Below are 57,448 nucleotides of genomic sequence, written 5' to 3'. Positions count from 1 at the left end.
CGGGTAACGGGTGGCTTCGGCGAACGCTTGGTCAGTGGCGAGCAGCAGGGTGAGAGACAGCAGGGCGCGCAGGGTCATGGTTGGGTTATCCAGGTGATTCGGGGGTAGCCGGCCAAGGGGTGAGTGTCGATCAAGGCTTCGACGCCAAACACCTCGCGCAGCAATGCGGTGGTCAGCACGTCGTGAGGTGTGCCGCTGGCGACGATGCGCCCGTGGTTGATCAAGTACAGACGATCACAGAAGGCCGCCGCCAGGTTCAGGTCGTGGATGCTCGCCAGGATGCCGATGTCCAGGCGCTTGACGAGTTTTAACAGCTCCAGCTGGTAGCGTGGGTCGAGGTGGTTGGTGGGCTCATCGAGGATCAACAGTCGGGGTTGCTGGGCCAGGGCGCGGGCGAGGATGACGCGCTGTTTTTCCCCGCCCGAGAGGGTAGCGAAGGCATGATCTGCGAAATCCTGCATGTCGACCGATTCCAGCGCGTGCCGGATCAGTTGCCCGTCGTGCAACGTGTCGCTGTCAAACAACCCCTTGTGGGGCGTGCGGCCCATAGCGACCACTTCATCCACCCGCAAGCCGAAGGCGTCAGGGAATTCCTGCAGCACTACGGCGATACGTTGTGCGCACCACTTTGCGCTTTGCTTCCAGACGTTCTGGTGTTCAAGCGACACATCGCCATGCTCCGGCCGGGTGAACCGGTAGGCGCAGCGCAGCAGGCTGGTCTTGCCACTGCCGTTGGGCCCGATCAGCCCCACAAACTCCCCGGCAGCGACGCGCAGGCTGGCGTCACGCAGTTGAAACTGGTGATGGCAGTGGTCGTGACCGGGAGGGGCCCAGCCAAGTTCGCTGAGGGTGAGTGAGGTCATCAGTACTCTCAAGTCCCACATGGGGTTTGTGTTTTATTCAGTTAGAAGGTGTAGTCAGCAGTGACGAACAACGAGCGCGGCTCACCCAGGATCCACTGCTGCCCATCGTTGTACTGGCTGACCGCATACGTGCGATCGAACAGATTATTCAGTTGCAAGCCCAGCGTGGTATTGCGCATCGCCTTCCACGACAGCGTGGCATCCACCACGGTGTAGCTCGGAAGCTCGTTCTGGTTGGCCATGTCGGCATAACGGGCGTCGACGTAACGTACACCGGCACCGGCCCGAACGTTGTCGGTCACGGCCTTGCTCAGCCACAGGTTGGCGGTGCGGCGCGGCACGTCCACCGGGCGATTGCCATCACGGGAAACCTGCACACCGCCGACGTCCTGCTTGAAGTCGTCATACTGCGCCCGCACGATGGCGGCGTTGGCTTGTAACTGCCAGGCGCCGGGCAGTTGCAGGTCGAGGCTGGCTTCCAGGCCGTTGGAGGATTGTTGGCCGACTTGTTGCTTGAGGTCCGGGTCGCCCGGCACGTCAGTCAGCAGTTTCTTCTTGACGATATGGTAAGCCGCCAGGGTCCATTCACCGCGTGCGTCCCAGAACGCTTGTTTGATACCGATCTCGGTCTGCCTGGCAGTGGACAGGTCGAACTGCTGCTGGCTCGGACTCAGGGAAATCAGGCCGCCGACGCCATCGGTGCTGGTGGCGTATTGACCGTAGACCGAGGTGTCCGGGGTGATCGCATAGACCAGGCCGGCTTTCCAGTTATTACCGGTGAGGGTCTTGTCGGATTGGCTGCCGTTACGCAGGTCGTCGCGGTCGATGTGTGCGTAGTCGCGGCGGATGCCGGTGATCAGCGCGAGTTTATCCGTGAGCTGCAGGCGGTTTTCCGCAAAGCCGGCGACCGTTTTGGTAGTGGTGGCGAACACCGGTTTGAACGGGTCCTGGCTGGAAAACGGCGCAGGCGTGGGGTAATGCAGGTCGATGGGTTGGCCGTTTTTCAACACGTCATTGAACGGCGTATTGCTCGCCAGGCGGAAGCGAATGCGGTTGTATTCCATGCCCGCCACGGTCTGGCTGTCGAGGCCGAACAGGCTGTGCTTGAAGGTGAAGGTCTGTCGATCACCCACCTGTTCCTGATTGTGCTTGATGCCGAAGTTGCCGCTGCGGATCAGCTGGCCGTTGGCGAAGTTGTAGTTCTCGGCGTTCTGCCAGCGACGCTGGTTTTTCAGGTAGTACAGCTCGTTGGTCGCGCTGAGGTTATCGCTCAGTTGCCACTCGCTGGTCAGGCGCGTCCACTGATCGTTGTAGTGCTGGGTGTCGTTGCTGACGTTGTAGTTCTTGTCGCGCAGGCCCTTGTGCAACTGGCCATTGATCAGTGGCGTGCCGAAGTAGTTTTGCGGGCGCTGGTCGCCGTAGTCGCTGGCCAGGGTGAAGCTCAGGTTGTCGGCGGGCTGCCAGCGCAGGGCGCCGCTGATGAAGTCACTGCTGGAGTCGCCACGGTCGATAAAACCGTTGCTGCGCAGACGGTTGAGGTTCAGGCGATAGCTCAGGGTATCGGTCAGCGAGCCGCCGCTGTCGAGTGCCTGCTGCTGGCGGTCGTAGGAACCGTAGCCGAAGCGGATGTGGTTTTCGATCTGGCCCGTAAAGGGCTTTTTCGAAATCGTATTGACCACTGCGCCGGTAGCGCCTTCGCCGTACAGCACTGAGGCCGGGCCGCGCAGTACGTCCACCCGTTCCACGGCCCAGGTGTCCACCGGGAAGGTTGAGGTGCCCATGCCGGTGTACATGCGGTTGCCGTCGTAGAGTTGCATCACCGAGCTTTGGCCGGTAAAGCCACGGGCCTGCAGCGAGGTGCCGCCATCCCCTGGCGTGCCGGTGCGGCTGATGCCGGTGGCGCGGGAAATGGCGTCCTGCACGCTGACGTCGCCCCGTTCGCGGATCTGCGCGCCGGTCTGGCTTTCAACGCTCCCCGGGGTTTGCATTGCCGTCAGATTCAGGCGCGAACCGGCGGTGGTCGTAGTGTTCAGATCGACACGTTCGTCATCCACTGCCGGCGCGGTGATGGGGCTGGCGGGCAGGGTCAGGGCCTGGGCATTGGTATGCAGGGCGAGCAGGCACAGGCCGCTCGCAAGGTAATTGTTCATCGGTCGATCAATCGCTTCTTGGCAGGTACTCGCCGCAGGGAGCGGCGAGTAACGATAGCGCAGAAAGTGTTATAAGTTAACACTTATCGGTTGCGGGGCAAAAGTCCGCATAAGGCTACAGAGGCGCTCTGGAATGGGCATCTCGCCTGTTTCATGCTGAACCTGAGGCAGATTCACCTTGACCAAAAAAGCGCGACAGCACCAGGCGATCCAAGGCCCATACCAGTATCAACGACGCCCCCACCAGCGGGAAAACGATCGCCAGCCCGAGCATGATCACCATCGCGGTTTTCCACTTCGGTAAGTCATGACGCAGTGGCGGCACACCCAGCCCGCCCTGTGGCCGGCGCTTCCACCAGATCACCACGCCGCTGACAGCACTGAGCAGGATCATCAGGCAGATCAGCAGCACGATCAGTTGGTTGACCCAGCCGAACATCTTGCCTTCATGCAGCATTACCCCGGTCTCGGTGGCGCGTGCGACGAGGTTGTAGTGTTGCCAGCGCACATCGGCGAGTACCTTGCCGGTGTATTGGTCGATATGCAGGGTGGCGTCATTGCGCGGGTCGTTGGCAAACACGGCGACGGTGAACACGCCGGTGGCGGTGGTGGGGAAGGTGATGCTATAGCCGGGCTCGACCTTGCGTGCCTTGGCCAGGTCGACCACCTGTTGCAGGCGCACGGTCGGTGCGGCAGGGCCCGAGTGCATGTCGCCATGGTTCAGGTGTTCGGCATGGTCGCCGGACATCGGCATCGGCGTGTTTTCCATGGCCCAGGGCACGGTCTGTTGGCTGGCGCTGTTGAGCATGCGCGCCTGCTGATCGGATTGCGGCACGTCGGTCCACATCGCCGCCGGAAAGGTGTTCCACAGCTCGGCATATTGCTTGCCCCAGAAGCCGGTCCAGGTCATGCCGCTGAGCAGCATCACCAACAAGAAAGCCGCGCCCCAGAAACCGACGACAGCGTGCAGGTCACGCCAGAGCAGTCGGCCCCGACTTTGCCAACGAGGCCACAGCACACCGGCCGATGACTTGCCGCGTGGCCACCATAGGTACAGGCCGGACACCACCAGCATCACGCCCCAGCCGGCGGCGAGTTCGATCAGGCGATCACCGAGGGTGCCGATCATCAACTCGCCATGCAGGGCGCGGGCAATGGCTTGCAGGTTGTATTTGGCGTCCTGTTCACCGAGTACGTTGCCGCGATAGGGGTCGATGAACAGCGTGACTTCGCGCCCGTCTTTTTGCATGACGAACTGCGCGCTGCTGGTGGCGTCGACCGGGGGCAGGTACTTGCTGATCGCAGCCTGGGGGTAGGCGGTCTTGGCCCGTTGCAACAGCTCATCGGCACTCAACGCGTGTTCGGCGGCAGGCACGTTGAGCAGGTCGGCGTACATCAGCGGGTCGAGCTGGGGCTTGAACAGGTAGATGATGCCGGTCAGGGCCAGCAGCACCATGAAGGGGGCGACGAAGAGGCCGGCGTAGAAGTGCCAGCGCCAGGCCAGGTTGTAGAAGGAGATCTTTGGTGTGCTCATCAGGGGCTCCGCAAGGCTTTGGTTTTTTTGTGTCAGTTACACCGCCATCGGGGGCAAGTCGAATCGTCGCACCGCCCCTCCCACATTTGACTGTATTCACAAATCAGAGGGTGGGAAGGGGGCTTGCCCCCGATGCTTTTAGAAGCTCATATCCACCTTGGTCCAAAGCGTACGCCCCGGTTCCTTGATGGCCTGCGGGTCGTTGGCTGGGTAGCCGAACCCGGCGTTACCGGCCAGGTTCAAATGCTCGGCGTAGGCTTTGCCGAACAGGTTGTCGACACCGGTGCTGACCTTGAAGTTTTTATTGATGCGGTATGCGGCGTTCAGCGAGAACACGCCGAAGCCACCGCTCTTGTCGTAGTCCTTGCCGACCACGTTGCCTTTGTTCTGGTCGATGCGGTTTTGTGCCGCCACCACGCGCCACAAGGCGCCGGCACTCCAGTCGTCTTCGCTGTAGGTCAGGCCGAAACGGGCATCCAGCGGCGGCATTTGCGGCAGTGGCTTGCCATCGCTGCTGTTTTTGCCCCAGGCGTAGGCGAGACTGGCGTCGGCTTTCCAGTGAGCGGTCAGCTTGTAGGCCGCGCCCAATTCGCCGCCCATGATGCGCGCGTCGACATTGCGCGCCTGGGAGGTGGTGCCCATCATGCCGGGCCGGTAATCGAACAGAATGAAGTCGCGCACCTGGCCCACATAACCCGAGGCCCAGGCTTCGAGTTCGGCGGTTTTGTACTGCGCGCCGAAATCCAGCTGGGTGGTCTTCTCGGGCTTCACGCCGTCGAAGGCATTCACCGAGCCGGCCGCGCCGGTGTTGGGGGAAAATAGCTCCCAGTAATCCGGGAAGCGTTCGGCGTGGCCCAGGCCGGCATAGACCGTGGTGGGCGTGTCCTCCAGGTCATGTTCGTAGCGCACGAAGCCCGATGGCAGGGTGTCGGCGCGGGTGTCGTCGGCGGTCGGATTGGGGCGGGACATCATCCCCGAGCCGGTGCGTTGACGAAAATCCTTGGCCGAGGCGCGATCCAGGCGGGCGCCGGTGATCAGGCGGTCATTGTCGGCGGCGTACCAGGTCAGTTCGCCGAACACGCCGTAGTTGTGGAAGTTGGCGTCTTTGTTGCGCGGCAGATCCTTGTAGGTGTCGATGCCCATGCTGCTGCGTGCGCGGTGTTCATTGGTCTGAGCATCCAGGCCGCCGATCAGTTGCACATCGGCCCAGCGCCAGGTCGCCTTGATGCGCGCACCGAGGGTGCGGCGGTCGACGTTGGAAGCCATGGGACCTGCCATCATGCCGGTGCCCGAGGGGACGCGCAGGCTGTAGTTGTCCATCACATGGTCGGCATAGTTGTAATAGACCTGGGCCTCGACCTTATCCAGCACCTCGCCGATATTGGACTTCTCGAAACGCAGCCCGAGGCTTTCGCGCAGGAACTGCGAGCCATCCATGCCGCGGCCGGCGTAGCGTGCCTCACCATCGCCACGGCCAGCAGTGAGCTCCAGCAAAGTGTCGGCGTCAGGGGTGAAGCCCACCGCCACATCGCCATTCCACTTGTCATAACGCGATGCGACGGTGTCGTTATTGCCGTCCTTGTAGTCGTCGGCATGGGCCTGGTTGCCGATCACCCGCACGTAGCCCAATGGCCCACCGGCAGCGGCATCGATGACCTTGTCGAAACGCCCGTTGGAGCCCGCCAGCACACTGGCGTTGACCCGCGTACCCAGCTCGCCGAATTGCTCCGGCTCACGGTCGAACAGGATGGTGCCGGCTGACGCACCCGGGCCCCAGAGCACGGTTTGCGGGCCTTTGATCACGGTCAGCTTGTCGTAGGTTTCCGGCGAAATGTACGAGGTGGGTGCATCCATCCGCCCCGGGCAGGCGCCGAGCATCATGCTGCCGTTGGTAAGGATATTCAGGCGCGAGCCGAACATGCCGCGCAGCACCGGGTCGCCGTTGGTGCCGCCGTTGCGTACCAGGGCGAAGCCGGGGATGGTCTTGAGGTAGTCGCCGCCATCGCTGGCCGGCACCGGTTGGCGTGGGTCTTTGGGGTTGGTGACAACAGTGAGTGGCGAGCTGGGGGCGATCGCAGTGATTACCGTGGGGCTCAGCTCGTGTTCGTGCGCATGGGCGCATGGGGTAAGCAGTGCGCCGCACAGAACGGCGAAAGCAGGGGCAGCGCCCAAACGGGTGTCAGCAGAAAACCTGGACATGACAAATTCCATCAATCAATCGTAAACAACACGGCCAGCAGCCTGCGGCTGTCTGTCTAGAGTCGGCCGGGGTGGAGTAACGCTGTGAAAGTGTTTACGCAGTGATGGGCGGCGCGCGGCTGCGGGCGCCGGGGAAGATGCTCTGCCGGGCATGTCCCAGGCGGGTGGCGGGGGTGAGGGCATTGGCCGGCGGCGGGGTGCCGAGGCTGACGTAGGACACGCTGCCGGGCAGGGCCGGGCAGCTGAAGAGCAGGCTGCAATAGCCGCACTTTTCCCAGAGTACGTGGTGCTCGTCGGGTGCTTTGCTGGGCTTGGGCTCGCCGTGGCACTCGGGCATGTTCATGGACATACCGGCGTGATGATCCATCGGCATCGCTTGGGAAATCAGCGGACCGATAAAGATCATCAGCATGGCGAACAGGCTGATCCAACTGCCGCGCATCAGGCGGCGGTGTGGAGATAACCTGGCGCGAGGGGCGCCCATTGAATGGCGGCCTACTGAGCGTGCATGTGCTCGTGTTTAGCCATTGGCGGCGCCTTCTGCACCGATACTTCCACCTCGACCTTGCCGGCTTTCTCGAAAGTCAGGGTCAGTGGGAATTGCTTGCCATCGGTCAACAGGCTGCGGTCTTTAAGGCCCAGCAGCATCACGTGATAGGCCATTGGCGCGAAGGTCAGCTCACCCTTGGCGGGTACGGCCACGCTGGGCACTTGCTGCATCTTCATCAGGTCGCCTTGCATCACATGCTCATGCAGCTCGGCTTTGTCTGCCACTGGCGTCTCGACACTCAGCAGGCGATCCGGTGTGGCCCCGGTGTTATGAATCACAAAGTACGCCGCGACAGTCGGCGCATTGGGTGGCAACTCCTGAGACCAGGGTTTGCTCACCGTCAGGTCGCCGACCTTGTAGTCTTCGGCATTGGCAGCACCAAACACTGGCAGCAACAACGCAGCCAGAAGCAGGGAAGATTTGAGCATGGCAGTTCTCCAGAACGGTTCTAAACGCAGTTCACTTGCGAATAAGATCAGGCCGTTGGAGACGCTCGGGGATTAAGACTTGGCCATTGCTGGCGCGGAGTGGGATTTTGCAGGGACGGTGGCGGCAGGCTTTGCACCGCTTCAGCCAGCGTCACATACAACTGCGGCACATGCCCCGGCAGCGCCACCAACGGCGCCGTGCCCGAGCAACACCAGCAATGCTGCATGGCGGAGTGATCATCCGCCGGTGTTGGAATCTCCAGCTTGCCCAAGGCAATCGTCTTCAGGCTGGCGCCATTGGACGAGCAGAAACTACCCCACATCAGGCGCTTGACCGGGTCATCGGTCTGCTGCATCGCACTGGCCAACGGCATGGCAAACGCATTGAACAGCACTGCAAGGCAGGCGATCCAGGCAATTGCAAAGCGTTGACGGGCCATGGCGGATAATCCGTAGGGTTAAACGATCAGGGGGTATTTAGCCTGATCGGGGGTGATAAGTAAAAAAGGGCGGTGTGGTTTGGTGTCGCAGGGTTGAGGATAGACGGGGAATCGAGTGGGTGCCGATCTTCAAGGCAACGCATTCCAAATGTGGGAGGGGGCTTGCTCCCGATAGCGGTGTGTCAGCTACTCAATTGCTGGCTGAACCACTGCCATCGGGGGCAAGCCCCCTCCCACATTAGGTCCGTGTTGCTCAAAGGGTGTGTATTGCCTGTAGCGACGCAGCTACGGTGGTGAACTCTCGATCTACGGCAGGCAACACCGGCCGCTTCAACACCAACACCGGCACCCTACGCTCACGCGCCACTTCCAGCTTCGGCTCGGTGGCGGTGCTGCCGCTGTTCTTGCTGATCAGCACATCAATTGCGCGCCGTTCAAACAGCACGCGCTCGTCCTCGATCAGAAACGGCCCGCGTGCGCCGATCACTTCACACCGGTCATTGCCCGAATACACATCCAGCGCTCGCAGCGTCCAGAATTGATCGGCGGGAATCTCATCGAGATGCTGCAACGGTTCGCGACCCAGGGTGAACAAGGGCCGTTTGAAGGGTTTCAATGCCTCGATCAGCCCGGCCCAGTCGGAAACTTCCCGCCAGTCATCCCCCACTTGCGGCTGCCATGCCGGACGCCGCAACGCCCAGCAAGGTACACCGCACAACCTTGCCGCCTGGGCAGCGTTGCGGCTGATCTGCGCCGCGTACGGATGGGTGGCGTCGAGGATCAGGCTGATGCGCTCATCGCGAACAAACTGGGCCAACCCTTCATGACCGCCGTAGCCGCCGACACGCACCTGGCAGGTAAGGTCGGTAGGCACACGGCCCACACCGGCCAAGCTGTAGATATGCTCCGGCCCCAAGCTACGGGCAATGGCCAGCGCTTCTGTCACACCACCGAGCAGCAGAATCCGTTTCATAGCGGCTTGACCACGTCCAGCAGGGTGATTGGCAGCGCCTGGCGCCAGGTATCAAACTCGCCCAATGGCTGCGCCTGGGCGACATGGACGCGCGTCAGTTCGCCGCCATGCTCGGCGCGCCAGTTCATCAAGGTCATTTCGCTTTGCAGGGTCACGGCATTGGCAACCAGTCGGCCACCGGGGCGCAGGTGCTGCCAGCAGGTGTCGAGCACGCCGTCGCGGGTGACGCCGCCACCGATGAAGATGGCGTCCGGGGCTTCCAGGCCAAGCAACGCATCCGGGGCCTTGCCACGAATCAGTTGCAGGCCGGGCACGCCGAGGACGTCGCGGTTGTGTTCGATCAGGTTTTGGCGGCCCGCATCGGCTTCAATCGCCAAGGCGCGGCAGCTGGGGTGGGCGCGCATCCATTCGATGCCGATGGAGCCGCTGCCCGCACCCACATCCCAGAGCAGCTCGCCGGGCATCGGTGCTAGGCGGGCTAGGGTCATGGCGCGCACATCGCGCTTGGTCAGTTGGCCGTCGTGTTTGAACGCCGAGTCGGGCAGCCCAGCCAGACGCGACAGACGTGGTGTGTTGGCATCCGCCAGGCAGTCGATGGCGACCAGGTTCAAGTCGGCCACCGAAGCCTGCTCCCACGACTGCGCCAACCCGTCGATACGCCGTTCGTGTTCGCCACCCAGGTGTTCAAACACGCTCAATCGGCTGGGCCCATACCCAGCCTCAAGCAATAGCGACGCAATTGCAGCCGGGCTGCTGCCGTCATTGCTCAACACCAGCAAACGCACACCACTGGCCAGATGCGCATTGATCGCCGCGATTGGCCGGGCCACCACCGATAACGTCACCACTTCCTGCAACGGCCAGCCCAGGCGCACGGCAGCCAGCGACACCGAAGACGGCGCGGGCAAGATCAACAGTTCCTGCGCCGCCACCTGCCGCGCCAGGCTGGCGCCCACGCCATAGAACATCGGGTCGCCGCTGGCCAGCACGCACACAGGCTCGCCACGCCGCGACAGCACCGGTTCCAGGGAAAACGGGCTCGGCCAAAGTTGGCGCTCGCCACGGATACACACCGGCAACAGGTCCAATTGACGCTGCCCGCCTATAATCCGCGAGGCACGCAACAGGGCATGCCGGGCATTCCTGCCCAGGCCCTTGAAGCCGTCTTCACCAATGCCTACAACCGTCAGCCAGGGCGACATATCAATTCCTTGAACGACATCCGACGGGCAGGCTTTTCATGCCGCCGGACAAAGCAGGCATAATACCGCGCCTTTACCCGTCAACCGGTAGCCCCGTGAACCCAACGCCCGCTGTGAATACCTTGCGCCCCTCGGCATGTCCGGGGTTGCTGCGTATTGTCCAGGCGCTGGACGGCGGTATTTGCCGGATCAAATTGGCCGGTGGTTCGATCAGTGCCGCCCAGGCCCATGCCGTGGCGGACGCAGCCCAGGCCTATGCGGGCGGAGTGATCGAGGCGACCAACCGCGCCAACCTGCAGATCCGCGGCATCGGCGCCGAGCAGCAGGCCCTGATCGCCATGTTGCTGGCGGCCGACCTTGGGCCGAGCAACGCCGCGGGTGACGACGTACGCAACCTGATGCTCAGTCCCAGCGCCGGTATCGACCCGCTGATGCTGTTCGATACCCGCCCGTTGGCCGCGCAGATCCTCGCCACCTTGCAAACCCATCCGCGCTTTCATCAACTGTCGGCCAAGTTCGCCGTACAGCTCGATGGTGGCGAAGCCCTGGCGATGCTTGAACATCACCATGACCTGTGGCTTTCGGCGTTCGTGCGCGATGGCCAGACGCTGTTGGCATTCGGCTTGGCTGGCTGCCCGGGGCTGGATGCGCCCGTGGCGGCGGTGCCGTTGGACCAGGGCCATGCCTTGGTGGTGGCGGTGCTGGAAGCCTTTCTCGACCTGGCGACGCCCGAGCAAACGCGCATGCGCCATCTGGCTGTGGATAACGTAGTGAGCCGCCTGGGCCTGTCGCTGCTGCCGGCGGAGGACTTCCAGCGCCCGGCCAGTGGCGCGCTGCTGCATCTGGGAAGTTATCCACAGGCGCAGAAAAACCAGTTCTACGTCGCGGCCGTCGCACCATTGGGCCGCCTGGATCCGCTGATGCTCAAGGGCGTCGCGCAGCTGGCCAGCGAGTACGGCGACGGAACGTTGCGTTTCACGCCCTGGCAAGGGGTGTTGCTACCCAATATCGAACGCCCTGTCGCGGTGGCCGAACGCTTGGCGCAGTTGGGCTTTCTCTGCTCTATCGACCAACCCCTGGCCCGCATGATCGCCTGTACCGGTTCCAGCGGCTGCGGCAAAGGCCTGGCCGATACCAAGGTCGATGCGGTGCAACTGGCGGCCCTGCAACCCGGCGTCGAGGTGCATCTGTCCGGCTGCCCGCGCTCCTGCGCCGCGGCGCACACCGCATCGGTCACTTTGCTGGCGGTGGGCCCCGGCCACTACGACCTCTATTTTCGCGACGCAGCCCAACCCGGTTTCGGCCGGCTGCACGCGCGCACTCTTTCCATTGAAGCGGCGGGCGCCTTGCTGCGCGCTCGCCCACGGAGCAACACCGATGATTGATTACATCCGCGACGGTCAGGAGATCTATCGCAACTCCTTCGCCATTATTCGCGCGGAAGCCAAGTTGGAGCGCATTCCGGCTGACTTGGAAAAACTCGCGGTGCGGGTGATTCATGCGTGCGGCATGGTCGAGGCTATCGATTGCCTGCAATTCTCCGCAGGCGCAGGCAAAGCCGGGCGCGATGCATTGGCCGCTGGCGCACCGATTCTGTGTGATGCGCGGATGGTGTCCGAAGGCGTGACCCGTGCGCGCCTGCCAGCCAATAACGAGGTGATCTGCACCCTGCGTGACGATGGCGTGCCGGAGTTGGCACGCACACTGGGCAACACCCGCTCCGCCGCCGCCCTGGAACTGTGGCGACCGCACCTGGAAGGCAGTGTGGTGGTGATCGGCAACGCGCCGACCGCGTTGTTTTACCTGCTGGAAATGCTGGATGCCGGCGCGCCGAAACCGGCATTGATCCTGGGTTTTCCCGTGGGCTTCGTCGGTGCCGCCGAATCCAAGGCGATGCTGGCGGCGGATAGCCGTGGCGTCCCGTTCGTGATCATGCAGGGTCGCTTGGGCGGCAGTGCCATGGCCGCCGCGGCAGTCAATGCGCTCGCCACGGAGGTCGAATAATGCAGGCACGCGGACGTTTGATCGGCCTGGGGGTAGGCCCCGGCGACCCGGAACTGATTACTCTCAAGGCCCTGCGCCTGCTGCGTGAATCGCCAGTGGTGGCGTACTTCGTCGCCAAGGGCAAGAAGGGCAACGCCTTCGGCATCATCGAGGACCACTTGGTCACGCAGCAAACCCTGATGCCGCTGGTGTACCCGGTAACCACCGAAGTGCTGCCGGCGCCGTTGTCCTATGAACAGGTGATCAGCGACTTCTACGACAACGCCAGTCTCGACGTGGCGGCGCACCTGGATGCAGGACGGGATGTGGCGGTGATCTGCGAGGGCGACCCGTTCTTCTACGGCTCCTACATGTACCTGCATGATCGCCTCGCTGAGCGCTACGAAGCCCAGGTGATTCCGGGCGTGTGTTCGATGCTCGGGGGCGCTTCGGTACTCGGCGCGCCGCTGGTGTATCGCAACCAGAGCTTGTCGGTGCTCTCGGGCGTATTGCCCCATGACGACCTCAAGCGCCGCCTGGCGGATGCCGACGCCGCGGTGATCATGAAGCTGGGGCGCAACTTCCCGAAGGTGCGCCAGGTGTTGGAAGAACTGGGCCTGGCCGGGCGTGCGCTGTATGTGGAGCGCGCCACCATGGCCAACCAGAAGATCGTGCCGCTGGATCAGGTCGATCCGGCGTCCTCGCCGTATTTCTCGCTGATCATCGTGCCCGGTGAAAGGTGGCAAGGTTGATGACTCCGGCGATTGTGATTCTGGGCCAAGGCAGCCTGGCGACGGCGCGCAAGATCCAGCAGGTGTACCCCGGCGCATTGATCCATGGCCTGGCCACACGGGTCGAGGGTGCTGACCAGAGCTACAGCGAGTTCGGCGCGACGTTGCGCCAGCTCTACCAACTGGGCACGCCGCTGATTGCGTTGTGCGCCGCCGGCATTGTGATCCGCACCCTCGCGCCGCTGCTGCTGGAAAAGGGCGAGGAACCCGCCGTGCTGGCCGTGGCTGAAGATGGCAGCGCCGTGGTGCCGCTGCTCGGTGGCCTGGGTGGCGTGAACGTGATGGCGCGGGATATTGCTGCGGCACTGGGTGTATCCGCCGCAATCACCACCAGTGGCGAGCTGCGTTTCGGCACTTGCCTGCTCAACCCGCCGGTCGGTTACCAACTGGCCGACATTGAGTTGGGCAAGCGTTTTGTTTCGGACTTGCTGGCCGGCGAAAGCGTGCGCATCGAAGGCGTGGCGCCATGGCTGGACCAGGCCAACCTGCCACAGGACCGACAGGCGCGCCTGGCGATTCATGTAGGCAATGCCGAACGCATCCCGGCGGCCAATGAGCTGCTGATTTATCCGCGCAATGTCTACGTGACCTGCGAGCCCGGCGTGCAGTTGGCTGAGCGTGTGCGCACGGCGTTGCATGAGGCGGGGATCGCTGTGCAAGCCCTGGCCTGCCTGTTGGCCAGTGACCTGCACATGGCCGATGCCTCATTGCATGAGGCCGCGTTGGCGTTGGGTGTGCCGCTGCGCTTTGCCCAGGTGACGCCCGTTGCGGATATCAGCATTACCGTGGCCGAGCAGCCCTTGGATCTGTCACAAGTGGGGCGCCCCCGTGGCCGTCTCGCAGTGATCGGCCTGGGCCCTGGCGCCGCCGAGCTGATGGTGCCGGCGGTCAAGGCCGAACTGGCGCGTTGCACCGACGTGCTGGGTTACGAAACCTACGTGCGCATGGCCGGGCCGTTCCGTGATGATCAGGTGCAACACTGCACTGACAATCGCGAAGAAATGCAGCGTGCGCGCCACGCCTTCGAGCTGGCTTCGCAGGGGCGTTCAGTGGTGGTGGTGTCGTCCGGCGACCCGGGCGTGTTCGCCATGGCCGCTGCGGTGATCGAGGCGCTGCACGAATCCGGCGACCCGGCCTGGCATCAGGTCGACCTGGAAATCCTGCCGGGGGTTTCTGCCTCCCTGGCCACCGCCGCCCAGGCCGGCGCTCCGCTGGGCCACGACTTCTGCGTGATGTCGCTATCGGACAACCTCAAGCCCTGGTCGATCATTGAAAAACGCCTGGACCTCGCGTCCCAGGCTGACCTGGCCCTGGCGTTCTACAACCCGATCTCGCGCTCGCGGCCCTGGCAACTGGGGCGTGCCCTGGAGATCGTCGCGCTGCATCGCACACCGCAAACCCCAGTGGTGCTGGGCCGCGACATCGGACGCCCCGGCCAGACGCTGCGCGTCACCACATTGGGGCAACTGACGCCCGAGCAGGTGGACATGCGCACCATGGTTCTGGTCGGCTCGTCCACTACCTGCACATTCCCGCGTGCCGGTGGCGGTAAGTGGGTGTATACACCGCGCTGGTACGGCGAAAAACCCGTCAGCTGAAAACGCTCCATTGGCTGCCGGAAAGCTCCGAATGACCCAGGGATTTACCTGGTGTTGTCCGGAGCTTTTTCTTTTTTATGCGATGAAAACCGCAAGTCCCGTGCCCGCGCCCTGCCATTGCTGGGGGACGGTTTTTGGTGGGTGCGGCCAAGGAATGTTTGTCCCATGGAAAACCCTCCCTGCACTGGACTAGGGTGCAAGTAAGCCCCATGTGGGGTGCTTGTGGAGAACTGGAAATGGAGCGACGTCACAGAAGGATCAACAGTAAAAAAAGGCGCAAATTGATCGCTGCCTATAAGCTGCCGGGAGCCCCTGGCAAGCAGGTCGCTTCAAGATTGGATCGCGAGGACGACTGCAATGCGGCGGTGGTCAACAACAGCGTGATTTCCTTCGCCGAGGGGCTGTCTGCGCTGAACCGCGAGTACATTCGCAAAAGCTACCTTCTGGCCAGCAGTTATGTGAGCGATGTGTTGAGGGTCCAACGGGGGACCGAGGCGTGGTACGACGAATTTATCAAGGTCATGATCAGTCTGGGTTGGTTGCCGGTGCGCAGTCGTTTTGAGCGGGTCTCGCGTGCGGGCAAGGGCCTGACGGTGCAACTGGCGGCCCTGAATATCATCGCTGCGATGCTGGCGTCGACGTCGCTGTCGGGGCCATTGGTCAGCGCCTTGCCGAAGTTGGCTGCGGATGCACTGGAAGCGTTGAAGCAGCGGCCGGCGTGTTTCGATCTGTTCAAGCGCAACACGACGGTGCAGCAGGGCGGCGATTTCGGCCTGGCTTCCTGCGCCGAAAACGACGGTGAACTGATGATGGTGCTGGTGACCTACAGCACCCACGGCGTGGACAAACACCTGGGCATGCCCTTCCTGGAATGGGACAGCTCTTCGTTCGAGGCTTTCAGCGGGCAGACCTGCCTGGTGCTGAATACCTCGGTGGTCAATGAAAAAACCATCCAGCTGATGCGTGAAAGCGCCGGCGACAAGGTGCAGCTGGCCATTGCCAAGTACCGGATCTAAGGCACCAGGTAGCCGCGCACACCGGTAAAGATGATTTGCGCGGCCAGGGCGCAGACGAACAAACCCATCAAGCGGCTGACAATCTGCAAGCCCTGGTCGCCGAGAATGCGTTCGATACGGTTGGACAGGTACAGCACCACGCCCACCGTGAGGCTGGCCAGGGCAATGCTGAGAATGGCGGTGAGCTTGTCATCCCAGTGCGGTTGGCTGACGCCCATCACCAGCAATGCGCCAATCGTACCGGGGCCGACGGTGAGGGGGATGGTCAGCGGCACGATGGTCACATCCTGCTGCACGTTGTCGGTCTGCACCGCCGACTTGCCTTGGGCCATGCCCAGGGCGGAAATGAACAACACACTGCCGGCGCCGATCCGGAATGCGTCCACGGTAATGCCGAACACACTGAAAATCACCCGACCGAACAGGTAGAGCAGCACGCTCGATACCAGGGTCGCCAGGGCCACCTTCCAGGCCAGGCGCCGACGCTCCTTGCTGGAATAACCACGGGTCAGGCTGATAAAGCAGGACAGCACGAAGAACGGGCTGTAGAGCACCAGCATCTTCAGGTAAACGCTGAATAACACATGGAGCATGGGGGTGGCTCGCGGGCGGTGGAAGTGTGGGCAGTCTATCAGGCGGCAGAGATCAAATGTGGGAGGGGGCTTGCCCTCGATAGCGGTGTGTCAGTAACAAATATGCTGACTGACCCACTGCTATCGGGAGCAAGCCCCCTCCCACATTTGATCGCATTTCAAATTATGAGGACGCATGTTCCGGGCGCTGTTGGCGCTGCGCTACCCAATAGTCCACCAGCTCACGCAACTGCGACAACTCCACCGGCTTGGCCATATGCCCGTCCATGCCGGCCTGGCGCGCGCGTTCCTTGTGTTCCGAGAGGATATGCGCGGTGAGCGCCACCACTGGCGTACGTACGCGTTGGTGGCTGACTTCCCACGCCCGCAGTTGCTGCGTGGCAGAGAAACCATCAAGGATCGGCATCTCACAGTCCATCAACACCAGGTCATAACGCCGGGCTTTCATCGCTTCGAGCGCTTCTTCGCCATTGCTGGCGGTGTCCGGGTTGAGGTTGAGCTTGCCGAGCATGCCGCGTATCACTTTGGTGGAGATGCTGTTGTCTTCGGCCACCAGGATGCGGAAATCGCTGGGCACGCTCACGGCTGCCGGTGCGTTGGGGACCGGGCGTGGAAAGGCCGCGCCTTTGCTGCGCTGGGTCAGTTCGTCGGCCAGGGTGGTCTTGAGGGTATAACCGGCCACCGGCTTGGCGAGGATGCGCTTGATCCCGCAATTACGCGCAATGATCTTGCTCGGTGCGTTACTGATGCCGGTGAGCATGATCAGCAGGATGTCATGGTTCAGGCTCGGGTCTTCCTTGATCTTCGCCGCCAGTTGCATGCCGGTCATGCCGGGCATGTTCTGGTCGAGCAGCACCACGTCGAAGTAATCGCGCAGGTGCGCCTTGGTGCGCAACAGGGCCAGGGCCTCCTTGCCGGAAGGCACGGCGCTGACGTTCAGGCCCCAGGCGGTGCATTGCTGCACCAGCACTTTGCGGCAGGTGTCGTTGTCGTCCACCACCAGCACGCGTGCGTCCTTGAGTGGACCGTCGAGGTCGGAGGTCGGATGTTCCAGGCGTTCCGGGTCCAGTGGCAGGGTCAGCCACAAGGTGCTGCCCTGGTGACTGCCGCTCTTGATACCGAACTCGCCGTTCATCAACAGGATCAGTTGGCGAGCGATCACCAGACCCAGGTGGCCGCTCAAGCGCGTCGCCGAAAGGAAGTTCTTGCTGTGCAGTTCACTGTGCAGCAGGGCGTCGCGCTCGGCGGCTTCCATGGGCAGGCCGCTGTCCTGCACGGCAATGCGCAGGCGTGGCTTGGTGCTGCGCTCGTCCAGGGCGACAACGATCAGTACTTCGCCTTCATCGGTCTTGTGCAGGGCGTTTTCCAGCAGGCTCAGCAACGCTTGGCGCAGGCGCGTCGGGTCACCGCTGATCACCCGCGGCACCTGGGGCTGGATAAAGCTGATCAGCTCGACATTCTGCTGCTCGGCCTTGGCGCGGAAGATACTCAGGCAGTCGTCGATCAACGCATTGAGGTCGAACTGCACATCATCCAGTTCGATCTGGCCGGACTCGAGCTTGGAGATATCCAGGATCTCGTTGATCAGGGTGAGCAATTCGTTACCGGCGCTGTGGATGGTCTGCACGTAGTCGCGTTGCTTGACCGACAACGGCGTGCCCAGCAGCAATTCGGTCATGCCCAGCACGCCGTTCATGGGCGTGCGGATCTCGTGGCTGATCTTCGCCAGGAACTCGGCCTTGGCGGCGATCTCGGCGTTGCTGGCTGCCAGGTCGCGGCTGAGGCTGAAGCGGGTTTCGACAATCGCGCGTTGGCGCTCGCCAAGGGCCAGGCTCATTAGCAGGCCGCTGATGCAGATAAAGCCCAGCAGGGTGACGATCAAGCCTTGCGGCGCCACCAGTGTCAGGCCGAGCAGGGCGGGCAGGATGATCAGCGTGCCGATGTTGAACACCACCATCGCCGCCACGAACAGGCGCGCCGGGCGGTAGCCTTTCTGCCAGTGGTAGGCCGAGACAAACAGCATGCTCAGGCCGGCCAGCGCCACCAGGGCATAGGTGATGATGTTCAGTGGCAAGGTATTGACGAACAACAGCAGCAAGCCGCTTAGCACGATCAGCAATATGTCGGCCATCAACAGTTTGTTCAGCGGGTGCGGGCCCAGGGGCATGAAGAAGCGGTAGGCAAACATCAAGCCGCAGGGGGCGGTCAGCAGCAGGGCAAGGTATGCGCCGGGGGTCTGGATCGCATGCCAGTTCGGCAGCCATGGCCCTACCAGGTTGAGGAGCAGCGCCAGGCTGAGCATCAACAGGAGTTCACAGGCGGCCAACCACAGGCTGCTGCGCGAGCGATGGTAGGCGAAGCGCGTGAGGTTGTGCAGGATCAACATCAGCAACACGCCGAACAGCAGGCCGTAGATCAGTGTCTGGTTCTGGTTGGCGGCGGCCAGTACGGCCGGTTCCAGGGTGATGTAGGGGCGCAACTCGTGTTCCGAGACCAGCCTCAGGTACACCTCAAGGGGGCGCGGGCTCTGGGGCATCGGCAGCATGAAGTCGCTGCTGGGCAGCGGGCGATCAGCCTGGGGCTGGCGCGTGCCGGTGGTCTGTTGCTCTACCAGGGTGTCGCCGTCCAGCACATACAGGCTCAGGCTGGACAGGTCTGGCGCAAAGACCCGCAGCACTTGCTCGTGCTTGCCCGGTTGCAGCCTGAAGCGCACCCACAGCGCACCGTCCGGCTGCGCGGCAGTGATCCGGTCCAGTTCAATGGGGCTGAATTGATTGGTGTAGCGGGCAGAACGGATGTCGCTCAGTTGCAGGTCGGCCTGTTCGTCAAGCAATACTGCCCAACCACTGCCTTGCGCGGCGGCCTGGGCCGGGAACAAGCAGAGCAGGGTCAGCAGACTGACTGTAAAACCTATGGCGATCCTGAGCCAGCGCACGGCGAAATCCCTTCGTAGGTTGATTGCACGGGTTAACTATGCGCGGGGCGACATGTGTACGGCAAGGGCCAGAGGCCCTTACCTAACCGAACGGATAGCTACTTGAAGTGTAGCTGCTCAGCTGTTCTCACCACGTTCACGGGCAATGGCGCGGTAGCCAATGTCAGTGCGGTAGAAGCAGCCTTTCCAGTCGATTTTCGCGGCCAGCTTGTACGCCTGCTGTTGCGCGGCATCGACACTGGCACCCATCGCGGTGGCGCACAACACTCTGCCACCTGCGGTTACAACTTCGCCGTCCTTGAGCGCGGTGCCTGCATGGAACACTTTGCCTTCCAATTCGGCGGCCGCGTCCAGGCCTTCGATCACATCGCCCTTGGCATAATCGGCAGGGTAACCGCCGGCAGCCAGCACGATGCCGACGCTGGGACGTGGGTCCCATTGCGCTTCGACCTTGTCCAGCGCCTGGGCCAGTGCAGCTTCCACCAGCAGCACCAGGCTCGATTGCAGGCGCAGCATCACCGGTTGGGTTTCCGGATCGCCGAAGCGGCAGTTGAACTCGATGACTTTCGGGTTACCGGCTTTATCGATCATCAAGCCGGCGTAGAGGAAGCCGGTGTAGACGTTACCTTCGTCGGCCATGCCGCGCACGGTCGGCCAGATCACCAGGTCCATGACGCGTTGGTGCACTTGGCTGGTCACCACCGGCGCCGGGGAGTAAGCGCCCATGCCGCCGGTGTTCGGGCCGCTGTCGCCATTACCGACGCGCTTGTGATCCTGGCTGGTGGCCATTGGCAGCACGTTCTTGCCATCGACCATCACGATGAAACTGGCTTCTTCGCCGTCGAGGAACTCCTCGATGACCACACGGGAACCGGCGTCACCAAAGGCATTGCCTGCGAGCATGTCGCGCACGGCGTCTTCGGCTTCCTGCAGGGTCATGGCGACGATAACGCCTTTACCGGCAGCCAGGCCATCGGCCTTGATCACAATCGGCGCGCCTTTTTCACGCAGGTAAGCCAGGGCCGGCTCGATCTCGGTGAAGTTCTGGTAGTCAGCGGTGGGGATCTTGTGACGCGCCAGGAAGTCCTTGGTGAAGGCTTTCGAGCCTTCCAGCTGGGCGGCACCGGCAGTGGGGCCGAAACAATCCAGGCCACGACTGCGGAACAGGTCGACGACGCCGGCCACCAATGGCACTTCCGGGCCGACGATAGTCAGGGAAACGTTCTTCTCGGCAAAGTCTGCCAGTTGCTCCAGGGCCAATACGTCGATGGCGACGTTTTCGCACTTGGCTTCGATGGCGGTGCCGGCGTTCCCGGGGGCGACGAAGACTTTCTGGACCCGTGGGTCCTGGGCAACTTTCCAGGCCAGGGCGTGTTCACGGCCACCGCTGCCAATGATCAAAACATTCATTTCAAAAACCTCGGATGACGCAAATTCTGTGAGGCGCCGCAAGTGCGCTTTATGTGGGAGGGGGCTTGCTCCCGATGGCGGTATTTCAGCAGGCTGATTATTTGACTGAGACACCGCTATCGGGGGCAAGCCCCCTCCCACATTACGATCGAGTTGGATCAGTGGCGGAAGTGGCGCATGCCGGTGAAGACCATGGCGATACCCGCTTCATCAGCCGCTGCAATCACCTCGGCATCACGCATCGAACCACCCGGTTGGATCACGGCGGTCACGCCAGCTTTTGCGGCATTGTCCAAACCATCGCGAAACGGGAAGAACGCATCGGAAGCCATGACCGACCCCACCACCTGCAAACCGGCGTGTTCAGCCTTGATCGCGGCGATACGCGCCGAGTTCACGCGGCTCATCTGACCGGCACCGACACCGATGGTCTGGCGGTTCTTGGCGTAGACGATGGCGTTGGACTTGACGTACTTGGCCACTTTCCAGGCGAAGATCAGGTCGTTGATCTCTTGCTCGGTCGGCGCGCGCTTGGTGACCACTTTCAGGTCCTGGCTGCCAATCATGCCGATGTCGCGGCTCTGTACCAGCAGGCCGCCGTTGACGCGCTTGTAGTCCCAGGCAGCGGCCCGCTCGGCCGACCACTCGCCGCAGGCCAGCAGGCGCACATTGGCCTTGGCGGCGACGATGGCGCGGGCTTCTTCACTGACACTTGGGGCGATGATCACTTCGACGAACTGGCGCTCGACGATGGCCTTGGCGGTCTCGGCGTCCAGCTCGCGGTTGAAGGCGATGATGCCGCCGAACGCAGATTCGGTGTCGGTGGCGTAGGCCAGTTCATACGCCTGGCGGATACCGCCTTCAGCGTCCGGGCTCACGGCTACGCCGCACGGGTTGGCGTGCTTGACGATCACGCAGGCCGGCTTGACGAAGCTCTTCACGCATTCCAACGCAGCGTCGGTGTCGGCCACGTTGTTGTAGGAAAGCTCTTTGCCTTGCAACTGGGTTGCAGTGGCGATGCCCACTTCGGCAGGCTTGGCTTCCACGTAGAACGCCGCGCTCTGGTGCGGGTTCTCGCCGTAGCGCATTTCCTGGGCCTTGATGAACTGGCTGTTGAAGGTGCGCGGGAACTGGCTGCGATCTTCTGTGCTCAGGGTGTCAGCGGCCTGGTTCACGGTGCCCATGTAGTTGGCGATCATGCCGTCGTAGGCGGCGGTGTGTTCGAACGCCTTGAGCATCAGGTCGAAGCGCTGGGCGTAGGTCAGGCCACCGGCCTTCAGGCTTTGCAGGACTTGGGCGTAGTCGCCGGCGTTGACCACGATGGCCACGTCCTTGTGGTTCTTGGCGGCCGAGCGAACCATGGTCGGGCCACCGATATCGATGTTTTCGATGGCGGTCGGCAGGTCGCAGCCTGGCTTGTTGATGGTGGCTTCGAACGGGTAGAGGTTGACGGCCACCAGGTCGATCGGCTTGATGCCGTGCTCGTTCATGATGGCGTCGTCGATGCCGCGACGGCCGAGGATACCGCCGTGAATTTTCGGGTGCAGGGTCTTGACGCGACCGTCCATCATTTCTGCGAAACCGGTGTAGTCCGCCACTTCTACTGCGGCCACGCCGTTGTCCTGCAGCAGTTTGAAGGTCCCGCCCGTGGAGAGGATTTCCACGCCCAGGGCTTCCAGCTCCCGGGCAAATTCGAGGATCCCGGTCTTGTCGGAAACACTGATCAAGGCGCGGCGGATCGGCAGGCGGGTAGTCTGGTCGGTCATTTCAATTTCCATCAAAAGCAAAGGAGTCAGCAAAAAAGGCGACCGGTTTTACGCGGGCGCCTTTCTGGTTTGATTGAATGCTTACAGCAAATCGTACTGCTTGAGCTTTTTGCGCAAGGTGCCACGGTTGAGGCCCAGCAGCTCACTGGCTTTGGTCTGGTTGCCCTTGACGTAGTTCATCACGCTTTCGAGCAAGGGTGCCTCGACTTCGGAGAGCACCAGGTTGTACACGTCCGTGACGGAAGCGCCCTCAAGGTGGGCGAAATAATTGTGCAGCGCCTTCTCGACACTCCCGCGAAGGGTCTGGCCTTCTTCGCTCGGCGTATTGAGGTGCTGTTTCAAATTGACGTTGTCGCTCACGGGTGTTGTTCCACTCACTAAAGTCTCGGTCATCGTCGTCATGCGGCCACCCCTTGTCCATCCCCTGTTCCCAGGCTCTTGTCACGTTCGGCAAAGAACTCACGAACGGTGGCGACCTGTGCCTGCGTTTCATCCAAACGATTGAACTGGGCGCGGAACTCCTTGGCGCCCGGCAAGGTGGCGAGATACCAGCCGACATGCTTGCGAGCAATGCGTACCCCCATCACATCCCCATAGAAGGCGTGCAGGGCGGCCAGATGCTCTAGCAGAATATGTTCCACCTCGTTCAGTCCCGGTGCCGGCAATACTTCGCCGGTACGCAGGAAATGCTCGATCTCACGAAAAATCCACGGCCGCCCCTGGGTGGCCCGGCCAATCAACAAACCATCGGCGCCGGTCGCGTGCAGTACGCGTCGGGCTTTCTCGGCGGAGTCGATGTCGCCATTGGCAAATACCGGCATCGACACGGCCTGCTTGATCGCGGCAATGGTGTCGTACTCGGCTTCACCGGTGTAAAGGTCGGCGCGGGTGCGGCCATGCACCGCCAGCGCTGTAATACCTGCCTGTTCAGCGATCTTCGCCACTGTCAGGCCATTCTTGTTGTCCCGGTCCCAACCGGTACGAATCTTCAGGGTCACCGGCACATCCACTGCGGCGACAACGGCCTGCAGGATCTCGGCGACCAACTGCTCATCCTTCAACAAGGCGGAACCGGCGGCCTTGTTGCAGACCTTCTTGGCCGGGCAGCCCATGTTGATATCAATAATTTGCGCACCCAACTCGACATTGGCCCGGGCAGCCTCCGCCAGCATCTGCGCGTCACCCCCGGCGATCTGCACCGAGCGTGGCTCGGGATCTCCTTCGTGGATCATGCGCATCCGCGACTTGCGGGTGTTCCACAGACTCATGTCGCTGGTAACCATTTCAGAGACTACTAGACCCGCGCCCAAACGTTTGCACAGCTGACGAAAGGGCTGGTCGGTGACGCCCGCCATCGGGGCGAGGATCAAGCCGTTCTGCAATGTGTATGGGCCGATGCGTACCGCCGACATAGGACTTCCCTGTTGTGGGGCCGGATCATTAGAGTTCGAAAAAGGGTTGGCATGATACCCGCTCTCGATGACTGGTTAAAGGCTGAATTGGATAAAATCTGAACAGTTGCTTTTTTATTACCATCGGTTTGGTCGATGGCGGAGAAGTCAATAATCCGCCGTCAAACCTCGACATATGCGCCGGTTCACTCGGGCGAATGGAAGCTCAGGCTGTAGTTCACGGCCTTGTTACCTGGGTCAAGTATGTCCAGGGAGATGTGGATCGGCGTCTGCGAAGGCATTTCGCTGACACCGGCCAACTCACCGCTGAGGTATTCGGCAGGTTTGAAGCGACGACTGGCAATCAGGCTGCCGTTCAAGTCTGCAAAGCGTAGTTCCAGCAGTGGGAAGGGCTGGGAAAAGGTCGCACGGTTATAGATGATCGCATCCACCACCAGCGCCCCGGCGAACTCCGGATGGCTGCGTACCACCAGGTTGCTGCTCTTGATATGGGCAATATCGACCCGCGATGGCACGGTACAGCCCAGTTTCGGGCACAGTTCCTGGAACCACGGGCGGTAGGCGTCCTGGCGGGCCAGGTCGTCGAATTGGTAGGCGATGTACTGGCCTGCCAGGCCTGCGGCGGCGAGCACTACCAGCAGTATCCAGATCAGACGGCGGCCCCAGCCCGACGGACGTTTCTGCGCATACAAGTGCAGCGGATCGTCTTCCAGGTCCTGGAGCAGGTCGTCGTGTAGGGCAACTTCTGGGCGCGGGCGTTTGCGGCGTGACTGTGGGCGCTCGTCGGATTCAGGCTCACCCCTCATGTCGGTGACAGGCGTCAACGGCGGGTCGAGGTCGTCCTCGCCAGGGGAGGCATCCAGCAGCGGCTGGTCATCGAGGTCGTCGGCATGGACCGACATGGACGGTTCTGTGCGCTGTTTGGACGCAGGTGCCCTGGTCGGCTCTGACAGGTCCTCAGGTACCTGGGCGCGCTCCTCGGGTGGTTCGCTGAACAGGCTGGCGGCCCATTTTTCTTCTTCGGCCTTGACCGTGTCGCGGCTGGCACTGAAGGACTCTTCCTTTTGCCGACGCTCGGCGCCTGGTTGGCGATGTTCCGCACCCAATGCCTGGGTGTGCTGGGTCTCGCGACGCTCCAGCTTGGCCAGTTCCTGGTCAAGATCCAGGTTATCCAGGTCCAGCGCTTGGGCCGTCCATTGTTTCTGGCTGATTGCCCGCGTTGGCTCGGGTGTCGCTTCGACAGTCGATCTATCGGCTGGCTCGTCGCCAGCCGGCAGCTCCGGTTGCGGTGCAGGCGCATGGGCGCGTTGCTCCAGCAACTGGCGAGCGGCGTTGAACACTTGCAGGCACGAGCCGCAGCGCACCACGCCACGGGCCACGCTCAACTGGGCATGGTTGACGCGGAAACGGGCTTGGCAGTGCGGGCACTGGGTGACGAAGCTATCGGTCATGCGGTCATCCGATTCAGGCAAGCGCTCATTCTAGCGCCGACGACCACTGATGCGTACCCAGCCGTCACGGTTGGCGATCGGGTCCAATTCGAAGTTCTGGGCGTAGGCTGCGGCGACGTCTTCACCTTGTTCGGCGAGGATACCCGACAGCGCCAGGCGGCCGCCGGGCTTGACCAGGCTGGACAATTGCGGCGCCAGGGCAACCAATGGCCCGGCGAGGATATTGGCAACCAGCACATCGGCCTGTACCTGCGGCAGATCTTCCGGCAGGTAGAGTGGGAATTTGCCTTCGGGGATGTGGTTGCGCCCGGCGTTATCGCGGGAGGCTTCCAGGGCCTGCACGTCGATGTCGGTGCCCACGGCTTCCTTGGCGCCCAGCAGCAGGGCGGCGATCGCCAGGATGCCCGAGCCACAGCCGAAATCCAGCACGTTGCAGTCGGTCAGGTCCTGGCCGTCCAGCCATTCCAGGCACAGGGCGGTGGTGGGGTGGGTGCCGGTGCCGAATGCCAGGCCCGGATCCAGCAGCAGGTTGACCGCCTCGGGTTCAGGAGCGGCATGCCAGCTCGGTACGATCCACAGGCGCTGACCAAAACGCATGGGCTGGAAATTATCCATCCAGCTGCGTTCCCAGTCCTGGTCTTCGATCACTTCGCTGTGATGCTCTGGCAGCGGCGCGCCGGTGAGCAGCTCCATATGGGCCAGGACGCTGGCGGCCTCGGTGCCGTCTTCGAACAGGGCCAGCAAATGGGTGTGGGACCACAGCGGCGTGGTGTTGAGTTCAGGTTCGAAGATCGGCTGGTCTTCGGCGTCCATGAAGGTCACCGATACGGCGCCCACTTCGAGGAACGCGTCTTCGTAGGTTTCGGCTTGTTCTGGGCTGATGGCGAGACGGACTTGCAGCCAAGGCATGGCGGGCACCTTTGAAAAAATGAATGTGCAGCGAGTAGGCCGCGAAAGCGCGCAAGTTTACGCGAGCGGACGGCAGAAGACGACATTACTGAATGAGCGCGGACCAAATGTGGGAGGGGGCTTGCTCCCGATAACGGTGGATCAGTTACAGATACTGAGGCTGACACACTGCAATCGGGAGCAAGCCCCCACATTTGGACAGTGTCCATCCTGGAAAACAGGTGTGCAGAAACAACAAAACCGCCCGAAGGCGGCTTTGTTGGGTGGAGCACTTACTGGTTGGCCAGCTTGTGTTCCAGGTAGTGGATGTTTACACCACCTTCGCAGAAGCCTTCATCGCGAACCAGGTCCCGGTGCAGCGGGATGTTGGTCTTGATGCCGTCGACCACGATTTCGTCCAGGGCGTTGCGCATACGGGCCATGGCCTCGTCGCGGGTGGCGCCCCAGGTGATCAGCTTGCCGATCAGCGAGTCGTAGTTGGACGGAACCTTGTAGCCGCTGTACAGGTGCGAATCCACACGTACGCCGTTGCCGCCTGGGGCATGGAAATGCTTGACCAGGCCAGGGCTTGGGATAAAGGTTTTCGGGTCTTCGGCGTTGATCCGGCACTCCAGGGAGTGGCCGTGCATCTTCACGTCGTCCTGGGTGAAGGACAGCACGTTACCGGCGGCGATGCTCAGCATCTCCTTGACGATGTCGATACCGGTGACCATCTCCGATACCGGGTGCTCTACCTGCACACGAGTGTTCATCTCGATGAAGTAGAAACGACCGTTCTCGTAAAGGAACTCGAAGGTACCGGCGCCACGGTAGTTGATGTCGATGCACGCCTTGACGCAGCGTGCCAGGACTTCCTGGCGGGCTTTTTCGTCGAGGCCCGGTGCCGGGGCTTCTTCCAATACCTTTTGGTGACGACGTTGCAGCGAGCAATCGCGGTCGCCCAGGTGGATGGCGTGGCCCTGGCCGTCGGACAGTACCTGGACTTCCACGTGACGTGGGTTGGTCAGGTATTTTTCCAGGTAGACCATCGGGTTGCCGAACCAGGCGCCCGCTTCAGAGCGGGTCTGCTTGGCGGCTTCGATCAGGTCTTCTTCCTTGTGCACCACGCGCATGCCGCGACCACCGCCGCCGCCAGCGGCCTTGATGATCACCGGATAACCGACTTCGCGACCAATGCGCAGGGCAGTTGCCTCGTCTTCCGGCAGCGGGCCGTCCGAGCCTGGAACGGTTGGCACGCCGGCCGCGATCATGGCGTCCTTGGCCGACACCTTGTCGCCCATCAGGCGAATGGTTTCGGCTTTCGGGCCGATGAAGGCAAACCCGGATTTTTCCACCTGTTCGGCGAAATCGGCGTTTTCCGCGAGGAAGCCGTAGCCCGGGTGGATGCCATCGGCGCCGGTCACTTCGGCCGCGGCGATGATGTTCGAGACCTTCAGGTACGAGTTCGCGGCCAGTGGCGGGCCGATGCAGATGCTTTCGTCCGCCAGTTTCACGTGCATCAATTCGGTATCGGCCGTCGAGTAAACAGCGACGGTCTTGATGCCCTCTTCCTTACAGGCGCGCAGGATACGCAGCGCGATCTCGCCGCGGTTGGCGATCAGGACTTTTTGCAGTTTCTTCGCAGGTTTCAACATCGAAGGTGCTCCGCGGTTCAAACGATGGTGAACAGCGGCTGGTCGTACTCAACCGGCTGACCGTTTTCCACCAGGATGGATTCGATGACGCCGGCTTTTTCGGCCGTGATGTGGTTCATCATCTTCATCGCTTCAACGATGCAGATGGTGTCGCCCACTTTCACGGTCTTGCCCACTTCAACGAAGGCTGGCGAGGTCGGTGCCGGGGTGCGGTAGAACGTACCGACCATGGGCGACTTGACCACGAAACCGTTCAGCGCAGGTGCGGCCGGAGCGGCAGGTGCAGCAGCGGCGGGTGCGGCGGCAGCAGGGGCGGCAGCGGCTGGAGCAGGTGCTTGCATCTGTGGCGCGTAGAACTGTTGGGCCGGGGTCTTGCTGTGACGGCTGATCCGTACGGACTCTTCGCCTTCCTTGATTTCCAGCTCGTCGATACCGGATTCTTCCAGCAGTTCGATCAGTTTCTTAACTTTACGGATATCCATGAATCATCAACTCCCAAGGGTCGGTCAGGGGCGCTTGGCCTGTTCTTCAAGCTGTTCCAGGGCGGCCTCCAGGGCCAGTCGGTAACCGCTGGCGCCAAGGCCGCAGATCACTCCTACCGCTACGTCGGAGAAGTAAGAGTGATGGCGGAAAGTTTCGCGTTTGTGCACGTTGGACAAATGCACTTCGATGAATGGGATGCTCACCGCCAGCAACGCGTCACGTAATGCAACGCTTGTGTGTGTAAAAGCGGCGGGATTGATCAGAATAAAGTCCACACCTTCGCCACGCGCGGCATGGATGCGATCAATCAATTCGTACTCGGCGTTGCTTTGCAGGTAGAGCAGATGGTGGCCGGCAACACGGGCCCTTTTTTCCAGGTCAAGGTTGATCTGGTCGAGGGTCACTGCCCCGTAGACGCCCGGTTCACGGGTGCCGAGCAGGTTCAGGTTGGGTCCGTGAAGAACCAGTAGGGTCGCCATCGGCTGTTCCTTGTTATGGGTATGGGTGCGGCAGAACCCGGCGACTATGCCGCAAAGCCTTTGTGACTGTCCAGTTCTATGCAGTAGGCGGCACGATTAGCGAGGATTGCGCAAAGTATGTGACCAAGTGGCGTGGTCTGGTCATTGGCAACACGATCCATAAAACACTGGAGGGCAAATGTGGGAGGGGGCTTGCCCCCGATAGCGGTGGATCAGCTCCAGATACTGAGCCTGACACACTGCTATCGGGGGCAAGCCCCCTCCCACATTTTGATCTCCACAGTGTGATAGATCGTGCTAAACGCGGAATGCCTGCACAGCTGTGTTGAGCTTCCCACCCAGCACCAGCAGGTGTTCACCCTGGCTACGCCCCTGGCCGATACGCAGCAGGTTGTCCTCACCCAACTGGTGAATCCGCTCACTGTTATCGCGAATCTCACTCACGGCCCCACTCTGCTGCGCGGTCACATCGGCGATGCGCACCGCAGTCTCGGAAATCGTCTGGATCGCCCCGACGATTTCATCCAGCGCGCCATCCGCCGCCTGGGCTTGCTGGGCGGTGGCTTCGGCGTGTTCGACCTGGGCACGCATGCCTTGCACCGATTGATGGGCGGCGGTTTGCAGGCCGGCGATCAGGCCCTGGATTTCGGCGGTGGCGCCGGCGGTGCGTTGGGCCAGCGAGCGGACCTCGTCGGCCACCACGGCGAAACCACGCCCGGCTTCACCGGCACGGGCGGCTTCGATGGCGGCGTTGAGGGCCAGCAGGTTGGTCTGGTCGGCAATCGAGCGAATCACCGTAAGCACACCGCCGATGGTGGCGGATTCTTCTGCGAGTTTCTCGATCATCTGCGCATTTTGCTGCACTTCACCCACCAGGGCATGCAGCCCGGTCAGGCTCAGGCCGATCACCCGCTGGCCTTGCTCCACCGCCTGGCCGGCGCTGCGACTGGCGCCGGCGGCCTGGCTGGCATCACCGGCTACCTGCTGGATGGTGGCTTCCAGTTCGCCCAGGGAATCACGGATCTGCGCGGTGTCGCCGGCCTGTCGCTCGGCGCCGTCGTGCAAGCCGCTGCTCAGTTCAGCCAGGGCGCGGCTGCTGCCGGCGACTTCTTCGGCGTTGCCACGAATGGTGCCCACCAGGTCCACCAGGTAGGCGCGCAAACGGTTGAGGGAGGCTTGGATAGCGTGCAGTTCGCGGTTGGTCCTGCCCAAGGCAATGGGCTGGCTGAAGTCGCCTTCGGCCCAGGTGGACAAGGCCGGTGCCAGGTTGGTCAGTACCCGAGCCAGGCGGCGTTGCAGGGTGTCGATCAGCAGGGCGATCAGCAGGATCAGGCCAATCATCACGCCTTGGATGACGCGTACTTCGCCCTGGATCCTGGCGTGTTGCGCGCGCACCACCGGCTCCAGGCCGGCGATGGCTTGCTGCACGCTGGCGATTTTCAGCTGGGTGCCGGCGGCGAGGTCGGCGCGTTGCTGGATCTGCTCTCGGGTGCGCTTGAGTTCGGCGGGGTAACGGGTCAGTAGGCTATTGAGTTCGCGCTTGAGATCGACGCCAGTATCTTGTACTTCGGTTTTTTCGGTGTTTTCCAGGCCCATCAGTGCAGAGAAATCGTCGGTGTTGGATTCGGCGCTGGCCTTTACCCCAAGCAACGGCAATTGCCCCAGCAGCTCAGCCTGGGTACGCATATTGGCGATCTCTCGCTCCACCTCATCGGCCAACTCGGCGCGGCCACTGCTCACCAGCTTGTCCCGCGCCAGGGACAGCTTGCCCAGATGCTGCGAGGCGGCGAGCAGCGCTGGCAGGTAGCGGGCCGCATCGGCGCTATTGACGCCGCTGGCGTATTGGCTCAGTTGCTCCAGGTTTGCCCCCAGTTCGCGTTCTGCCTGCAACAGCAGCGCTTGCGGGTCGCCGGCCAGTTTGCCGGCGGCCAGAAGGTCAGTCTTGCTGAAGGTTTCCAGGTCCGCCAGGCTGGGGCGCAGGGGTTGCGCCAGCACGGCCGGCAGCTCGGCGAGTTGCTGCAACAGGCTTTCCAGGCTCTGGCTGGCAGCGCTCAGGCGCAGGGCATCGCCGCTGGCCAGGTAGTCGTCGATATTACGTGCTGCCTGGTTTTGAAACACCTGGGACAGGCCCAGGTAGCGCTCCATCAATAAATACGGACGCTCCAGCGCCCGTTGCGACCACCAAAGCGTCGCGCCGAGGGCCAGGCAAACGGCCACCAGCAGAAGGGTATTGAGATTGGTCAGCAGCTTGAGGCGCATGCAGGGTTTCAACCGACGGCAAAAGATAAGTGCCTGAAGTTATTGCGCCTGCGTTACAGAGTTATGACCGATTCGGTGGATTCTGGTGAAAAGATGGCACTTTGCTTTGATGTGCGAGCCGCTTGTACACGGTTGCGCCCGGCGCCCTTGGCGCGGTACAGCGCTTCATCGGCCTGAGCGGCCATCATCAGGCTGTCGGAGTCGTCGCACAGCTCCACCAGGCCGGCGCTGAAGGTGCACCACAAATCCTGGGGTTGGGCGGGGTAGTGGATTTCTGCAAAGCGCCCGCGGATGTCGTCCAACACCTTGCAGGCCGATTCCAGGTCGGTGTCGGGCATGACGATGGCGAATTCTTCACCGCCATAACGGCCTATATAGTCAGTCTTGCGCAGACGCTGCTTGAGAAACAGCGCCAGGCTCTTGATCACGCGATCGCCCATGGGGTGACCGTGGCTGTCATTGACCCGCTTGAAGTGGTCGATATCCAGCATGGCAAAGCTCAGCGGCTTGTTTTCGCGGCGGGCGCGGAAGCTACAGTCTTCGAGCAATTGCAGGATATGCGTATGGTTGTATAGCCCGGTCAGGCTGTCGCGCACCATCCGTGCTTTCAAGTTGCGCGCCCGCGCTGCGCGGTTGCGCACGGTGGTGATCAGGTGGCGCGGCTTGATCGGCTTGGTGAGGAAGTCGTCGCCGCCTTCACTCATCGCGTCCAGTTGTTTATCCAGGTCGTCTTCGGCCGACAGGTAGATGATCGGCACGCTGACATAGCGGTCGTTATGGCGGATCACCTTGGCCAGTTCGGTGCCAGTACAGGCAGGCATATACATGTCGAGGATGATCAGGTCGGGCTGGAAATCCGCCAGCTCGGCCATGGCCTGGATCGGTTCGATCAAGGTGCGGGTGACAATGCCGGCGCTGTTGAGCAAGCGTTCTGTATGCAGCGCCTGGGCCCGCGAGTCATCAATGATCAGCACCTTGTACGGCTCGTACTGGGCAATGCACGTGAGCACTTCGATCTTTTCCAGCAGGCTGGAGGCTTCCAGGGTGCCGGTGAGGAACTCCTCGCCGCCAGCGCGCACGGCGGCCAGGCGTGTCGGGGTGTCGGTTTCGTGCAGGCTGAAAAACAGCAGCGGCAGCTTTTGTTCCAAGCCCTCCTGGGCTTCGGCCGCGAGCTTGAGGCCCAGGCCAGTGCCGCAGAAGTCCACATCCATGACAATCGCCGACGGCAGGCGCTCGGCCATGGACGCGCGAAAGGCCGCGACACTGTCCAGGGACTGGGCGCTCATGCCAAAGAATTCCAGCTGCTTGGCCAGGCGCTCGGCGCGATCATGGTCAGCGAGCATCACGTAGATGGGCTTGCGCATCGGCGGCAGGAAGGTTTGCTCAAGTTGATCGCCCTGGCGCAGGCCGGTGCGCGACAAACGTTGCATCAAGCGGTTGAGCTCGGTAATCAACTGGCTGCTCAGGCGGCCGCGGTTTTCGTCCACGGCCTGCAGGGATTCACCGATATGCCGGGCCAGTTGGCTGTGTTCCGGCTGTTCGAAACGCTCGGCAAAGCGCAGCAGGCGCAGGTTGGCTTCGCTGAGCTCGGAGAAATCGGCGTTGGACCATTCGCTGCGCTGCAGGCGCTGCCAGATCTCAAGAATTTGACGTGCCTGATGAATTACCCGCTGGGCAAAATGCTGCTTGAGACGCTCGCGGCTGGGGTCTTCTGGCTCGGTCATATCCTGACTACTGTGAGGGTGCATGCTGAGGTCGACTGATGGCTCTATGCTAGCACCTCTTGTCTGTTGCAATGAGTGTCATACGTCAATTAAGTCCGCATGTGTGACATTCAGTTATCGACCCGCTGGTCGCGCAGCGTAAAAGACGTGCATCCTTTATAGTCCAATTGCCGTTGCGCGCCACTTTCGCGGAAAAGCCCCGCACCGATGGGCACGATGGGGTAGGGTTGTGGTCGGAGTGTCTGAACGCACCCGGACAATTGACGTGCATGAACTCAAGTGATTGAAAGGATATCGCCATGCTGGACTGGAAAAACCGTGCAGGCAGTGCCAAAGGCCCCGCCCCTGAGCCCAAGTCGGCCAACCGCAGCTATTTTCGCAACCTGCTGATGAGCCGAGCCTTGCTCAGCGTGATCTGCTTGTACCTGCTGGTCACCGGTGGCCTGGGTTGGTACTGGAGCCAGGAGCCGGCGCTGTTCCCGGTCCAGCAAAACGCCCAGCTTGCCGCCGAGAAGGAAGGCAAGCAGATGGTGGTGGGCTACACCACCGTCGAGACCCTCAAGACCGTGGTCGGCACTCTGCTGAACAAGCCTGGCGGCTACATTTCCAATGATCGTTTCCCACCTGGCCTGTGGATGGACAACATGCCGAGCTGGGAATATGGCGTGCTGGTGCAGGTCCGTGACCTGACCCGTGCCCTGCGTAAAGATTTTGCCCGCTCACAGTCGCAGTCGGCTGAAGACGCCGATCTGGCCAAGGCCGAGCCGCGCTTCAACTTCGATAACAAGAGCTGGGTGCTGCCATCCAGTGAGTCGGAATACCAGGAAGGCATCAACTCCCTGAGCCGCTACGAAGCGCGCCTGTCTGACCCGAACCAGCGCGGCGCGCTGTTTTATGCGCGTGCCGACAACCTGAACAACTGGTTGGGCGATGTCGCCACCCGTTTGGGCTCGTTGTCCCAGCGCCTGTCGGCCAGCGTGGGTCGAGTCAAGCTGAACACCGCGCTGAAAACCGAGGCGCTGGCGCCGGGCGAAGTGCCCCAGGTCGATGAGGAAGTGGTGGAAACCCCATGGATGCAGATCGACAACGTATTCTACGAAGCCCGTGGCCAGGCGTGGGCCCTGTCCCATCTGCTGCGCGCCATCGAAGTCGACTTTGCTGACGTGCTGGCCAAGAAAAATGCCACCGTCAGCGTGCGCCAGATCATTCGTGAGCTGGAGGCCTCGCAGGAACCGGTTTGGAGCCCTATGATTCTCAATGGCAGTGGCTTCGGTGTACTGGCGAACCATTCGCTGGTGATGGCCAACTACATTTCCCGGGCAAACGCTGCAGTGATCGATTTGCGTCAGCTCCTCAACCAGGGTTGATGATGGACGCTTCCTCCAGGGAAGCCGCACACCGTGCGGCTTCCGACGCTGAACTGATCTGCTGGGTCGACGAGCAGGACAATCTGCTTGGCCAGCGCGTCAGGTCTGACCTTCGTAAGCTCGGCCTGATCGGCCGTTGCACCTTTATTTTTCTGTTCAATTCCAAGGGCGAGCTGTGCGTGCATCGGCGCACCTTGAGCAAGGCGTTGTATCCTGGGTTCTGGGATACGGCGGCGGGCGGCATGGTGGCGGCCGGTGAGTCTTACGCGTTGTCGGCAGCCCGCGAGCTGGAAGAAGAGCTGGGTGTCAGCGGTGTGCCATTGATCGAGCATGACCATTTCTACTTCGAAGATGGTGACAGCCGGCTGTGGTGCAAATCTTACTCCGCGGTGTGGGATGGGCCCCTGCGGCTGCAGCCCGAAGAGGTGATGGAAGCACGGTTTTTAACCATCGAAACCATCCAGCAGGAGGCCGCACAAAAGCCCTACTGCCCGGACGCCCAAGAAGGTCTGCGGCGCTATCTGGCCTCGCGTCGCTAAAGTTGCATAAATTGGCGCCATTTGGCTCTTAGCAACCGGGCTTTTTGTCGTTACACTGCGCGCCTTTTCACCCGAACCATTTTGCGGTTCGGTAGCGCTGCCCCTGCCAGAGTGGGGCTTCGCGGTCGGTCTTGCCCCTAGGCGCAGGCCGATCAGTCTTCATCCTCCGAAGAGGATTGCCGGTGGCCAAAAAAGCCGCATCCTTCGCCGCCCTGGGTGGCCTGGTATTTTCCACCGACGCAGGTCGACACTGCCCGGACTGTCGTCAGCCCGTGGACGCCTGCATCTGCAAACAGACCCTGATCCCCGAAGGCGACGGTATTGCCCGTGTGCGCCGCGAGAGCAAAGGCCGTGGCGGCAAGACGGTGACCACCATCACCGGCGTGCCCCTGGCTGAAGATGCGCTCAAGGAGCTGGCCACGACGCTGAAAAAGCGCTGTGGCACCGGTGGCGCGTTGAAAGACGGGGTCATCGAGATCCAGGGCGACCACGTCGAACTGCTGTTGGCCGAGTTGATCAAGCTCGGGTACAAGGCCAAGAAGTCCGGCGGCTGAAAGCCTCTTCCCAACCTGTATCTAAACTCTGTCCGGGGAGTGGGGTCTACCCTGCTCACAGGCAAATCGTCATTTTCATTCTTTAGACTGCGCCAGCCTCCTTGAGAGGTGGCGCCTTCGCCTTCATTTATAGGGGACTTCGATGTCCGTACGACGCACACGCAAAGACGATGGCAGCCAATGGACAGTTGCGGACAGCCGCAGTGTTTACGGGATTCGCCATTGGGGGGCCGGGTATTTCGCGATCAATGAAGCCGGTCGCGTAGAAGTCCGTCCGAACGGCCCGAACAGCACGCCCGTCGATCTCTACGAGCAAGTCGATGAGCTGCGCAAGAGCGGCCTGTCATTGCCGCTGCTGGTGCGCTTCCCCGATATCCTGCAAGACCGCGTGCGCCAGTTGACCGGCGCCTTCGATGCCAACATCGAGCGCTTGGAATACCAGAGCAAGTACACCGCGCTGTACCCGATCAAGGTGAACCAGCAGGAAGCGGTGATCGAGAACATCATCGCGACCCAGAACGTCTCCATCGGCCTGGAAGCCGGCTCCAAGCCTGAGCTGCTGGCGGTGCTGGCCCTGGCGCCGAAGGGCGGCACCATCGTCTGCAACGGTTATAAAGACCGTGAATTCATCCGCCTGGCGCTGATGGGCCAGAAGCTCGGCCACAATGTATTCATCGTGATCGAGAAGGAATCCGAAGTTGAGCTGGTGATCGAAGAGGCGGCGAGCCTCAAGGTCAAGCCCCAGGTCGGCTTGCGTGTGCGCCTGTCGTCCCTGGCATCGAGCAAGTGGGCGGACACCGGTGGCGAGAAATCCAAGTTCGGCCTGTCGGCGGCGCAGTTGCTGTCGGTGGTCGAGCGTTTCCGCGCTGCCGGCCTGGACCAGGGCATCCGCCTGCTGCACTTCCACATGGGCTCGCAGATCGCCAACCTGGCCGACTACCAGCACGGGTTCAAGGAAGCCATCCGTTACTACGGCGAACTGCGCAACCTCGGCCTGCCGGTGGACCATATCGACGTCGGCGGCGGCCTGGGCGTCGACTACGACGGTACCCACTCGCGTAACGCCAGCTCTATCAACTACGACATGGACGACTACGCCGGCGTGGTGGTGGGCATGCTCAAGGAATTCTGCGATGCGCAGAGCCTGCCTCACCCGAACATCTTCTCCGAAAGCGGCCGTTCCCTGACCGCCCACCACGCCATGCTGGTGGTGCAGGTGACGGACGTCGAGAAGCACAACGACGAAATCCCGCTCATCGAAAACAAGGAAAGCCTGCCGGAAACCGTGCAGTGGCTGGTGGACCTGCTGGGCCCGACCGACATCGAGATGGTCACCGAAACCTACTGGCGCGCCACTCACTACATGAGCGATGTGGCTACCCAGTACGCCGACGGCAAGCTGACCCTGGCGGAAAAAGCCTTGGCCGAACAGTGCTACTTCGCCGTGTGCCGCCGCCTGCACAACTCACTCAAAGCCCGCCAGCGCTCGCACCGCCAGGTGCTGGACGAACTCAACGACAAGCTGGCTGATAAGTACATCTGCAACTTCTCGGTGTTCCAGAGCCTGCCGGACACCTGGGCCATCGGCCAGGTCCTGCCGATCCTGCCGCTGCATCGCCTCGACGAAGAGCCGCTGCGCCGTGCGGTATTGCAGGACTTGACCTGCGACTCCGACGGCAAGATCAAGCAATACGTCGATGAGCAGAGCATCGAGACCAGCTTGCCGGTGCACGCCTTGAACGAAGGCGAGGACTACCTGCTGGGCATCTTCCTGGTGGGCGCTTACCAGGAAATCCTCGGTGACATGCACAACCTGTTCGGTGACACCGACTCGGTGAACATCTACCAGCGTGAAGACGGCTCGGTGTACAGCGCCGGGATCGAGACCCATGACACCATCGAAGACATGCTGCGCTATGTGCACTTGTCGCCGGAAGAGTTGATGACCCATTACCGTGACAAGTGTGCGAGTGCGAAGATCTCGGCGTCTGAGCGTACCCAGTTCCTGGATGCGTTGCGCCTGGGCTTGACCCGTTCTTCCTACCTGTCCTCGTAATATATGTGGGAGGGGGCTTGCTCCCGATAGCGGTGGATCAGTCAATGAATCTGTTGACTGACACTCAGCTATCGGGAGCAAGCCCCCTCCCACATTTGGATCTGCATTCCTTCAGTTTGCTCCCAGCCACAGCCCTTGCCGATTCAAGCGCCAGGCTATCGCCCAGAGTGTCAGGCTGCGCACCGCCATGAACAACAGGAAGGTTACCCACAGCCCGTGGTTACCCAGCCCCTGCAACGCCCAGGCAACCGGCAGCACCAACACCACCGTCAGCAACATCCCATTGCGCATTTCCCGCGCCCGCGTTGCGCCGATAAACAGGCCATCGAGCAAGTAACTCCACACCGCAATCAACGGCAGTACCGCGAGGTAAGGCAGGTAGATGTCGGCCGTTTCGCGCACGCTGGGAATGTCTGTTTGCATGGCGATAAACAGATGGCCGCCGAAGGTGAATAGCAGGGCGAAGCCGACGCTGGCGATCAGTGACCAGCCGCAGGCAACCACCAGCGAGCGGCGCAATGCCTGTCGGTCATGGGCGCCGATGGCGTGGCCGCACAGGGCTTCGACAGCGTGAGCCAGGCCATCCAGCGCATGGGCCGTCAACAACAGGCCATTGAGCAGCAAGGCATTGGCGGCGACCGTGGCATCCCCCAGCCGTGCGCCTTGCACCGTAATCATGAAGAACACCGACTGCAGGGCCAGGCTGCGGATAAAAATGTCGCGGTTGACCGCCAGCAACGGCCGCCAGCTCTGCCACAGTTTCAGCGCCGCCCAGGCGATATGACCGGGATAGGCGCGCAGGGCTTTTTGCGTGAGAGCCAGGCCGAGCAGGGCGCCGGTCCACTCAGCGATCACCGAGGCGCGCGCGGAGCCGACCACGCCCCAGTCCAGGCCAAGTACGAACCATAGATTCAGAACAATGTTGACCAGATTGGTGGTCAGCAAAATGGCCAGTGGCGCCCGAGCGTTTTGCGTGCCGAGGAACCAGCCGACCAGTGCGTAGCTGGCGAGGGCTGCCGGCAGGCCGAACAGGCGGGTGTGGAAGAATTCGCGGGTCAGTTGGTTCAGTTCAGGGGAGGGCTGCATCCATTCCAAAGCCAGATGGCTCAGGGGAATACCGACCGTACCCAGCAACGTCGCCAACCCCAGCGCCAGCAGCAAGCCTTGCAACAGGATCTGCCGCAGCGCCGCCCCATCGTTGCGCCCGGCGGCCTGGGCGGCGAACCCGGTGGAACCCATGCGCAGGAAACCCATGGCCCAGGCCAGGAAGGTATATAGGCTGGCGCCGACGGCCACGGCGCCGAGTTGGTGGGCGTGGGGCAGGTGGCCGATGACCATGCTGTCGACCAGGGCCACCAGCGGCACGGAGATATTCGACAGGATCATCGGCGCGGCCAGAGCCCATACGCGGCGATGGGTGGGGCGGTGGCGCCAGTCGGCGAGCAGGGCGGTCATGAAGGCTCCTTGGTGGAGCGGGCATTGTACCCGTCCACCAGTCGCGCCGCAGATCCATGTGGGAGGGGGCTTGCCCCCGATAGCGGTGTGTCAGTCACTGATATTCTGACTGAATAGACTGCTATCGGGAGCAAGCCCCCTCCCACATTGGATCTGCAGTGGCTGTGGGATTTGGTTTAGTCTGGAAGGCCCTCAGAACCAACCCTCCCTCCGTCGGTCAATGTGATCAGCGCCACAGCGGCTTGGCCTGCGCTGATATATAGTTCACCCCTCGGTTCCCTCTGACTATGAGTGCCCCATGCTTAACAAAGGACTGTTTCTCGCTTGCGCGCTGGCCCTGCTGAGCGCCTGTGATTCTTCCGATAAACCCGCTGCACCGACGGCTCCCCCCGCGCCAAGCGTAGCGCCTGCACCTGCCAAGGCGGCGGTGGACGTAGCGGCGTTGAAGCAGCGCTATGCCGGGCGTGAGCTGAGTGTGGTGGACGTGTCCGAAGTGCAATTGGATGGGGCCAGTACTTTATCGGTGAGCTTTTCCATTCCCCTGGACCCGGAGCAGAAATTCGCCGATAAATTGCACTTGGTGGACAGCAAGTCCGGCAAGGTCGATGGCGCCTGGGAGCTCTCGGATAACCTCATGGAACTGCGCCTGCGTCACCTGGAGCCGCAGCGCAAGCTGGTGCTGACGGTGGACGCCGGGTTGAAGGCGGTTAACGACAACCAGCTGGCCGCCGAATACACCGCCCGCCTGGAAACCCGCGACCTGCAAGCCACCGTCGGCTTCGCCAGCCGGGGTACGCTGCTGCCGACGCGCCTGGCCGAGGGCCTGCCGGTGATCGCGCTGAATGTCGACAAGATCGACGTCGAATTCTTCCGTATCAAGCCTGAATCCCTGCCGTCGTTCCTGGCGCAATGGGGGCGCAATACCAGCCTGCAAAGCTATGAGTCCCGGGAACTGCTGCCGATGGCCGACCTGGTCTACGGCGGGCGCTTCGACTTGAACCCGGCGCGCAATACCCGCGAAACCTTATTGCTGCCGATTGCCGGCCTCAAGCAGTTGCAGCAGCCGGGCGTGTACCTGGCGGTGATGCGTGCTTCGGGCACCTACAACTATTCGCAACCGGCCACGCTGTTTACCTTGAGTGATATTGGCCTGTCGGTGCACCGCTATGCCAATCGCCTGGATGTGTTTACCCAGGCGTTGGAAGGCGGCAAGGCGCTGAACGGCGTCGAGCTGGAAATCCTCGATGCCGAAGGCCGCATACTCGGTCAGGGCAAGACGCAAGACGGTGGCCACGCCGAGCTGGCGCTGCCGAAAAAAGCCCAGGTGCTGCTGGCAAAACTTGGTGAACAGACCAGCCTGTTGCGCCTGGATAGCGCCGCGCTGGACCTTGCCGAGTTCGATATCGGTGGGCAACCGTCCCACCCGTTGCAGTTCTTTGTGTTCGGCCCGCGTGACCTGTATCGCCCCGGCGAAACCGTGCTGCTCAATGCGTTGTTGCGCGACAAGGATGGCAACGCGGTCAAGCCGCAGCCGGTGAGTGTCGAAGTCCGCCGTCCGGATGAACAGGTGAGCCGCAAATTCGTATGGGAGGCCGATGCCTCCGGCCTCTATCAATACCCGCTGCAACTGGCCGCTGAAGCACCGACCGGGCGCTGGCAGCTGGTGTTCGACCTGGGCGATGGCAAGCCGCAGCTGTATGAATTCCTCGTCGAAGACTTCCTGCCCGAACGCCTGGCACTGGAACTCAAGGGCAGTGACACGGCGCTGAGCCCGGCTGATAACGCGGTTATCCAGGTCAACGGTCGCTATCTGTATGGCGCGCCGGCATCCGGCAATCGGGTCAGCGGCCAGGTCTATGTGCGCCCGCTGCGTGAAGCGGTAAAGGCCTTGCCTGGCTATCAGTTCGGCTCCGTCACCGAAGAGGAACTGAGCCAGGATTTCGAGTTGGACGAAAGCGTACTCGACGCCAACGGCGAGGAGGCGCTGACCCTGGAAAGCAAATGGGCCGAAGCCAAGTCGCCGCTGCAATTGATTGTGCAAGCCAGCCTGCAAGAGTCGGGCGGGCGGCCGATCACTCGGCGCCTGGTGCAGCCAATCTGGCCGGCCGAGCAATTGCCGGGCCTGCGCGGGCTGTTTGATGGCAAGGAAACCAATGGCGATGGCCCGGTGGAATTCGAAGTGCTGGTGGCCAACCAGGACGGGCAGAAACTCGCCGCGCAAGGCCTCAAGGTGCGCCTGGTGCGCGAGCGCCGTGACTACTACTGGAACTACTCCGACAACGATGGCTGGAGCTACCACTACAACGAGAAATTCCTCAACCTCGACGAGCAGACCCTGGACATCAAGGCCGGTGATACCGCCAAAGTCAGCTTCCAGGTGGAGTGGGGTCCTTACCGTGTAGAGGTTGAAGACCCGCAGACCGGCCTGGTCAGCAGCGTGCGTTTCTGGGCCGGCTACCAGGCCCAGGACAACACCGAGGGCGGCGCCGTGCGCCCCGACCAGGTCAAGCTGGCACTGGATAAACCCGCTTATGGCGACGGCGATACCGCCAACGTCACTGTCACCCCGCCGGCCGCCGGTAAGGGCTACCTGCTGGTGGAATCTGCCGAAGGCCCGCTGTGGTGGCAGGAAATCGACGTGCCGGCCGAAGGCAAGAGCTTTGCGGTCAAGCTCGACCCGAAATGGTCGCGCCATGATCTGTATGTGAGCGCCCTGGTGATCCGTCCCGGCGAGCGCAAAGCCAATATCACCCCCAAGCGCGCCGTGGGCCTGTTGCACCTGCCGCTGGACCGCACCCAGCGCAAGCTCGGCCTGACCCTCACTGCGCCGGAAAAAATGCGCCCCAAACAACCGCTGACGGTGAAGATCGCCGCCAGGAATGCCGATGGCAGCGTACCGAAACAGGTGCATGTGCTGCTGGCGGCGGTGGACGTGGGCATTCTCAATATCACCGAATACCCCACGCCCGATCCTTACTCCAGCCTGTTCGGCCGCAAAGCCTATGGTGTCGACCAGTTCGACATCTATGGCCAACTGATCGAAGCCGGCCAGGGGCGCCTGGCCAGCCTGGCATTTGGTGGTGACGCGGCATTGGCCAAGGGCGGCAAGCGCCCGGACACCAGCGTGACCATCGTCGCCCAGCAAAGCGCGCCGGTGACACTGAACGAAAAAGGCGAGGGCGAAGTCAGCGTCAACATCCCCGACTTCAACGGTGAACTGCGCCTGATGGCCCAGGCCTGGAGCGATGATCGCTACGGCATGGCCGAAGGCAAGACGGTGATCGCCGCACCGCTGATCGCCGAATTGTCGGCGCCGCGCTTCCTCGCGGGAGGCGACCAGACCACCCTGGCCCTGGATCTCTCCAACCTGTCGGGCAAGGCGCAGAAGCTCGATGTGCAATTGACCACCGAAGGGCAGTTGGAGCTGGTCAACGGCGGCGCGCAAGCGGTTGCACTCAAGCAAGGCCAGCGCACCACCCTGCGCATCCCGGTGAAAGCCTGGGGCGGTCTGGGCCAGGGCAAGATCAAGGTCAGCGTGAACGGCCTGGACCTGCCGGGGGAAAACCTGCCGCCGTTCAGTCGCGAATGGACCTTGGGTGTACGCCCGGCGTATCCGGCGTTGCTCAAGCACTACCGCGCAGTGCTCAAGGATCAGCCATGGAGCCTGCCCGCCGGTACGCTGGACCAGTTCGATGCCTCCGGACGTGAAGCGCTGTTGAGCCTGTCGAGCCGGCCACCATTGAACCTGGGCGCACAGATCAGCGCACTCAAGGCCTACCCTTATGGTTGCCTGGAACAAACCGCCAGCGGCCTGTACCCATCGTTGTATGCCGATGACGCACTGCTCAAGCGCCTGAGCATCAAGGGCGAGCCGGATGCCGAGCGTAAGCGCAAGATCGAGTTGGGCATCGAGCGCCTGTTGGGCATGCAACGCTACAACGGCAGCTTCGGTTTGTGGGGCGCCGACGGCGAGGAAGAATATTGGCTGACCGCGTATGTCACCGACTTCCTGCTGCGCGCCCGCGACCAGGGCTTTGCCGTACCGCCTGAAGCCTTGAAGAAGGCCAGCGAGCGCCTGTTGCGGTATGTGCAGGAGCGCAATCTGATCGAAGTCGACTACAGCGACAACGCCGAGCACACGCGGTTTGCCGTGCAGGCTTACGCCGGCATGGTGCTGGCGCGCAGTCAGCAGGCGCCGTTGGGAGCGTTGCGCAGCCTGTTCGAGCGGCGCAGCGATGCGCGCTCCGGGTTGCCGCTGGTGCAGTTGGCCATCGCCCTGCAGAAAATGGGCGATCAACCGCGTGCGGATCAGGCGTTGTTGGCCGGGTTGGCGGCACAGCGCAGTAGCAAAGAATGGCTGGCCGACTATGGCAGCCCATTGCGTGACCAGGCGATGATCCTGGCATTGCTGGAAGAGAATGACTTGGCCAAGGGCCAACGTGAAGAGCGTTTGTTCGCCCTGTCGGACCAGTTGGCCGCCAGCCCGTACCTATCGACTCAGGAGCGTAACTCCCTGTTCCTCGCCGGGCGCCTTGGGTTTGCCAAACCGGAAGCCAACTGGCAGGTGTTGCTCACCGGCAGCGGCGGGGCGCATGAGTTGAATAACCAGCAATCGACCCTGGCGTTGGAGGGCAAGCTGCTGTCCGGCGACCTGGCCTTGAGTAATCAGGGTGAAGCGCCGGTGTATCAGCAATTGGCGATCTCGGGTTATCCACAAGTGCCGCCGGCTGCCGGTGGCGAAAACCTGAGCATCCGCCGCGAATACCTGGGCATGGACGGCCAGCCGCTCAACCTGCGTAGCCTCGCCAGCGGCGACCTGGTGCTGGTGCACCTGGCCGTCAGCGCCAAGCAGCGCGTGCCGGATGCCCTGGTGGTAGACCTGCTCCCCGCCGGCCTGGAACTGGAAAACCAGAACCTGGCCCAAAGCGCGGCCAGCCTGGAAAACGCCAGTAGCCAAGTGAAGCAGTGGCGCGAGTCGATGCAGAACGCATCGCTCAAGCATCAGGAGTTCAGGGATGATCGTTATGTGGCGGCGATGAGTCTGGACGGTTATGGCACCACGCACTTGCTGTACTTGGCGCGGGCGGTGACGCCGGGAACCTATCGCGTGCCGCCGCCGCAGGTGGAGTCGATGTATCGGCCGAACTGGCAGGCGGTGGGCGAGACGCCGGTGGATATGGTGATCAAGGGCCGCTGATTGCTCAAGTTGAAATGGGGACTACTGTGGGAGGGGGCTTGCTCCCGATGGCGGTGGGTCAGTCAAAATGTCATTGGCTGACACTCAGCTATCGGGAGCAAGCCCCCTCCTACAAGGGGTTGGGGCTGTCAGTCAATCAGTGCACAACCCAACTGAGCAACCACAGGCCCAGCAGCAGCCAGATGATGCCCATGATGATCGAGGCGCGCATAAAGGCGCGTACCGCCGAGTACAGCAACAGCAGGCCGACGATCAGGGTGATGATGCTGATGATCGAGGTGTCCATGCCCAAGGTGCGCGACAGGCCATCGATAAAGTTGCCGCCGGCGTGGGTCAAGGCCCCGAACAACCCACTGAGTCCGTCGACGATGAACCGGATGACGGAGCCGAGCGCCTGGCCCAGCCATTCGAAAAAGCTTTCTACCTGCATGTGCGTGTCCTGAATAAGAAGGTGGGCGTGACTGTGCCTTTGGTCGTTATTGCCACAGGCTAGTTCCCTACAAGCATAGAGGTTTGCCCGCTTGAATTTGCGTTTTGTTGCCCGCTGGACCCTGGCGAGCCTGCTGTTGGTGATTGCCTTGCTGTGGCTGGCTGATCGGATCTGGCCATTGCCCTTGCCCCAGGACGATCTGGCCCGGGTGGTGCTGGCCGAAGATGGCACACCACTGTGGCGGTTTGCCGACGCCAATGGGGTGTGGCGCTATCCGGTGCATACCAGCGAAGTGTCGCCGTATTATCTCGATGCATTGCTCACTTACGAAGACCGCTGGTTCTACCAGCACCCCGGGGTCAACCCGTTGGCGTTGGTGCGGGCGACGTGGCAAAACCTCACAGGTGCACGGGTGGTCTCCGGCGGCAGCACCTTGTCGATGCAAGTCGCGCGCTTGCTTGACCCGCACTCGCGCACCCTGCATGGCAAGCTGCGCCAGCTGTGGCGCACTGCGCAATTGGAATGGCACCTGTCCAAGGACGAAATCCTCAACCTGTACCTGAACCGTGCGCCCTTCGGCGGTACGTTGCAGGGCGTGGCGGCGGCGAGTTGGGCGTACCTGGGCAAGTCGCCGTCCCAACTGACCCACGCCGAAGCCGCGTTGCTCGCAGTATTGCCCCAGGCGCCGAGTCGCTTACGCCCGGATCGGCATCCGCAGCGCGCCCAGGAGGCCCGCGACAAGGTGCTGCGCCGCCTCGCCGAGTTCAAGGTATGGCCGCAATCGGCGGTCGATGAAGCCCTGGAAGAACCGCTGCTGCTCGCACCGCGCCTGGAACCGAGCCTGGCGCCATTACTTGCGCGCCGCCTTAACCGTCCGGACAGCCCGCCGCTGATCCGCACCACCCTGGATGCCACCTTGCAACGGCGTCTCGAAGACCTGCTGCTGGGCTGGCGCGCACGGCTGCCGGAACACACCTCGGCAGCGATCCTCGTGGTCGAGGAAGAAAGCATGGCGGTGCGCGCCTACCTGGGCTCGGTGGATATCAACGACACCAGGCGCTTTGGCCATGTGGACATGATCAGCGCGCTGCGTTCGCCCGGCTCCACGTTGAAACCCTTCCTGTATGGCATGGCCCTGGACGATGGCCTGATTCACTCCGAGTCGCTGTTGCAGGACGTGCCCCGGCGTTATGGCGATTACCGGCCGGGCAACTTTTCCATGGGCTTTACCGGGGCCGTGCCGGCGAGCACGGCCCTGTCCAGCTCGTTGAACCTGCCGGCGGTGCAATTGCTGGAAGCCTACGGGCCCAAGCGCTTTGCCGCGCAGATGCGCATCGGCGGCATGCCGCTGGCATTGCCGGCGCTGGCCGAGCCGAACCTGGCGCTGATCCTCGGTGGCGCAGGCAGTCGCCTGGAAGACCTGGTGAGCGGCTACAGCGCCTTGGCCCGCGACGGCAAGAGCGCCACCCTGCGACTGCAACCAGACGACACGCTCAGGGAACGGCCCCTGCTGTCACCCGGGGCGGCCTGGATTGTGCGGCGCATCCTCAGCGGCCAGGCACGGCCTGATCGAGACCCGCGTGCCGAGCTGGTGCAACGCCCGGTGCTGGCGTGGAAAACCGGCACCAGCTATGGTTTTCGCGATGCCTGGGCGATTGGCGTAGGGCCGCGGTATTTGATCGGCGTGTGGATCGGTCGGCCGGATGGCACGCCAGTGCCGGGCCAGTTCGGCCTGGCCTCGGCAGCGCCGTTGATGTTGCAAGTCCATGACGTACTGACCAACCGTGACAGCCAGCGCGGCATCAGTGCGCCGGTCAAACCGGTGCCGGCGAATATCGGCGTGGCAGCGATCTGTTGGCCCCTGGGCCAGCCCATGGCCCGCAGCGACCCCAATTGCCGGCGTCAGCGCTTTGCCTGGACCCTGGACAACACCACGCCGCCGACCTTGCAGGCACTGGACCAACCCTTGAGTGTGGGCTTGATGGAAAGCATCTGGGTCAACGCCAAGGGTTTGAGGGTCGACGCCCATTGCCCAGGCGCACAGGCCAAGCATATTGCCCTGTGGCCGGCGCCGCTGGAGCCCTGGTTGCCAAGGATCGAGCGCCGCGAGGCGCGCATCCCGGCACCGGACCCGGACTGCCCGCCACCGGCGCTGGCTGCGTCGTCGCCGTTGTCCATCGTCGGCGTACGCGAAGGCGACCAACTGCGCTTGCCGGCTGCCAGCCAACAAACCCTGCGTCTGAAAATCTCCGCCCTGGGTGGCAGCGGTCGGCGCTGGTGGTTCCTTAATGGCGCGCCGTTGGGTGATAGCGCCAATCAGGACAGTATCAGTGCCAGTTTCGAGCGGTTGGGCCGCTATCAGCTAAGCGTTCTGGATGAGGCTGGGCAAACCGCCAGGCTTGAGTTCAGCGTTGTTGATTAGGGCCTCATCGGGGGCAAGCCCCCTCCCACATTTTGAAATGTATTCACAAATCAAAGTGTGGGAGGGGGCTTGCTCCCGATGGTGGCCTTGAGCACACCACCGCTATTCACTTGCCTTCAATCCCCATCCCCCTGAAGCTATACCCATTCAGGAGCCCCCGCATGAACCTTGAACACCTCACCGAACGCCTGCACCGCATCCGCGATACCAACGACTGGAAACAATTCCACAGCCCGAAAAACCTGGCCATGGCCGCCAGTGTGGAAATGGCCGAACTGGTGGAAATCTTCCAGTGGCTTACCGAAGACCAGTCCCGCCAGCTGCCCGCCGATAAACTTGCCCATGCCGGCCAGGAAGTCGGCGATATCGTGTTGTACCTGCTGTTGTTGTGCAGTGAGCTGGGTCTGGACATGAACGAAGTCGTGCGTGCCAAGCTGGCCGACAGCGAGCGGCGGTTTGCCCATGAGTGATCGTCATTTCGACCAGTTGGCCACGCGTTTCGCCGAAAAAATCTACGGCGGGGCCAAGGGCGCGATTCGCCTGGCGGTGCTCCAGGCCGACCTGGCCGAGGCCTTGCCGCAGCGCCCGTTGCGCGTGCTGGATATCGGCGCGGGCCTGGGGCATATGTCGCTGTGGCTGGCCGAGCGCGGCCATCAGGTAACCTTGGCCGAGCCCGCCGCGCCGATGCTTGAAGGCGCGCGCCAGCGCTTTGCCGACGCCGGCCAGACCGCGACGTTTATCCATGCGCCGTGGCAAGACTTGCTCGGCCTACTCACCGAGCCTTACGATCTGGTGCTGTGTCATGCAGTGCTGGAATGGCTGGCCGAACCCCATGCCATTTTGCCGGTGCTGCACCAATTGACGCTGCCCGGCGGCTGGTTGTCCCTGGCGTTCTACAACCGTGATGCGTTGATCTACCGCAACCTGCTCAAAGGCCACTTCCGCAAAATGCGCAAGAACGACATGGCCGGTGAAAAGCAGAGCCTTACGCCGCAACAGCCCCTCGACCCACGGGAGTTGGCGGCGCAACTTGAAGGGATGTGGCAGGTCGAAAGCCAAAGTGGCGTGCGGGTGTTTCACGACTATATGCCGGTAGAATTCCAGGCCCGCGCCGATTTGCAGGACTTGTTGGAGATGGAGCTCGCTCACCGTCGTCACCCAAGCTTTGCCGGACTTGGGCGTTATTTGCACTGGGTCTGCCGTCCGGTTTAAGCGGACCAGCCTGCGGAGGTCGAAATGCGTCGTCTCTGTTTGATCCTGTTATCCCTCGGCCTGGGCGCGTGTTCCAGCCCCAACCCCTACGTCGCCTCGTCGGCACCGATGCCGCCGGCCCCGGCCCAGGCGGCCACCACTTTTGATGCCAGCGCTTACCCGGCGCCAGTGCGCGATTATGGCGCCTACCGCAGTTGGGGCTGGCTCAACGGCCAGTTGCCTGCGGGCACGGCCTGGGCCGATTCGGCGCAGATTGCCGAGGCGGTCAGCGGCGCCCTCGACCAGCGTGGCCTGCGGCCCTTGCATGACAAGCGTGCCCCCGACCTGTTGGTGAGCGCCGACGTACGCCTGGAGAAACGCCTGCGCCAGGTGCAGGATGACTATGGCTACGGTTACGGCGGTTATAACCGCTACGGCAACGGCTATGGCATGTACAACAGCGTGCCCGTAGTGCGCACCTATGAAGTGACGGTGGCAGTGGCGCGTATCAGCCTGTTCGACGCCCGCACCCGCCAGCCGGTGTGGAGCACCAGCGCGGAAACTACCAGCCAGGGCAGCCTGAGCGAGCGCGCCGACAGCTTGCGCAAGGCGATGCAGAAAGCAATGGCTGCCTATCCGCCCAGTTAGCAGCTATTCTCATTTCAGGCTCACGTTGTTTTTGGAGAAGTGCCATGTTTCGTCGTATCGCTGCACTTGCTGTCGTTGTGTTGCTGGGCGGTTGCCAGAGCAACCAGGTCAATCACGATTTCGACGCCCGCCGAGACTTCGGCGCCTACCGCAATTGGGCCTGGAAAGACCCGGCGTTGCAGTACCGCCCGGATGATCCGCGAATCAAGAGCGACCTTACCGAGCAACGCATCCGCCAAGCCGTGGGCGAACAGCTTGACCAGCGCGGCCTGCGCCCCGCAGCGGCTGGCACCAAGGCCGACCTGAATGTGCAGGCCTACCTGATCGTCGAAGACCGCCAGCAACAGGTCACCACCAATTATGGCGGCGCTTGGGGCGGCCCCTGGAATGGCTACTGGGGCGCGCCGATGTACAACGAAACGCGCAACATCACCTACAAAGTGGCAACCATCCAGATCGATCTGCTCGACGGCAAGGACGGCAAGTTGGTATGGCGCGGCAGTGACGAGCAAATGATGGCCAGCACGCCTAATCCAGAGGACCGCAGCAAGGCTATCCGCAGCACTGTGACCAAGATCCTCTCCAACTACCCACCGCACTGACCGGCGCCCCCTCCAACATGTTCCAACATTCACGGGGTCTCCGTCAGTCGCCAATATGGCGAGTTGCCAGCAACCTGCCAGAGCCTTGTCTACACTCCAGCACAACACCGGAGAGTTAGCGCAGGAGTGCTTTGATGTCTCCCCGATTCGGTTCCAGGCAGCGTGGGGCGATTGGCTTGATGACGGCAGGCACCTTGGCCTTGGCCCTGGTGTTTACGCTGCTGGCGGTCGACAGCGGGCGTTTGTACCTGGAAAAACGCAAGCTGCAGTCGGTCGCCGATACGTCGGCGCTGGAAGCGGCTGGCCTCGGTGGTCAGTGCGGCACCAACACCACGGCCAACGCTTATGCCACGCAAAACGCCTCGCGTAACGGTTTCGTGGTCGGCAATGGCCGCACCCTGGCTGTGACCTGCGGCACCCTGGCAACCAATGCCGCCAACACCCGCGTGTTTACCGCCGATGCTACCAAGAGCGACGCGATTCGCGTAGTGGCCTCCCACACCGTGATGACCAGCATCGCCAACGGCTTGTGGAACCTGTTCAGTGGCGCGCCGATCACCCCGCAGATCAACCTGAGCGCCACTGCCGTAGCGGCTACACCGCCGCCGGTAGCGCAACTGACGATCCGCAGCAGCCTGGCCAGCGTCGACTCAAGTAAATCCCCTCTGCTTAATCTGGTCATGGGTAACCTGCTCGGTGGCAGCCTGTCGCTCACGGCGGCGAGTTGGAACGGCTTGCTGCAGACCAACGTCAACCTGCTCGGTTACCTCGACCAGTTGGCGATCGACCTGAACGTGAAGGCCGGCGATTACGATGCGCTACTCAGCACGGCAGTCTCCGCCACCCAGTTGATCGACGCCGCGGTCAAGGTCTTGCAGAAAAATGGCGCGGCGGTCACCGCGGTTATCAATGACGTGATTTCGATTGAAGCCATTGCGCCGAACACCAAGCTGTTGACGGTGGGCGACCTGATTGATATTGCCACCGGCACCCCGACGGCGGCGCTGAATTCCAATGTGCAGCTGTTTCAATTGCTCGAAGCCGTGGCGCAGCTATCTAGTAGCAAGAACGCCGTGGGTGCGGCGGCGCAGCTGGCTATTCCGCTGGTGGGCAATGTGTCGATCCAGACCAAAGTCATCGAGCCACCGCAGTTGTCGGCCATTGGCAATCCGGCGTTGGCGAAGAAGGGCTTGTTGAAGAACCCGCCGACCGATCAGATCTTTGTGCGCACCGCACAAGTGCGTACGTTGGTGTCCATTCAACTGCCCGTGTTGAATGGCATTAATGGACTGACGTCTGCGGTTTCCGCCATCACCACTCCGGTGACAGGTGTCGTAAATAACTTGTTGCATTTGAATTTGGTGAGCCTGCTGGATCCAGTGTTGTGCCTGATATTGAAGCCTTGTGATCACACCGATCTTCAGTTGTTGAGCGGCCTGGATATCAATATCGAGGTGGCGAGCGCGAGAAGCCATGTCACGGATTTCAATTGTGCGAGCAATGCGACGAAATCGCTGACTGTTCAGGTTGAGACTGCGCTTGCAGATGTTTCTGTAGGAAAAGTGGATGCGGCGCAGGCCTTTTCCTCCGCAGTAAAATCTGAAGTGAATCCAGTAGCCCTCGTGGATATTGGCGTACAAACCTGCAAGGGAATATTTGGCTGTGGTCCGCGTAAGGCAGGCGTAGGCGGTAGCTTATCCCTATCCGTCGTCCATGCGACCGTGGGAGGGACGAGTCAAAGTCTGCTGTTTTCTCCGGTCAACGACATGACTCTGGCGCCTACCTATAAGTCTGTTCCTCCCTCGACAGAGGTGGTCAAAGGGCTGGTCAATACATTGGGGGCGATCCAGGTAAATTATGTTGCCCCAACGGGTAGTGCCCCTGGCGGCGTCCTACCGGCTGTGTCGGGTTTACTCGCGACCATTACCAATACGCTGGTAACCGCGATCAAAAACGTTTTGTCGCCAGTACTCGACCCGATTGTGGATGGCTTGTTAAGTGCACTGGGCATCAACCTCGGCAACGCCGAAGTCGGTGCCAACCTCACCTGCCACATGGGTCGGGCTTATCTGGTGATTTGAACCGGTACGATGGGCAACTCCACGCAGAATTTCGCGCCTGCTTCGCCATTGCTGACGCTCAGGCGTCCGCCCATGTTTTCCACGATCCCATAGCTCACCGAGAGCCCCAGCCCGGTGCCCACACCGATTGGCTTGGTGGTGAAGAACGGCTCGAAAATCCGTTCCAGTAAACGCGGGTCAATTCCGCCGGCGTTGTCTTCGACCCAGATGCGTACGTGGCGGCTGTCATGCTCGCTGTGCAGCGCAATCCAGGGGCGCAGCCCAGGGTCCTTTTCCCGCTGGCTGAGCAGCGCGTCGCGGGCGTTGACCATCAGGTTGATCAGTACCTGCTCCAATTGATCAACGTGGCCTTTGACCTGCACCGAGAAGTCCGCCGGGGTGATGCGTACTTCCACGCCCTTGCCGCGCAAGCCTTCGCTGAGCAGGGCCAAGGTGCCCTCCAGCGCCTGCGCCGGGTCGAAGGGTTGCTGTTCGATTTCCGAGCGGCGGCCGAAGACGCGCATGTGGTCGACCACCCGTGCCGCGCGTTGCACCTGTGCGTCGATGCGCTGGAGTTTTTCCGTAAGGTAGTCCACTTGTACATCGCCATTGCCCAGGCGCTTGAGCACGTTGACGACGGCCATGTGCATCACGTTCAGCGGTTGGTTGATTTCATGGGCAAGGCCAGTGGCCATTTCGCCGAGGGTGGCCATTTTTGCGCTTTGGGTCAGTTGTTGCTGGGAGCGACGCACTTCGGTGTTGTCGCGGCCCACGGCCTGCACTTCCAACAAGGTGCCGTGTTGATCAAACACGCCACGGTCCGACCACACCCACCAGGCATGCTTACGCCCAGGCAGTTGCAGGCTGATTTCAGCCGTGCTCACCGGGAATTCCGGGGTCAGCCGCGCAATGCGCTGCACAAAGGCGGCGCGCTGTTCATCCGACAGCCATTGGCCCAGGTCGATGCCGGGTAGTTGGGCGGGCAGGCATTCCAGGTAGTTGGCCAGCGGCGTATTACCGAAGGTCAGGATCAGGTCGGGGCGGTAGCGGCAGATCATTGCCGGCGAGTCCTCCACCAGGATGCGATAGCGCTCCTCACTCTGACGCACCTGTTCAGCGGCCAGGGTCGCCTCGGTCACGTCCAGCCACAAGCCTACGGCCTCCACCGGCAGCCCGAGGTCGTCGCGCAACAGTTTGGCTTCGTCGAGCAGCCAGTGGTAGTGGCCCTGTTTGTCACGCAGTCGGTAGCGGCTGCGCACGTTGCCTTCGCGTAGCAATTGGCGAGTGCGTTCAAAGTAGAGTTCGCGGTCGTCGGGGTGGATCAGCGCCGCCAGGGTGTCGAGGTTGCAGTCGGCCAGGGTCCAGCCCAGTAGTGGTAGCAGGCTGTCGCTGAAAAACGCCGGATGCAGCGCGCCGTTGACGTAGCGCTGCACATAGATCACCGCCGGTGAGCTGGCGATCAGGTTGTCCAGGCGCGCATGGGCAGCGGCGGCTTGCAGTTGCTGGTTCTTGATGTCGCTGATGTCGAGCATGAAACCGATCCAGCGTCGCTCATTGCCAACTCCCAGCACTTGTCCCTGTATGCGGTACCAGAGGGGCGCCTGCTCGGCCTCCGTACGCTGCAGGCGCACGCTGGTCAGCAAGGGTTTGCCCAAGGCTTGCAGGTCTTGCAGGCGACTGTTGAGGGCCTGGCGGTCGGCCGGGTGGATCAGTTCAAGCCAGGTGCCAAGGGCTTGGCGGGTGGGGCCTTGCTCCAGGCTCAGGTTGCGCAGCAATTGTGGCGCCAGCTGGATTTCCTGGGTGGCGGGCAACAATTCCCACCAACCGGTGCCGAGCAGGCCTTGCAGGGCTTCCAGCCGTTCCAGTTGCTGGTGATGACGTTGTTCACGCAGGCGACTGAGCAGCGGGGCGGCGAGGGCCGCACATAAGTTGAGCCAATCGCGCTCGCGGGTGTGTTGCGCCTGTCCACTATAGAACCCACACAGCAACCACGCCGCGACACCCTGGCTGTCGCGGTAAGGCACCAGGAAGCCATCGGCATTGCCAAACACGCTGCGTAGGCGCGGGTTGTCGCTGCGGCCCTGGGCAATGTCCAGGCTCAGCGGCGTGTTGCCGTTGATGCTGTCCAGGCTGGTGCCCAAGTGTTGCCCGGTTTGCCACAGGGCTGGCGCATCATGGGCGGCATATTGACTGTAGATGCGCCAGCCTTGGTCCTCCTCGTCGAGCAGCACCATGGCCACGCACGGCATGCGCCAGCGCTGAGCGACGGTGCGCAGGTGCTCGTTGAACACCTGGGGTAGGCGGTTGAGGCTGCACACGCGCAATTGTTCGTTCATCAGGCCGGTGATTTGATGGTTCTGTTCGCGCTGCTGTTCCAATGCCCGGTCGGCCAGCAGGTCAGTAATATCCAGCAAGTGCAGGGCCCAGCCGTCGCCCTCGGGCTCCATCCAGCCGCGGGTATGCAGGACCTGGCCGCCGGCACCCTGAAAGTCCAGGTCCAGGCCGTGGCGTTGCCATTGCTGCGGTGTGCCCTCGACACTCAATGCGCTGCTGGCACACAGCAAGGCGTGCAACGGCGGGGTGTTTGTGTGGGTGAAGTGCTGGGTGAGCAAGGGATGCAAGGTGCCGGCGATGCTCAGCACATGGCCCAGGTTGTCCAGCTGCAGGTGCAGGCCCAGCGCGGGCATCGCTGGTGCGCTGTGGCGCCCGCGCAGGCGCGCGAACAGTTTATCCCCTGCCGTCAAAACTGCAGGCTCGAGGTGGCGGTGAGGTTGGCGGGCAAGTTCGGTACGCTGCCAACCCCGGGCAGTACCAAGGCCGGCAGCACCGCTTTGATATTGGCCGAGGGGTAGGTGATTTTTACCGTCAGCAAATTATTGGTGTAGGTGGCAGTGATGTAGCCGGGCAAGAACTTCAACGAGCCGGGGATCCAATTCAATTGGGCCTGCGCCGCATCCTTGGCGCGCTGTACCACCAGTGCCGAATAGCCTGCGGTACTTGGGTCCAGGGACACACTGCGGCGCACACCCTCCGCTGCCGCCTGATGAAAGGACTGCATCAACAGCAGTGGCAAGCTGTAGCTGAGCATGCCGTAGAACACTGCAAAGAAGATCACGAAGACCAAGGCAAACTCGATGGCCGCCGCACCTTTTTGCTTTCTCGGGAAGCCTGATTTCATCACTGCGTCTACCCTGAGGCGAGTACCTGATATCAGCATAGAATTATTCGACAAAAAGGGATGTTTTTTACGTGATCCAGAATGCAGTGATTCTGCTGTGGTTGGGCCTGTGTGCGGTGCAGGATATTCGCCAGCGCCAGATTGCCAATACGCTGACCTTGGGTGCTGGTTTGCTGGCGTTGATCTACCTGCTGTGGGCAGGGTCGACTTGGGTCGGTGCGCCCCGCAGCGAAGGCGGCCTGGCCTTGGTTCTGGCGCTGATACTGACCCTGCCCGGGTATGCGTTGGGCCGCTTCGGCGCGGGGGATGTGAAGCTGCTCGCCGCCCTGGGCCTGGCGTCCAATATCGACATTCTGTTGGGGTCGCTGATCGGCGCCGCGGTCGCCATGCTGGCCTGGACATTTGTGCATCAAGGGCTTAGCTCGAGCCAGTTTGAGCGGGCAGAAAAAGTGTCAAAAAAACAGCCTTTTGCGCCTTTCGTTTTGACAGGTTTCGTCGGGTGTTGGCTTTGGATCCATTAAGCGCGCGCGTTGAATAATGCTATGTACATAGTCAGAAAGTACGTCTACGTTTAATGAGTAGTTGTATAGGATTTTTCGTCAAAAAGGATGGGTCCTCTTTGGCTTGCCAGGCATGGAGTAGCGCGTGAACAAGCTCACATCTGCGGTAAAAGTGCTCGTGGTCGACGATCAACCTTTGATCGTGGAGGAGCTCTGTGAATTTCTCGAAAGCAGCGGGTACCGTTGTGTCCCGTGTGAGTCCAGCCAACAGGCGATCCAGCGCTTCGGCGATGACCCCTTGATAGGCCTGGTGCTGTGTGACCTGCATATGCCGGACATGGACGGCATCGAGCTGGTGCAGGCCCTGCAGCAGGTTGCCGGCAAACATCGTGCGTTCGAAGCGATCATGCTTACAGGGCGTGCCGACAAACAGGATGTGATCAAGGCCCTGCGCGCGGGGATCGCCGATTACTACCAGAAGCCGATCAATCTCGATGAGGTGCTCGAAGGCCTGAAGCGCCAGGAAGCGGCCTTGGAGGAACGGCAAAAAGACCTGCAACTGGGCACGCTTAACCAGAAGTTGCAGTACCTGTCCGAATCCATCAACGACTTGTATATGGACCTGGACAAGGTGCGTCGCAACCCACCCAAGGATACTGACGGCGAGCCGCTGGCCGATGACTCCGGGCCATTGGAAATCCCGGCAATCTTCAACCAATTGTCACCGCGCCAGCTGGATGTGGCACGCCTGGTGGGAAAGGGCCAGACCAACTACCAGATTGCCTGTGAACTGGGAATCACCGAGAACACGGTCAAGCTGTATGTGTCCCAGGTATTGCGCCTGACCCATATGCACAACCGTACCCAGTTGGCGCTGGCGTTGTCGCCCAGCAACTCGGCGATGCGCCAGCGGGTGACGGCGCACTGAAGGTCCAGCGCCTGCGCTAATAATGTAGGAGCGAGCTTGCTCGCGAAAAACGTCAACGATAACGCGTGAATCCTGCATAAACGCGGTGTCGTGGGGTTCTTCGCGAGCAAGCTCGCTCCTACAGTGGGATATAGGCTTGGTTATTTGCTCCCGCCCTGTGCCGACCCACCCACCTTCTGATCAAAGAACTCCGGGATCGGATGCTTGTTGCTGTCCAGCCAGCGCTTGAGTGCCTGCTCGCGTTCTGCCGGCGTGGTCTTCTGCGGGTTGGCCGAGGCTGCGCGGCCGCTTAGCTGCAGCGCCATCCAGTTTTCGGTTTCCGCTTGCCGTGGGGAAGATGGCCCGGCTTCGATGGCCGATGCCATGAGCGGCAGTGCCAACACGGCGAGGCCAGCGAGGTAATGGATTTTCATCATCGACTCCCTATTTCACAGGCACCGGCAGCGTGTCGCTGACCGTCGCGACCTGGTCTTTGGCTGAACGCACCGGTACCGTGCGTGAACCCTTGAGTTGTTGTGCCCGCGCCTGGGCTTCGGTGACCTGCTCGGGGCTCAGTCCGAGTTGGCCGACCACTTTTGCGGCCTGTTCCCAGTTGTCCTGATAAATCAGCAAGGTCACCAGGTTCAACGCCGCCAATTGATCGCTCTGCTTGAGCTCGATGGCGGTCATGAATTCGAAACGGGCGTCTTCCAGGCGCAGTTGATCGAGGTACACCACGCCCAGGTCATTGCGGATTTTCTCGTCGGTGGGCGTCAGCTTTGCAGCACGTTGCAGGTGCGCCATGGCCTGGCCGTTGTCGCCCCTGGCCGAGGCCAATTGCCCCAGGCCGTGCTCGCCATCGGCAGCCAGGCAGGTGCCCAACAGGCTGCGGTACAGCGGCTCGGCCTCGCTGCGCCCGAGCAAGCGATAGGCACGGGCCTGGCGCTGGCGCACCTGGGGCAGGGCATTGGGCAGGTTCTGCAGGTTGGCCAGGCTGGCGTGCAGCTTGCCTTCGTTGGCCATGTCATCGGCCAGGTTCAATGAAAGCTCCTGGTCCGAGCTGGGCTTGGGGCAACCGCCGGGCTGCAGCAATCCGGCCCATGGAACCTGGCTATTGCTGGCACAGCCGCCCAGCATCAGCAGGCTCAAGGCGACAATCAGTGGCTTCATGGCAGGCTCCTCAGAAGTTATTCAAGGCCCGGGCGATGGCGATAAAGGCCGGCCCCCCAAGCACAGTCAGCAGGGCGGGAAACAGGAACACCATCATCACTACGGACATCTTCGCCGACATCTTCGAAATGTATTCCTGCAGGCGGGTCAGGCGGCGGTCATCGAGCAATTGCTTGAGCGCCAGCAGCGACTTCATGGCACCGCCACCCTGCTGGATCAATTGCTGGAGAATGATGCAGGTGTCGGTGAACTCATCCACGGCCAGCAGGCGCGCGGTCTTGCCCAGTTCCTCCGACAACTCCAGGCCCGAGTCGACCCGTACCAGAATCAGGCGCAGTTCATGGGTCAGGTCCGGGAGCAGGCGCTGGGCGTCGATACTCAACACCCGCA

48 protein-coding genes (2 of these 48 running past the window's edge) are annotated in these 57,448 nt (G+C 62.0%); 18 read left to right on the top strand and 30 right to left on the bottom strand.

Translation table 11 applies throughout. The features are described 5' to 3' along the window. From NMB39_RS25810 to NMB39_RS25765, 10 genes are all read right to left on the bottom strand, one after another. Positions 1-78, bottom strand: partial view of an ABC transporter substrate-binding protein gene (locus tag NMB39_RS25810; protein ID WP_494339888.1) — the beginning only. It extends 870 nt beyond the left edge of the window; the window shows 78 of its 948 coding nt (coding positions 1-78); the start codon lies at positions 76-78; the stop codon falls past the left edge of the window. Next, the gene (locus NMB39_RS25805; RefSeq protein ID WP_494339889.1) at positions 75-863 is read right to left on the bottom strand and encodes an ABC transporter ATP-binding protein; all 789 of its coding nucleotides are present in this window, start codon (positions 861-863) and stop codon (positions 75-77) included. The genes NMB39_RS25810 and NMB39_RS25805 overlap by 4 nt, the downstream gene beginning before the upstream one ends. 41 nt (positions 864-904) lie before the next feature. Then, positions 905-3,013 (bottom strand): TonB-dependent receptor, encoded by a 2,109-nt coding sequence (locus tag NMB39_RS25800; protein ID WP_494339890.1) that lies wholly within the window; start codon positions 3,011-3,013, stop codon positions 905-907. A 151-nt stretch (positions 3,014-3,164) separates the two neighbouring features. Next, on the bottom strand, positions 3,165-4,547 hold the full coding sequence (locus NMB39_RS25795) for a PepSY-associated TM helix domain-containing protein (RefSeq protein WP_494339891.1): 1,383 nt from the start codon (positions 4,545-4,547) through the stop codon (positions 3,165-3,167). 138 nt (positions 4,548-4,685) lie between these two features. Further along, positions 4,686-6,746: a TonB-dependent copper receptor gene (locus NMB39_RS25790; protein ID WP_494339892.1), complete on the bottom strand. Its 2,061-nt coding sequence runs from the start codon at positions 6,744-6,746 to the stop codon at positions 4,686-4,688. A 94-nt stretch (positions 6,747-6,840) separates the two neighbouring features. Then, positions 6,841-7,230: a DUF2946 domain-containing protein gene (locus NMB39_RS25785; protein WP_494339893.1), complete on the bottom strand. Its 390-nt coding sequence runs from the start codon at positions 7,228-7,230 to the stop codon at positions 6,841-6,843. 11 nt (positions 7,231-7,241) lie between these two features. Beyond that, complete coding sequence (locus NMB39_RS25780; RefSeq protein WP_494339894.1) at positions 7,242-7,724, bottom strand: copper chaperone PCu(A)C; 483 nt, start codon at positions 7,722-7,724, stop codon at positions 7,242-7,244. Positions 7,725-7,771: 47 nt separating this feature from the next. Next, positions 7,772-8,164 carry a DUF2946 domain-containing protein gene (locus NMB39_RS25775; RefSeq protein WP_494339895.1) on the bottom strand — a complete coding sequence of 131 codons (393 nt, stop codon included), beginning with the start codon at positions 8,162-8,164 and terminating at the stop codon, positions 7,772-7,774. A 253-nt stretch (positions 8,165-8,417) separates the two neighbouring features. Beyond that, the gene (locus NMB39_RS25770; RefSeq protein ID WP_494339896.1) at positions 8,418-9,137 is read right to left on the bottom strand and encodes a cobalt-precorrin-6A reductase; all 720 of its coding nucleotides are present in this window, start codon (positions 9,135-9,137) and stop codon (positions 8,418-8,420) included. Then, positions 9,134-10,339: a bifunctional cobalt-precorrin-7 (C(5))-methyltransferase/cobalt-precorrin-6B (C(15))-methyltransferase gene (locus NMB39_RS25765; RefSeq protein WP_057023373.1), complete on the bottom strand. Its 1,206-nt coding sequence runs from the start codon at positions 10,337-10,339 to the stop codon at positions 9,134-9,136. Before NMB39_RS25765 ends, NMB39_RS25770 begins: the two co-directional genes overlap by 4 nt. 38 nt (positions 10,340-10,377) lie before the next feature. Here NMB39_RS25765 and cobG point away from each other — a divergent pair, with 38 nt between their 5' ends. From cobG to NMB39_RS25740, 5 genes are all read left to right on the top strand, one after another. Then, the gene (gene cobG / locus NMB39_RS25760) at positions 10,378-11,724 is read left to right on the top strand and encodes a precorrin-3B synthase (RefSeq protein ID WP_057023372.1); all 1,347 of its coding nucleotides are present in this window, start codon (positions 10,378-10,380) and stop codon (positions 11,722-11,724) included. Further along, positions 11,717-12,343, top strand: coding sequence for a precorrin-8X methylmutase (locus NMB39_RS25755; RefSeq protein ID WP_494339897.1), 627 nt, complete (start codon positions 11,717-11,719; stop codon positions 12,341-12,343). Before cobG ends, NMB39_RS25755 begins: the two co-directional genes overlap by 8 nt. After that, the gene (locus NMB39_RS25750) at positions 12,343-13,074 is read left to right on the top strand and encodes a precorrin-2 C(20)-methyltransferase (RefSeq protein ID WP_057010792.1); all 732 of its coding nucleotides are present in this window, start codon (positions 12,343-12,345) and stop codon (positions 13,072-13,074) included. The genes NMB39_RS25755 and NMB39_RS25750 overlap by 1 nt, the downstream gene beginning before the upstream one ends. After that, on the top strand, positions 13,074-14,711 hold the full coding sequence (gene cobJ / locus NMB39_RS25745) for a precorrin-3B C(17)-methyltransferase (RefSeq protein ID WP_464005899.1): 1,638 nt from the start codon (positions 13,074-13,076) through the stop codon (positions 14,709-14,711). Before NMB39_RS25750 ends, cobJ begins: the two co-directional genes overlap by 1 nt. A gap of 236 nt (positions 14,712-14,947) precedes the next feature. Then, complete coding sequence (locus NMB39_RS25740; protein WP_464005898.1) at positions 14,948-15,727, top strand: hypothetical protein; 780 nt, start codon at positions 14,948-14,950, stop codon at positions 15,725-15,727. Here NMB39_RS25740 and NMB39_RS25735 read toward each other — a convergent pair. From NMB39_RS25735 to NMB39_RS25675, 13 genes are all read right to left on the bottom strand, one after another. Further along, positions 15,724-16,320, bottom strand: a complete 597-nt coding sequence (locus NMB39_RS25735) for a MarC family protein (RefSeq protein ID WP_003171467.1) — start codon at positions 16,318-16,320, stop codon at positions 15,724-15,726. The two genes, NMB39_RS25740 and NMB39_RS25735, sit on opposite strands and share 4 nt — an antisense overlap. A gap of 163 nt (positions 16,321-16,483) precedes the next feature. Continuing rightward, entirely contained in the window at positions 16,484-19,255 is a 2,772-nt protein-coding gene (locus NMB39_RS25730) for a hybrid sensor histidine kinase/response regulator (protein ID WP_057023368.1), read from the bottom strand. A gap of 117 nt (positions 19,256-19,372) precedes the next feature. After that, positions 19,373-20,665, bottom strand: a complete 1,293-nt coding sequence (gene purD, locus NMB39_RS25725; RefSeq protein WP_057023367.1) for a phosphoribosylamine--glycine ligase — start codon at positions 20,663-20,665, stop codon at positions 19,373-19,375. Positions 20,666-20,823: 158 nt separating this feature from the next. After that, positions 20,824-22,431, bottom strand: a complete 1,608-nt coding sequence (gene purH / locus NMB39_RS25720; protein WP_057010798.1) for a bifunctional phosphoribosylaminoimidazolecarboxamide formyltransferase/IMP cyclohydrolase — start codon at positions 22,429-22,431, stop codon at positions 20,824-20,826. Positions 22,432-22,512: 81 nt separating this feature from the next. Beyond that, positions 22,513-22,833, bottom strand: a complete 321-nt coding sequence (fis, locus tag NMB39_RS25715; protein WP_043049474.1) for a DNA-binding transcriptional regulator Fis — start codon at positions 22,831-22,833, stop codon at positions 22,513-22,515. Next, positions 22,830-23,843 carry a tRNA dihydrouridine synthase DusB gene (gene dusB, locus NMB39_RS25710; protein WP_494339898.1) on the bottom strand — a complete coding sequence of 338 codons (1,014 nt, stop codon included), beginning with the start codon at positions 23,841-23,843 and terminating at the stop codon, positions 22,830-22,832. Before dusB ends, fis begins: the two co-directional genes overlap by 4 nt. Positions 23,844-24,028: 185 nt before the next feature. After that, a complete protein-coding gene (locus NMB39_RS25705; protein WP_057023365.1) occupies positions 24,029-25,294 on the bottom strand; it encodes a DUF3426 domain-containing protein in 1,266 nt (421 codons plus the stop codon). Between the two features lie 30 nt (positions 25,295-25,324). After that, positions 25,325-26,203 (bottom strand): 50S ribosomal protein L11 methyltransferase, encoded by an 879-nt coding sequence (gene prmA, locus NMB39_RS25700; RefSeq protein WP_057023364.1) that lies wholly within the window; start codon positions 26,201-26,203, stop codon positions 25,325-25,327. A 272-nt stretch (positions 26,204-26,475) separates the two neighbouring features. Beyond that, positions 26,476-27,837: an acetyl-CoA carboxylase biotin carboxylase subunit gene (gene accC, locus NMB39_RS25695; RefSeq protein WP_046070717.1), complete on the bottom strand. Its 1,362-nt coding sequence runs from the start codon at positions 27,835-27,837 to the stop codon at positions 26,476-26,478. 17 nt (positions 27,838-27,854) lie between these two features. Further along, positions 27,855-28,319 (bottom strand): acetyl-CoA carboxylase biotin carboxyl carrier protein, encoded by a 465-nt coding sequence (gene accB / locus NMB39_RS25690; RefSeq protein WP_056847064.1) that lies wholly within the window; start codon positions 28,317-28,319, stop codon positions 27,855-27,857. Between the two features lie 24 nt (positions 28,320-28,343). Next, complete coding sequence (gene aroQ / locus NMB39_RS25685; protein WP_057023362.1) at positions 28,344-28,799, bottom strand: type II 3-dehydroquinate dehydratase; 456 nt, start codon at positions 28,797-28,799, stop codon at positions 28,344-28,346. 297 nt (positions 28,800-29,096) lie between these two features. Beyond that, positions 29,097-31,058 (bottom strand): methyl-accepting chemotaxis protein, encoded by a 1,962-nt coding sequence (locus NMB39_RS25680; protein WP_494339899.1) that lies wholly within the window; start codon positions 31,056-31,058, stop codon positions 29,097-29,099. A gap of 53 nt (positions 31,059-31,111) precedes the next feature. Further along, complete coding sequence (locus tag NMB39_RS25675; protein ID WP_464005895.1) at positions 31,112-32,782, bottom strand: diguanylate cyclase; 1,671 nt, start codon at positions 32,780-32,782, stop codon at positions 31,112-31,114. Positions 32,783-33,081: 299 nt separating this feature from the next. Here NMB39_RS25675 and NMB39_RS25670 point away from each other — a divergent pair, with 299 nt between their 5' ends. The 4 genes from NMB39_RS25670 (at position 33,082) to speA (ending at position 37,298) form a co-directional block, all read left to right on the top strand. Continuing rightward, on the top strand, positions 33,082-34,149 hold the full coding sequence (locus NMB39_RS25670) for a DUF2333 family protein (RefSeq protein ID WP_046070722.1): 1,068 nt from the start codon (positions 33,082-33,084) through the stop codon (positions 34,147-34,149). A 2-nt stretch (positions 34,150-34,151) separates the two neighbouring features. Then, positions 34,152-34,688: an NUDIX hydrolase gene (locus NMB39_RS25665; RefSeq protein ID WP_057023359.1), complete on the top strand. Its 537-nt coding sequence runs from the start codon at positions 34,152-34,154 to the stop codon at positions 34,686-34,688. 182 nt (positions 34,689-34,870) lie between these two features. After that, positions 34,871-35,242, top strand: a complete 372-nt coding sequence (locus tag NMB39_RS25660) for a translation initiation factor Sui1 (protein WP_043049484.1) — start codon at positions 34,871-34,873, stop codon at positions 35,240-35,242. A 142-nt stretch (positions 35,243-35,384) separates the two neighbouring features. Continuing rightward, entirely contained in the window at positions 35,385-37,298 is a 1,914-nt protein-coding gene (gene speA / locus NMB39_RS25655; protein ID WP_046070724.1) for an arginine decarboxylase, read from the top strand. A gap of 111 nt (positions 37,299-37,409) precedes the next feature. Here speA and NMB39_RS25650 read toward each other — a convergent pair whose 3' ends face one another. Next, positions 37,410-38,753 carry an MATE family efflux transporter gene (locus NMB39_RS25650; protein ID WP_198720026.1) on the bottom strand — a complete coding sequence of 448 codons (1,344 nt, stop codon included), beginning with the start codon at positions 38,751-38,753 and terminating at the stop codon, positions 37,410-37,412. Positions 38,754-39,051: 298 nt separating this feature from the next. Between NMB39_RS25650 and NMB39_RS25645 the strand changes: the two genes are divergently transcribed. Beyond that, positions 39,052-43,950 carry an alpha-2-macroglobulin family protein gene (locus NMB39_RS25645; RefSeq protein ID WP_494339900.1) on the top strand — a complete coding sequence of 1,633 codons (4,899 nt, stop codon included), beginning with the start codon at positions 39,052-39,054 and terminating at the stop codon, positions 43,948-43,950. Between the two features lie 136 nt (positions 43,951-44,086). On the opposite strand, the gene NMB39_RS25640 is transcribed toward NMB39_RS25645, so the two are convergent. Then, on the bottom strand, positions 44,087-44,380 hold the full coding sequence (locus NMB39_RS25640) for a hypothetical protein (RefSeq protein ID WP_043049487.1): 294 nt from the start codon (positions 44,378-44,380) through the stop codon (positions 44,087-44,089). Between the two features lie 91 nt (positions 44,381-44,471). Between NMB39_RS25640 and pbpC the strand changes: the two genes are divergently transcribed. From pbpC to NMB39_RS25610, 6 genes are all read left to right on the top strand, one after another. Then, positions 44,472-46,802 (top strand): peptidoglycan glycosyltransferase PbpC, encoded by a 2,331-nt coding sequence (gene pbpC, locus NMB39_RS25635; RefSeq protein ID WP_494339901.1) that lies wholly within the window; start codon positions 44,472-44,474, stop codon positions 46,800-46,802. A 161-nt stretch (positions 46,803-46,963) separates the two neighbouring features. Then, positions 46,964-47,272, top strand: coding sequence for a MazG-like family protein (locus NMB39_RS25630; RefSeq protein WP_003188211.1), 309 nt, complete (start codon positions 46,964-46,966; stop codon positions 47,270-47,272). Continuing rightward, the gene (locus NMB39_RS25625) at positions 47,265-48,014 is read left to right on the top strand and encodes a methyltransferase domain-containing protein (protein ID WP_056847058.1); all 750 of its coding nucleotides are present in this window, start codon (positions 47,265-47,267) and stop codon (positions 48,012-48,014) included. Before NMB39_RS25630 ends, NMB39_RS25625 begins: the two co-directional genes overlap by 8 nt. Before the next feature lie 24 nt (positions 48,015-48,038). After that, on the top strand, positions 48,039-48,641 hold the full coding sequence (locus NMB39_RS25620) for a DUF4136 domain-containing protein (protein WP_046070730.1): 603 nt from the start codon (positions 48,039-48,041) through the stop codon (positions 48,639-48,641). A 44-nt stretch (positions 48,642-48,685) separates the two neighbouring features. After that, entirely contained in the window at positions 48,686-49,243 is a 558-nt protein-coding gene (locus NMB39_RS25615) for a DUF4136 domain-containing protein (protein WP_494339902.1), read from the top strand. Between the two features lie 134 nt (positions 49,244-49,377). Continuing rightward, positions 49,378-51,324 carry a pilus assembly protein TadG-related protein gene (locus NMB39_RS25610; RefSeq protein ID WP_494339903.1) on the top strand — a complete coding sequence of 649 codons (1,947 nt, stop codon included), beginning with the start codon at positions 49,378-49,380 and terminating at the stop codon, positions 51,322-51,324. Here the strand turns inward: NMB39_RS25610 and NMB39_RS25605 are convergent. Further along, the gene (locus NMB39_RS25605; RefSeq protein WP_494339904.1) at positions 51,309-54,047 is read right to left on the bottom strand and encodes a PAS domain-containing sensor histidine kinase; all 2,739 of its coding nucleotides are present in this window, start codon (positions 54,045-54,047) and stop codon (positions 51,309-51,311) included. The genes NMB39_RS25610 and NMB39_RS25605 overlap by 16 nt on opposite strands. Then, positions 54,044-54,481: a TadE/TadG family type IV pilus assembly protein gene (locus tag NMB39_RS25600; protein ID WP_046070734.1), complete on the bottom strand. Its 438-nt coding sequence runs from the start codon at positions 54,479-54,481 to the stop codon at positions 54,044-54,046. The genes NMB39_RS25605 and NMB39_RS25600 overlap by 4 nt, the downstream gene beginning before the upstream one ends. A gap of 71 nt (positions 54,482-54,552) precedes the next feature. On the opposite strand from NMB39_RS25600, the gene NMB39_RS25595 reads away from it, so the two are divergent. Next, a complete protein-coding gene (locus tag NMB39_RS25595) occupies positions 54,553-55,002 on the top strand; it encodes a prepilin peptidase (protein ID WP_057023350.1) in 450 nt (149 codons plus the stop codon). 124 nt (positions 55,003-55,126) lie between these two features. After that, positions 55,127-55,909, top strand: coding sequence for a response regulator transcription factor (locus tag NMB39_RS25590; protein ID WP_198720031.1), 783 nt, complete (start codon positions 55,127-55,129; stop codon positions 55,907-55,909). 140 nt (positions 55,910-56,049) lie between these two features. Here NMB39_RS25590 and NMB39_RS25585 read toward each other — a convergent pair whose 3' ends face one another. The 3 genes in view from NMB39_RS25585 to NMB39_RS25575 are tightly spaced (at most 10 nt apart) and all read right to left on the bottom strand, a layout consistent with a single transcriptional unit that may run on beyond the window. Beyond that, positions 56,050-56,322 carry a DUF3613 domain-containing protein gene (locus NMB39_RS25585; protein ID WP_043049496.1) on the bottom strand — a complete coding sequence of 91 codons (273 nt, stop codon included), beginning with the start codon at positions 56,320-56,322 and terminating at the stop codon, positions 56,050-56,052. Positions 56,323-56,332: 10 nt separating this feature from the next. Then, positions 56,333-57,058, bottom strand: coding sequence for a hypothetical protein (locus NMB39_RS25580; RefSeq protein WP_494339905.1), 726 nt, complete (start codon positions 57,056-57,058; stop codon positions 56,333-56,335). Positions 57,059-57,068: 10 nt separating this feature from the next. Next, positions 57,069-57,448, bottom strand: partial view of a type II secretion system F family protein gene (locus NMB39_RS25575; RefSeq protein WP_494339906.1) — the 3' portion only. It continues 508 nt past the right edge of the window; the window shows 380 of its 888 coding nt (coding positions 509-888); its start codon lies off the right edge, out of view; its stop codon occupies positions 57,069-57,071.

It is taken from the genome of Pseudomonas sp. FBCC-B545 (genome assembly GCF_059134095.1).
Note: the sequence above shows the minus strand (reverse complement) of the source record. Positions and strands in the feature narration are given on the sequence as shown.

Excerpts from the sequence above, each read along its gene's own strand:
- NMB39_RS25805 (WP_494339889.1), bottom strand. The coding sequence starts at position 863 with ATGACCTCACTCACCCTCAGCGAACTTGGCTGGGCCCCTCCCGGTCAC.
- NMB39_RS25800 (WP_494339890.1), bottom strand. The coding sequence starts at position 3,013 with ATGAACAATTACCTTGCGAGCGGCCTGTGCCTGCTCGCCCTGCATACC.
- NMB39_RS25795 (WP_494339891.1), bottom strand. The coding sequence starts at position 4,547 with ATGAGCACACCAAAGATCTCCTTCTACAACCTGGCCTGGCGCTGGCAC.
- NMB39_RS25790 (WP_494339892.1), bottom strand. The coding sequence starts at position 6,746 with ATGTCCAGGTTTTCTGCTGACACCCGTTTGGGCGCTGCCCCTGCTTTC.
- NMB39_RS25785 (WP_494339893.1), bottom strand. The coding sequence starts at position 7,230 with ATGGGCGCCCCTCGCGCCAGGTTATCTCCACACCGCCGCCTGATGCGC.
- NMB39_RS25780 (WP_494339894.1), bottom strand. The coding sequence starts at position 7,724 with ATGCTCAAATCTTCCCTGCTTCTGGCTGCGTTGTTGCTGCCAGTGTTT.
- NMB39_RS25775 (WP_494339895.1), bottom strand. The coding sequence starts at position 8,164 with ATGGCCCGTCAACGCTTTGCAATTGCCTGGATCGCCTGCCTTGCAGTG.
- NMB39_RS25770 (WP_494339896.1), bottom strand. The coding sequence starts at position 9,137 with ATGAAACGGATTCTGCTGCTCGGTGGTGTGACAGAAGCGCTGGCCATT.
- NMB39_RS25765 (WP_057023373.1), bottom strand. The coding sequence starts at position 10,339 with ATGTCGCCCTGGCTGACGGTTGTAGGCATTGGTGAAGACGGCTTCAAG.
- cobG (WP_057023372.1), top strand. The coding sequence starts at position 10,378 with ATGCCGCCGGACAAAGCAGGCATAATACCGCGCCTTTACCCGTCAACC.
- NMB39_RS25755 (WP_494339897.1), top strand. The coding sequence starts at position 11,717 with ATGATTGATTACATCCGCGACGGTCAGGAGATCTATCGCAACTCCTTC.
- NMB39_RS25750 (WP_057010792.1), top strand. The coding sequence starts at position 12,343 with ATGCAGGCACGCGGACGTTTGATCGGCCTGGGGGTAGGCCCCGGCGAC.
- cobJ (WP_464005899.1), top strand. The coding sequence starts at position 13,074 with ATGACTCCGGCGATTGTGATTCTGGGCCAAGGCAGCCTGGCGACGGCG.
- NMB39_RS25740 (WP_464005898.1), top strand. The coding sequence starts at position 14,948 with ATGGAGCGACGTCACAGAAGGATCAACAGTAAAAAAAGGCGCAAATTG.
- NMB39_RS25735 (WP_003171467.1), bottom strand. The coding sequence starts at position 16,320 with ATGCTCCATGTGTTATTCAGCGTTTACCTGAAGATGCTGGTGCTCTAC.
- purD (WP_057023367.1), bottom strand. The coding sequence starts at position 20,665 with ATGAATGTTTTGATCATTGGCAGCGGTGGCCGTGAACACGCCCTGGCC.
- purH (WP_057010798.1), bottom strand. The coding sequence starts at position 22,431 with ATGACCGACCAGACTACCCGCCTGCCGATCCGCCGCGCCTTGATCAGT.
- fis (WP_043049474.1), bottom strand. The coding sequence starts at position 22,833 with ATGACGACGATGACCGAGACTTTAGTGAGTGGAACAACACCCGTGAGC.
- dusB (WP_494339898.1), bottom strand. The coding sequence starts at position 23,843 with ATGTCGGCGGTACGCATCGGCCCATACACATTGCAGAACGGCTTGATC.
- NMB39_RS25705 (WP_057023365.1), bottom strand. The coding sequence starts at position 25,294 with ATGACCGATAGCTTCGTCACCCAGTGCCCGCACTGCCAAGCCCGTTTC.
- prmA (WP_057023364.1), bottom strand. The coding sequence starts at position 26,203 with ATGCCTTGGCTGCAAGTCCGTCTCGCCATCAGCCCAGAACAAGCCGAA.
- accC (WP_046070717.1), bottom strand. The coding sequence starts at position 27,837 with ATGTTGAAACCTGCGAAGAAACTGCAAAAAGTCCTGATCGCCAACCGC.
- accB (WP_056847064.1), bottom strand. The coding sequence starts at position 28,319 with ATGGATATCCGTAAAGTTAAGAAACTGATCGAACTGCTGGAAGAATCC.
- aroQ (WP_057023362.1), bottom strand. The coding sequence starts at position 28,799 with ATGGCGACCCTACTGGTTCTTCACGGACCCAACCTGAACCTGCTCGGC.
- NMB39_RS25680 (WP_494339899.1), bottom strand. The coding sequence starts at position 31,058 with ATGCGCCTCAAGCTGCTGACCAATCTCAATACCCTTCTGCTGGTGGCC.
- NMB39_RS25675 (WP_464005895.1), bottom strand. The coding sequence starts at position 32,782 with ATGACCGAGCCAGAAGACCCCAGCCGCGAGCGTCTCAAGCAGCATTTT.
- NMB39_RS25670 (WP_046070722.1), top strand. The coding sequence starts at position 33,082 with ATGCTGGACTGGAAAAACCGTGCAGGCAGTGCCAAAGGCCCCGCCCCT.
- NMB39_RS25665 (WP_057023359.1), top strand. The coding sequence starts at position 34,152 with ATGGACGCTTCCTCCAGGGAAGCCGCACACCGTGCGGCTTCCGACGCT.
- speA (WP_046070724.1), top strand. The coding sequence starts at position 35,385 with ATGTCCGTACGACGCACACGCAAAGACGATGGCAGCCAATGGACAGTT.
- NMB39_RS25650 (WP_198720026.1), bottom strand. The coding sequence starts at position 38,753 with ATGACCGCCCTGCTCGCCGACTGGCGCCACCGCCCCACCCATCGCCGC.
- NMB39_RS25645 (WP_494339900.1), top strand. The coding sequence starts at position 39,052 with ATGCTTAACAAAGGACTGTTTCTCGCTTGCGCGCTGGCCCTGCTGAGC.
- NMB39_RS25640 (WP_043049487.1), bottom strand. The coding sequence starts at position 44,380 with ATGCAGGTAGAAAGCTTTTTCGAATGGCTGGGCCAGGCGCTCGGCTCC.
- NMB39_RS25630 (WP_003188211.1), top strand. The coding sequence starts at position 46,964 with ATGAACCTTGAACACCTCACCGAACGCCTGCACCGCATCCGCGATACC.
- NMB39_RS25625 (WP_056847058.1), top strand. The coding sequence starts at position 47,265 with ATGAGTGATCGTCATTTCGACCAGTTGGCCACGCGTTTCGCCGAAAAA.
- NMB39_RS25620 (WP_046070730.1), top strand. The coding sequence starts at position 48,039 with ATGCGTCGTCTCTGTTTGATCCTGTTATCCCTCGGCCTGGGCGCGTGT.
- NMB39_RS25615 (WP_494339902.1), top strand. The coding sequence starts at position 48,686 with ATGTTTCGTCGTATCGCTGCACTTGCTGTCGTTGTGTTGCTGGGCGGT.
- NMB39_RS25610 (WP_494339903.1), top strand. The coding sequence starts at position 49,378 with ATGTCTCCCCGATTCGGTTCCAGGCAGCGTGGGGCGATTGGCTTGATG.
- NMB39_RS25600 (WP_046070734.1), bottom strand. The coding sequence starts at position 54,481 with ATGAAATCAGGCTTCCCGAGAAAGCAAAAAGGTGCGGCGGCCATCGAG.
- NMB39_RS25585 (WP_043049496.1), bottom strand. The coding sequence starts at position 56,322 with ATGAAAATCCATTACCTCGCTGGCCTCGCCGTGTTGGCACTGCCGCTC.
- NMB39_RS25580 (WP_494339905.1), bottom strand. The coding sequence starts at position 57,058 with ATGAAGCCACTGATTGTCGCCTTGAGCCTGCTGATGCTGGGCGGCTGT.